General features: G+C 62.7%; 37 protein-coding genes. 8 read left to right on the forward strand and 29 right to left on the reverse strand.

Annotated features, from left to right (window positions below; all coding sequences use genetic code 11):
• The 10 genes from VGH41_RS01415 to VGH41_RS01460 form a co-directional block, all read right to left on the reverse strand.
• Nucleotides 1-3,488 (reverse strand): molybdopterin cofactor-binding domain-containing protein (locus VGH41_RS01415; protein ID WP_331595515.1); only part of this gene is annotated, 3,488 nt, incomplete at its 3' end.
• Entirely contained in the window at nucleotides 3,485-4,015 is a 531-nt protein-coding gene (locus tag VGH41_RS01420; RefSeq protein ID WP_331595516.1) for a (2Fe-2S)-binding protein, read from the reverse strand. The genes VGH41_RS01420 and VGH41_RS01415, both read right to left, overlap by 4 nt.
• 31 nt (nucleotides 4,016-4,046) lie before the next feature.
• A complete protein-coding gene (locus tag VGH41_RS01425) occupies nucleotides 4,047-5,246 on the reverse strand; it encodes an amidohydrolase family protein (RefSeq protein ID WP_331595517.1) in 1,200 nt (399 codons plus the stop codon).
• Between the two features lie 77 nt (nucleotides 5,247-5,323).
• The gene (locus VGH41_RS01430; RefSeq protein ID WP_331595518.1) at nucleotides 5,324-6,037 is read right to left on the reverse strand and encodes an ABC transporter ATP-binding protein; all 714 of its coding nucleotides are present in this window, start codon (nucleotides 6,035-6,037) and stop codon (nucleotides 5,324-5,326) included.
• Nucleotides 6,034-6,843, reverse strand: coding sequence for an ABC transporter ATP-binding protein (locus tag VGH41_RS01435; protein ID WP_331595519.1), 810 nt, complete (start codon nucleotides 6,841-6,843; stop codon nucleotides 6,034-6,036). The genes VGH41_RS01430 and VGH41_RS01435 overlap by 4 nt, the downstream gene beginning before the upstream one ends.
• Nucleotides 6,840-8,813, reverse strand: coding sequence for an ABC transporter permease (locus VGH41_RS01440; protein WP_331595520.1), 1,974 nt, complete (start codon nucleotides 8,811-8,813; stop codon nucleotides 6,840-6,842). The genes VGH41_RS01435 and VGH41_RS01440 overlap by 4 nt, the downstream gene beginning before the upstream one ends.
• A 106-nt stretch (nucleotides 8,814-8,919) precedes the next feature.
• Entirely contained in the window at nucleotides 8,920-9,504 is a 585-nt protein-coding gene (locus tag VGH41_RS01445; protein WP_331595522.1) for an amino acid synthesis family protein, read from the reverse strand.
• A 68-nt stretch (nucleotides 9,505-9,572) separates the two neighbouring features.
• Nucleotides 9,573-10,163, reverse strand: a complete 591-nt coding sequence (locus VGH41_RS01450) for an amino acid synthesis family protein (RefSeq protein WP_331595523.1) — start codon at nucleotides 10,161-10,163, stop codon at nucleotides 9,573-9,575.
• Nucleotides 10,139-11,110, reverse strand: a complete 972-nt coding sequence (locus VGH41_RS01455) for a UPF0280 family protein (RefSeq protein WP_331595525.1) — start codon at nucleotides 11,108-11,110, stop codon at nucleotides 10,139-10,141. Before VGH41_RS01455 ends, VGH41_RS01450 begins: the two co-directional genes overlap by 25 nt.
• A 5-nt stretch (nucleotides 11,111-11,115) precedes the next feature.
• On the reverse strand, nucleotides 11,116-12,732 hold the full coding sequence (locus tag VGH41_RS01460) for a 6-hydroxynicotinate reductase (RefSeq protein WP_331595526.1): 1,617 nt from the start codon (nucleotides 12,730-12,732) through the stop codon (nucleotides 11,116-11,118).
• Nucleotides 12,733-13,060: 328 nt separating this feature from the next.
• Between VGH41_RS01460 and VGH41_RS01465 the strand changes: the two genes are divergently transcribed.
• On the forward strand, nucleotides 13,061-13,765 hold the full coding sequence (locus tag VGH41_RS01465) for a TetR family transcriptional regulator (RefSeq protein ID WP_331595528.1): 705 nt from the start codon (nucleotides 13,061-13,063) through the stop codon (nucleotides 13,763-13,765).
• 73 nt (nucleotides 13,766-13,838) lie between these two features.
• On the opposite strand, the gene VGH41_RS01470 is transcribed toward VGH41_RS01465, so the two are convergent.
• The 6 genes from VGH41_RS01470 to VGH41_RS01495 all read right to left on the reverse strand — a co-directional run bounded on the left by VGH41_RS01470 (nucleotide 13,839) and on the right by VGH41_RS01495 (nucleotide 19,459).
• Entirely contained in the window at nucleotides 13,839-15,206 is a 1,368-nt protein-coding gene (locus VGH41_RS01470) for an aromatic acid/H+ symport family MFS transporter (protein WP_331595530.1), read from the reverse strand.
• A 203-nt stretch (nucleotides 15,207-15,409) separates the two neighbouring features.
• Nucleotides 15,410-15,799, reverse strand: coding sequence for a 4-carboxymuconolactone decarboxylase (gene pcaC, locus VGH41_RS01475; RefSeq protein ID WP_331595532.1), 390 nt, complete (start codon nucleotides 15,797-15,799; stop codon nucleotides 15,410-15,412).
• Complete coding sequence (pcaD, locus tag VGH41_RS01480; protein WP_331595534.1) at nucleotides 15,799-16,587, reverse strand: 3-oxoadipate enol-lactonase; 789 nt, start codon at nucleotides 16,585-16,587, stop codon at nucleotides 15,799-15,801. Before pcaD ends, pcaC begins: the two co-directional genes overlap by 1 nt.
• Before the next feature lie 4 nt (nucleotides 16,588-16,591).
• Complete coding sequence (locus VGH41_RS01485; RefSeq protein ID WP_331595536.1) at nucleotides 16,592-17,971, reverse strand: 3-carboxy-cis,cis-muconate cycloisomerase; 1,380 nt, start codon at nucleotides 17,969-17,971, stop codon at nucleotides 16,592-16,594.
• A 112-nt stretch (nucleotides 17,972-18,083) separates the two neighbouring features.
• A complete protein-coding gene (locus VGH41_RS01490; RefSeq protein ID WP_331595537.1) occupies nucleotides 18,084-18,743 on the reverse strand; it encodes a 3-oxoacid CoA-transferase subunit B in 660 nt (219 codons plus the stop codon).
• Between the two features lie 11 nt (nucleotides 18,744-18,754).
• Complete coding sequence (locus tag VGH41_RS01495) at nucleotides 18,755-19,459, reverse strand: 3-oxoacid CoA-transferase subunit A (RefSeq protein WP_331595539.1); 705 nt, start codon at nucleotides 19,457-19,459, stop codon at nucleotides 18,755-18,757.
• A 551-nt stretch (nucleotides 19,460-20,010) separates the two neighbouring features.
• On the opposite strand from VGH41_RS01495, the gene VGH41_RS01500 reads away from it, so the two are divergent.
• The 3 genes from VGH41_RS01500 to folE all read left to right on the forward strand — a co-directional run bounded on the left by VGH41_RS01500 (nucleotide 20,011) and on the right by folE (nucleotide 24,401).
• A complete protein-coding gene (locus VGH41_RS01500) occupies nucleotides 20,011-22,113 on the forward strand; it encodes a S8 family serine peptidase (RefSeq protein ID WP_331595540.1) in 2,103 nt (700 codons plus the stop codon).
• Nucleotides 22,114-22,194: 81 nt separating this feature from the next.
• Complete coding sequence (locus VGH41_RS01505; RefSeq protein WP_331595542.1) at nucleotides 22,195-23,490, forward strand: hypothetical protein; 1,296 nt, start codon at nucleotides 22,195-22,197, stop codon at nucleotides 23,488-23,490.
• 275 nt (nucleotides 23,491-23,765) lie between these two features.
• Complete coding sequence (gene folE, locus VGH41_RS01510; RefSeq protein ID WP_331595544.1) at nucleotides 23,766-24,401, forward strand: GTP cyclohydrolase I FolE; 636 nt, start codon at nucleotides 23,766-23,768, stop codon at nucleotides 24,399-24,401.
• A 32-nt stretch (nucleotides 24,402-24,433) separates the two neighbouring features.
• Here folE and epsC read toward each other — a convergent pair whose 3' ends face one another.
• Both epsC and VGH41_RS01520 read right to left on the reverse strand, forming a co-directional pair.
• Complete coding sequence (gene epsC, locus VGH41_RS01515; protein WP_331595545.1) at nucleotides 24,434-25,360, reverse strand: serine O-acetyltransferase EpsC; 927 nt, start codon at nucleotides 25,358-25,360, stop codon at nucleotides 24,434-24,436.
• 209 nt (nucleotides 25,361-25,569) lie between these two features.
• The gene (locus VGH41_RS01520; RefSeq protein ID WP_331595547.1) at nucleotides 25,570-25,803 is read right to left on the reverse strand and encodes a hypothetical protein; all 234 of its coding nucleotides are present in this window, start codon (nucleotides 25,801-25,803) and stop codon (nucleotides 25,570-25,572) included.
• Nucleotides 25,804-26,105: 302 nt separating this feature from the next.
• On the opposite strand from VGH41_RS01520, the gene VGH41_RS01525 reads away from it, so the two are divergent.
• Both VGH41_RS01525 and VGH41_RS01530 read left to right on the forward strand, forming a co-directional pair.
• A complete protein-coding gene (locus tag VGH41_RS01525; RefSeq protein WP_331595566.1) occupies nucleotides 26,106-26,561 on the forward strand; it encodes a DUF3005 domain-containing protein in 456 nt (151 codons plus the stop codon).
• A gap of 249 nt (nucleotides 26,562-26,810) precedes the next feature.
• Nucleotides 26,811-27,416, forward strand: coding sequence for a short chain dehydrogenase (locus tag VGH41_RS01530; RefSeq protein ID WP_331595548.1), 606 nt, complete (start codon nucleotides 26,811-26,813; stop codon nucleotides 27,414-27,416).
• 95 nt (nucleotides 27,417-27,511) lie between these two features.
• Here the strand turns inward: VGH41_RS01530 and araD are convergent, their stop codons facing one another.
• The 8 genes from araD to VGH41_RS01570 all read right to left on the reverse strand — a co-directional run bounded on the left by araD (nucleotide 27,512) and on the right by VGH41_RS01570 (nucleotide 37,628).
• A complete protein-coding gene (araD, locus tag VGH41_RS01535; RefSeq protein WP_331595549.1) occupies nucleotides 27,512-29,248 on the reverse strand; it encodes an L-arabinonate dehydratase in 1,737 nt (578 codons plus the stop codon).
• Nucleotides 29,249-29,315: 67 nt separating this feature from the next.
• Nucleotides 29,316-30,254 carry an ABC transporter permease gene (locus tag VGH41_RS01540; protein ID WP_331595551.1) on the reverse strand — a complete coding sequence of 313 codons (939 nt, stop codon included), beginning with the start codon at nucleotides 30,252-30,254 and terminating at the stop codon, nucleotides 29,316-29,318.
• Nucleotides 30,254-31,132 carry a sugar ABC transporter permease gene (locus VGH41_RS01545; protein WP_331595552.1) on the reverse strand — a complete coding sequence of 293 codons (879 nt, stop codon included), beginning with the start codon at nucleotides 31,130-31,132 and terminating at the stop codon, nucleotides 30,254-30,256. The genes VGH41_RS01540 and VGH41_RS01545 overlap by 1 nt, the downstream gene beginning before the upstream one ends.
• On the reverse strand, nucleotides 31,129-32,208 hold the full coding sequence (locus tag VGH41_RS01550; RefSeq protein ID WP_331595554.1) for an ABC transporter ATP-binding protein: 1,080 nt from the start codon (nucleotides 32,206-32,208) through the stop codon (nucleotides 31,129-31,131). Before VGH41_RS01550 ends, VGH41_RS01545 begins: the two co-directional genes overlap by 4 nt.
• Nucleotides 32,209-32,272: 64 nt before the next feature.
• Nucleotides 32,273-33,454, reverse strand: coding sequence for an extracellular solute-binding protein (locus VGH41_RS01555; protein WP_331595555.1), 1,182 nt, complete (start codon nucleotides 33,452-33,454; stop codon nucleotides 32,273-32,275).
• A 301-nt stretch (nucleotides 33,455-33,755) separates the two neighbouring features.
• On the reverse strand, nucleotides 33,756-34,688 hold the full coding sequence (locus VGH41_RS01560) for an SMP-30/gluconolactonase/LRE family protein (RefSeq protein ID WP_331595557.1): 933 nt from the start codon (nucleotides 34,686-34,688) through the stop codon (nucleotides 33,756-33,758).
• A 267-nt stretch (nucleotides 34,689-34,955) separates the two neighbouring features.
• Nucleotides 34,956-36,536: an aldehyde dehydrogenase (NADP(+)) gene (locus VGH41_RS01565; RefSeq protein WP_331595559.1), complete on the reverse strand. Its 1,581-nt coding sequence runs from the start codon at nucleotides 36,534-36,536 to the stop codon at nucleotides 34,956-34,958.
• Between the two features lie 150 nt (nucleotides 36,537-36,686).
• Entirely contained in the window at nucleotides 36,687-37,628 is a 942-nt protein-coding gene (locus VGH41_RS01570) for a dihydrodipicolinate synthase family protein (protein WP_331595560.1), read from the reverse strand.
• Nucleotides 37,629-38,416: 788 nt separating this feature from the next.
• Between VGH41_RS01570 and VGH41_RS01575 the strand changes: the two genes are divergently transcribed.
• Nucleotides 38,417-39,121 carry a LuxR family transcriptional regulator gene (locus tag VGH41_RS01575; RefSeq protein WP_331595568.1) on the forward strand — a complete coding sequence of 235 codons (705 nt, stop codon included), beginning with the start codon at nucleotides 38,417-38,419 and terminating at the stop codon, nucleotides 39,119-39,121.
• Here VGH41_RS01575 and VGH41_RS01580 read toward each other — a convergent pair.
• The 3 genes from VGH41_RS01580 to VGH41_RS01590 all read right to left on the reverse strand — a co-directional run bounded on the left by VGH41_RS01580 (nucleotide 39,105) and on the right by VGH41_RS01590 (nucleotide 42,032).
• Nucleotides 39,105-39,434 (reverse strand): XRE family transcriptional regulator, encoded by a 330-nt coding sequence (locus VGH41_RS01580; protein ID WP_331595562.1) that lies wholly within the window; start codon nucleotides 39,432-39,434, stop codon nucleotides 39,105-39,107. The genes VGH41_RS01575 and VGH41_RS01580 overlap by 17 nt on opposite strands.
• A gap of 258 nt (nucleotides 39,435-39,692) precedes the next feature.
• Nucleotides 39,693-41,207 (reverse strand): MFS transporter, encoded by a 1,515-nt coding sequence (locus tag VGH41_RS01585; protein WP_331595570.1) that lies wholly within the window; start codon nucleotides 41,205-41,207, stop codon nucleotides 39,693-39,695.
• Between the two features lie 135 nt (nucleotides 41,208-41,342).
• The gene (locus VGH41_RS01590; RefSeq protein ID WP_331595563.1) at nucleotides 41,343-42,032 is read right to left on the reverse strand and encodes a FadR/GntR family transcriptional regulator; all 690 of its coding nucleotides are present in this window, start codon (nucleotides 42,030-42,032) and stop codon (nucleotides 41,343-41,345) included.
• A 310-nt stretch (nucleotides 42,033-42,342) separates the two neighbouring features.
• Between VGH41_RS01590 and VGH41_RS01595 the strand changes: the two genes are divergently transcribed.
• Nucleotides 42,343-42,828, forward strand: coding sequence for a universal stress protein (locus tag VGH41_RS01595; RefSeq protein WP_331595564.1), 486 nt, complete (start codon nucleotides 42,343-42,345; stop codon nucleotides 42,826-42,828).
• The last annotated feature ends 125 nt before the right edge of the window (nucleotides 42,829-42,953 follow it).

Genomic DNA, 42,953 nt, shown 5'->3' on the forward strand with positions numbered 1-42,953 from the left:
GCGTCGTTGAAACTGTCGCGGTAAGCCGGCATCGTACCGAGTTCGGCCCGCGCAGGCGAGCCGATACCATCCAGAATCACGCGAATCAGGTTATCCGGCGCCACGCTATGCAGATTCGTGTTGAGCGCGAGCGACGGATGCGCGCCGAACAGCAGCGGCCCGCTGTCCATGTGATGACACGCCGCGCAGGCGCCGTCGAAAAGCCGCGCGCCAAGGCTCGAAGTCGTTGATGCGCTCATACTGGCCTGCTCATATTCGCGAGCGAGCGCCTGCGGATTCGCATTCGCTCCGACCGGATTGAGCGAGGCGAGATAGCTCGCCATGGCGCGGATATCGCTATCCGGCAGTGCAGTCAGTTCGCTGACGACGGGCGCCATCGGACCCGCCGCGACACCATGCAGCGGCGCATAACCGTGCCGCAGATAGCTGAACAGTTCGTCTTCGTTCCACGGCACAGGCGCGTTCGACAATGTGGTGAGTGCCGGTGCTTCCCAGCCCTCGGCCGTGCCGCCGCCCAGAAATGCGGCACCGGTTTTCTCGGCGCCAAAAGCATTGCGCGGTGTGTGACATGCGCTGCAATGACCGAGGCCGTTGACGAGATACGCACCGCGATTCCATTGCGCAGTTTGCGTCGCGTCCTGCGTGAACGTGTTGCGTTTCAGAAAGAGGCTATTCCACGCCGCCATCATGGGTCTAAGGTTGAACGGGAATGCCAGCTTCGTTTGCGGTGGACGCGAGCGTGCCGGCGTTTGCGACATCAGGTACGCATACAGCGCGTTGAGGTCGTCGTCGGAAACATTTTTAAAGGACGTGTACGGAAACGCGGGGTACAGGTGCCGTCCGTCGCGATGGATGCCCTCGCGCATGGCACGCGTGAACGCTTCGAGCGACCACGTACCGATTCCCGTCTCACCGTCCGGCGTGATGTTGGTGGTGTAGAGAGTGCCGAACGGCGTCTTGAGCGGCCGTCCACCGGCATTCGGCACACCGTTGCGCGCGGTATGGCAGACCGCGCAGTCGCCAAGCGAAGCGAGCAGCTTGCCGCGTGCGATCAGGTCCGGCGCGAACGCGCTCGCCAGCGGCGGCGTGATGGGCGCAATGGCTTGAGGTGCCAGCGAAACCGCACCTAGCCAACCTGCGGCACCGGCGGCCAGCGCGCCTAAGAACCCCACGCGCCAGCGCTTCTTCCTGCGCGCGGCGGCCTCATCCGCCTTTGCGTCAGCGAGTGCCGCGCGAATGACCTCAGGGGTGAACGGCGGTCTGCGAAAACGCACGCCGGTGGCATCGTAGAGCGCGTTGGCAATTGCCGCGGCGCCCGGCAGCGATGCGGATTCACCGGTGCCCATCGGCGGCTCTCCGTGGCGCGGCATCATCACGACTTCGATGACAGGCACCTCGCGGAACGTGAGGATCGGATAGGCGCCCCACTCCTGGCTCGTCACCGCGTTGCGCCCGAACGTCACGCGCTCTTTCAGCGCGCGGCTGGTCGCCTGGATCACGTTGCCGTGAATCTGATGCCGCACGCCATCCGGATTCACCATCGTGCCCGTGTCTTGCCCCACTACGACGCGCGTGACGGCCAGCTCGCCGCTCTTGCGGTTCACTTCAACATCCGCGACCCAGGCGGACCAGGCCGCGCCGAATCCAGGGAATTTGCTGTGCACATAACGGGCGTATGCAAAGCCGCGGCCACGCGCGACGTCGCCCTCCTGTTGCGCTTCTTTTAGCGCGCGGTTGCGCGGCTGCCAGTCTGCTTTAGCGGCTACCGCCTTGACCAGATCGACGGCACGCGGATCGGTCAGATGCTGCAGGCGAAATTCGACCGGATCGACTCCGGCTTGCGCGGCCAGTTCGTCGATGAACGATTCGTGTGCGAAGGTGTTGGGAAGCGCGGATACGCCACGCAACCACGACGCGCGGACAATCGGCGGTGTGTCGTCGCAGACGACCCGCATGGTTCGATAGTCGTACGGCGGCACCGCGGTCCGATCGCCCATTTCGAACACTTGCGGTTGCGGCGAGATCGTTCCGGTCAGCAAGAGCGCGAGCGTCGGCGCATCGTTCGAGGGGTAACGGGTCGTGAAATCGTAGCCGGTGAGTTGACCGTCGGCGCCTACCGCGCCGCGTACGTCCATCAATTGCGCTGCGCCTTTCGGCTCCCACGCGTGTTCGTCCTCGCGCGAGAGTTGCACACGCACCGGACTGCCCGTTGCGCGTGACAGCAAGGCGGCGTCGGCGGCCACGTCGTCCGCGCAGTTGCGGCCATAGCAGCCCGCTGCTTCCATACGCACGACGTCGATCTGCGCCTCGTCGAGCGACATCAGCAGCGCAAGATCGGCGCGTAGCGAATGCGGATTTTGCGTGCCGGACCAGACCTTGAGTGCGCCTTCGCGGTAATCGGCAACGGCACATGAAGGTCCGATCGAAGCGTGCATCTGAAACGGCCAGACGTAGGTGCTTTCGAGCGTGTTGGCGCTTTGCGCAAATGCGGCGTCGACGTCGCCGTCGATTACGAGATCACGACGCGTCGCCGGATTGGCGCGCAATGCCGCTTCCACTTCGGAGTTGCTTTCGAGCGGCGGCAAACCTTCCACTGTCTTCCACCGTACGCTGAGCCGCTTGACTGCCTGCTGCGCGATTTCCTCGCGCTCCGCAACAATACCCACGAAATCGCGGATCACCACAATCTTGACGATGCCAGGCAAATCGCCAAGCGAGTCCTCGTCGACATGCAGCAGACTGTTACCGATAAACTCGCCTTGCGCCACGCCCGCATACGGCGGACGGACGACGCGGCCATGCAGCATCCCCGGCACGCGAACGTCGTGCACGAAGGTCAGTTCGCCGGTCGCCTTGGCGGGAATATCGAGGCGCGGCGTGCTCTTGCCGACGATCCGGTACGCCTGCGGCGACTTCACGGGCGTCTCGGTCGAAAGCTCGAGTTCTATCCGCCGTCCGGCAATCAGCTCGCCGTAACCGATGCCGTGTGCACCATCTTCGCCATGGCGATGCACGATACCGTCGCGCACCTCCAGAGTTTCCACGTTCACACCGAGCCGTTGCGCCGCCTGCGCCACCAGGAACCGCCGCGCTTGTGCCGCAGCGAGACGCAACGGCACGGCCGACATCTGGATGGTTGCACTCGCAATCGTCGGCCCCTGATTCGGCACTTCGCTGGTGTGGCCGAGCACGATCGAGACGCGCGTGAGCGGCACGTCCAGTTCTTCTGCGACGATCTGCGCGAGCGCCGTGCCAATGCCCGTGCCCAGGTCGACGTGGCCGTTGAACGCGACCACGCTGCCGTCGCTGCGCACCACGAGGAACAGATCCGCCTCGGTCGGCACAAACGACGAGCGTGAACCCGGCTGACCCATCGCCGGTTTGGGCGGCGCCTGCGGCGGGCGCACTACTATCAGCACGTTGGCCGCGTCGAATAGCTGCTGTCGCGAGACAGCCTGACGATCGACGCCGACATCCGGCCCCGTCATGCGCGCTCTCCTTCACGCTGGGATCTCTGCGAGTCTTGATGTGCGTCCTTTTGCGCGGCTAGCAAATACGCCGCGCGCCGCACCGCGCGCAGAATCTCCACATGCGTGCCGCACCGGCACAAATTGCGCGACAGTTCGCGACGGATGGTCTCATCGTCCGGATGAGGATCGCGGTCAAGCAGCGCTTTCGCCGTCATGATCATGCCGTTCAAACAGTAGCCGCACTGCGCGGCCTGTTCTTCGATGAACGCCTGTTGCACCGGATGCAGGGCGACACGCGTACCCAGGCCTTCCAGCGTCGTGATCGCGCGGCCCTGTGCGACCTTTGCCGTGGTCACGCATGACCGGGTCGGCATACCGTCGAGCAGTACCGTACACGCGCCGCACTCGCCGAGACCGCATCCGAACTTCGGACCGTTGAGCGCGAGATCGTTGCGCAGCAGATAGAGCAGCGGCGTATCCGCGTCGGCGTTGACGACGTACGTCGCGCCGTTCACGGTGAGCGTCAGGTTCGCGGGGCGATTCATGGCCGCGGCGTCGGCGGTTCGTGGTGCGACTTCAGACGACCACCGGCACTTCGGTCGCAGGCGGCGTATTGCGGCTGCGCCGGCAGCGAATCAGCCCGTCGATCATCACCATGCCGACACCCGGCACATCGCCCAGTTGCACGCTTTCCAGCAGCGTGGCGCCGGCCGTATGCTGCGCGCGGTCCATGAACACCAGGTCAGCCGGACGTCCCACTTCGATCAAACCCTGGCGCAGATTGCGTTGCCGCGCGGTGTTTCCGGTCGCAAAGCAGAAAGCGATTTCAGCGGGAACGTCCGCGAGACTCGAGATCAAGGCAACCATCCGCAGGATGCCAAGCGGTTGCACACCCGAACCAGCGGGACTATCAGTGCCGAGGATGATGCGGTGCGGGCATTTGAGTTCGACTGCATGGCGCGCGGTCAGCAGTGCAATGCGTTCGTTGCCGTTGTGAACGATTTCCAGTGCACGCGTGGACTGTTCGCACAGGTCGCACACATGGCGATAAGGCAGCGACGTATGGCCGCCGTTGATATGACCGATCACGTCGGCATCCGCGGCCAGCACCACGTCCTTGTCGATCAGGCCTGAACCGGGAATCGACGGGCCGCCCGTGTGAATCGTGCTCTGAATGCCGTACTTGCGCGCCCACGCCACCATCTGACCCGCTTCTTCGCCGGCCTTCACGCTGCCGAGGCCCACTTCGCCGAGCAGTTTCACGCCTGCCTGCGCGAGTTCCCTGAAGTCTTCCTCCACCATGCCCTTTTCGATCACAGGTGCACCTGCCAGCACTTTGACCCCGCCGCCGACGCCCGCGCCACGCATGCCTTCGAATGAACGCTGCGCCGTGATTGCCAGCGCTTTCACGCCGATCACATCTTTCGGACGGCCAGGCAAATGAACTTCGCCGGCGGAGATCATGGTCGTCACACCGCCGTTCAGATTCGATTCGATCCAGCCCATCTGATTCTGGCGCGGCGTCCAGTCGCCGAATACCGGATGGACGTGTGAATCGATCAGACCAGGCGCCACTGCCGTGCGCTTGCAATCGATCGTCATGCGCGCGCCTTCGAGGTCGCAGTCTTTCTCCCTGCCGACGGCGACGATCACGCCATCGTCGATGACCAGCGTGTCCGCGTCGAGAATCGGTGCGTCGATATCGCCGGACAACAGCAGGCCGATGTTCGTCACCACGACCTTGCCCGACAACCCTGTCAACGTCTCTGCTGCCATCTGGCTTCTCCTTTCGCAACGACTACCGCATTCGTCACGTGCCGTGCATTTGCTCGACATATAACGCTTCGCAGGAATCAGACACTCAGATAAGCGCGCCTGACTGTTTCGTTCTTCGCGAGTTCGCCGATCGTGCCGCTAAAGCGGATCTGCCCTTTTTCGAGGACGTACGCGCGGTCGCTGACCAGCTCGGCGAAGTGCAGATTCTGTTCGGACAACAGGATCGACAGTCCTTCGCGCTTGAGTTCGAGAATCATGTTCGCCATCTGCTCGACGATCACCGGTGCCACGCCCTCGGACGGTTCATCCAGTAGCACCAGATACGGATTACCCATCAGCGTGCGCGACACGGTCAGCATCTGCTGCTCGCCGCCGCTCATCTGAGCGCCGGGGCGCCTCGGCATTTCGCCGAGATTGGGAAAGAGACGGAACAGCTTGTCCGGAGTCCATTGCGGCGCGTCGTCGCGCGGCGGCTGGCGTCCGGCGTCGAGGTTTTCCATGACCGTGAGGTCGGCGAACACGCGGCGATCTTCCGGCACGAAGCCCATGCCCATGCGTGCAATCCGGTAGGGCGGCAGCGTCGTGATGTCCGTGCCGCGAAACTGCACTTTGCCTTGACGGCGTGGCAATAGACCCATCACGGCTTTCATCGTCGTCGATTTACCGGCGCCGTTGCGGCCCATCAGCGCGACGACTTCACCGCGCCCCACTTCGAGTCCGACGTCGAACAGAATGTGCGCGCGGCCATAAAACGCATTGAGACCGGAGACCTTTAGCATCGGCTCGCTCATTGCACGGCTCCTTGATGACCCTTTGCGTCATCGCGACGATCCAGCGCCGCATGTGCCTGGAAAGTCTTGCCGGTGCCGAAATACACTTCCTGTACGCGGGCGTCGTTGCGAATCGTCTCCGCGCTGCCTTCGGCGATCAGCTTGCCCCGCGCCAGCACGATCAGGCGATCCGCGTAAGCGAAGACGACGTCCATGCTGTGCTCGGTGAACAGCACGCCGATGTTGTGCTCCGTGACAAGGCGCCTCGTCAGCGCCATCAGATCGTTGCGCTCTTTGGGCGCCATGCCTGCGGTGGGCTCATCCATCAACAGCAGTTTCGGGCGGTTGGCCAGCGCGATAGCCAGTTCGACGCGCTTCACGTCGCCGTAAGCGAGAACGCCGCAGGCACGATGCGCGTCGGCAGCCATGCCGACCTGTTCGAGCAGGCTCAAAGCTTCATCCGCATGCCACGATGCAGCGGGTTTCCACACTCCGAACAGTTTGCGTTCGCGCGAAACGAGGGCCATCTGCACGTTTTCGAGCACGGTCATCGAATTGAAGGTGGCGGCGATCTGGAACGTGCGGCCCACGCCGAGCCGCCAGATATCGCGTGGCCGCATACCGACGATTTCCTGATCGTCGAGACGGATCGAACCTGACGACGGCTTAAGTTGCCCATTGACCATGTTGAAGCAGGTGGATTTGCCGGCACCGTTCGGCCCGAGCAAAGCGAGCAATTGACCGGCTTCCAGATTGAACGAGACGTCATCGACCGCCTTCAGGCCGCCAAACGATTTTGACAAGCCGGATACGCGTAGCAAGCTCATAGGCCCTCCTTCATCGCAGCGGCTTGAGAGGGCGAAGCCGTGTTGGCAGGCTCCGATGCTGACGTTCCGTCTGGATGGCCGTTCTGCGCGCTTGCGTCGTCGTCGCCAAAGCGATCACGGATAAAACCCACGATGCCTTGAGGAAACGCCATCACCAGCAACAGGATGGTAAAGCCGAGCAGTGCCTGCCAGTAATCCGTTTGCCGCGCGACAGTATCCTGCAGCCAGGTGAACAGCGCCGCGCCGACAAGCGGACCGCCTAGCGTTTGCAAGCCGCCGAGCAGCACCATGACGAGGCCGTCCACGGAACGGCTTACGCTGATCACTTCCGGCGAAATGGTGCCCTTCGAAAATGCATACAGGGAGCCTGCCAGACCGCAAAAAATCGAAGCAATCACAAACGACGCCCATTGCACGCGCTTCACGTCAATGCCAACTGCCTCCGCGCGCAATACCGAATCACGCGAGGCGCGCATTGCATAGCCGAGCGGCGAGAACAGCATGCGGCGCAACAACCATACGCAGAGCGCGACGCACACCAGTGTCAGGTAGTAGTACGCCACCGGCGAGGACAGCCAGTTCGACGGCCATAAGCCGAGCACACCATTGCTGCCGCCCGTCACGTCGTCCCACTGAAACACGACGGACCAGACGATCTGCGCGAAGGCGAGCGTCAGCATGGCCAGATAGACGCCGGACAAGCGCACGCAAAACCAGCCGAACACCAGCGCGCCACCCAGTGCAAGCAACGGGCCCAGCAGCAAAGCGGCTTCCATCGGCAGATTGAGGACCTTGAGAAACAACGCGGCTCCATAAGCGCCCAGGCCGAAATAAGCGGCATGACCGAACGAATGCATGCCGCCCGGACCCATGATGAAGTGCAGGCTGGTGGCGAACAGCACTGCGATCAGGATTTCGACCAGCAGAATAGGCATATAAGGAAACGCATTAGCCGCTAAAGGCGCTAGCGCCAGCACCGCGAGCACGCTCGCCGTCAGCCATTTCAAACGCTTCCCCGCAGGGCGCAACGGCGCCTCCGGTGCGGCCATGCCGCGCACAGCCGCGCTCGCACGTCCGAGCAAACCCCACGGCCGCACGACGAGCACGACGGCCATCACGACGAACTCGGCCACCAGCGTAAAGCGGCTGAGCGAAAAGTCGATCCCGCCGATCGACACATGCCCGATGCCGATGCACAGCGCCTTGATCTCCGCGATCAGTAACGCAGCGATGAAGGCGCCTGGAATCGAGCCCATCCCTCCCACCACGACGACGACGAACGCATTGCCGATCGTCTCGAGATCGAGCGACAGATTCGCCGACATGCGCGGCCCCTGCAACGCGCCACCCAGTCCTGCGAGGAACGCGCCGACAAAAAACACACCGGTAAACAGCCACGCCTGATTGATGCCAAGCGCACCGAGCATTTCCCGATCCTGCGTTGCCGCGCGCACCAGCGTGCCCCAGCGCGTGCGCGTCAACGCATACCAGAGCAACAGCAGCACGAGCGGACCGATGACGATCAACGCGAGATCGTAAGTGGGCAGCGGATGGCCGAGCAGATTCACGGCGCCCGCCAGATGCGGCGCACGCGGCCCGAACAGGTCTTCCGGACCCCACAGCCAGAGCGCGGCGTCGCGGAAGATCAAGACCAGTGCGAAGGTGGCCAACAGATGAAACAGTTCAGGTGCCTGGTAGATGCGCCGCAATACGATCATTTCGACCAGCGCGCCGAGCACCGCCACCACCAGCGCGGCGGCCAGCACCGACAGCCAGAAACCGCCGGTGGTATGGCCAAAGCGGCTGGCGATGCTATACGCGACGTAAATGCCCAGCATATAGAACGAGCCGTGCGCAAAGTTGACGATGCGCGTCACGCCGAAGATCAACGACAGGCCGGCGGCGACGAGAAACAGCGTCGACGCGTCGGCGAGTCCATTGACCAGCTGTACCAGCAGATTCGAAAGCATCGTGACCCTTAGCGGCTTGCCAGCCTTCAAATGCGCAGCAGATGTGGTGCGCCAGACTGCAGGCGCAGTGCCTGCCTCAAGGCCAGCACACTACCAGCGAATTAAATCAGCGCAAACCGTCTTCGCCCTTGATTTCGCTGACCTGCAAGCCGCCGATGCGCGGCAATGGCCTGCCCGACGCGGTGACCGCCACCGCCACGACGATTTCGTTCGCCCGCGGCGCATCGGCCACACGTGCTTCGATGGCGTCGAAATGGCTGCGCACGAAAGCGGCATCCTTGTGGCCGAGCGGCACGTCGATCGCCGTCCCAAGCGTGCCCATCTTCTTGGCGGACGGCACCAGCGCCGCGCCTTTTTCCACTGCCATGCGTAACGGCGCGCCCAGCTTCGGATGGAGAATCGCCGCCGCGTGCTCCAGTTCGCCCGCTTCGCCCACAATCGCCGCCTTGCCGTAACTTTGCGCCTGAGCCGGTTCGATGCCCAGCGCCTCCACGCATTTCTTGCCCAGCAGCGCGCCGAGTTCCTCGCCCGCCTCGACCAGCGCCTCGAGTGTCGCTTCGTAGCGGCCGGCGTATGGATTGTCGATCACGGCCATCGCGACCGCACGGCGGGTGGGCGGCTCGATCGTCTGGCCCATCTCAATGCGTATTTCGTCTACCTGCACGACCAGCTTGCGAAGCTTGATTGCCATTTTGCTCTCCGTTAATGGGTACGCCTTGCCTACTGTCGTTCGCTTTGCGTTGCACCGTTGCTCAGGTCCTAACGCAAGCCGTCCTTGCCGACAATCGCCTCTTTCGCAAGACCGCCGACACGCGCATGCACCCGCTGTCCGGTGCTCATCACGAGGATATAGACGATTTCATTCGCGGCAGGAGCGCCCGGCACGCGCACCTCGATTGCGTCGAAATGGCTGCGCACGTAGCTTGCATTGACGTGAGTCAGCGGAACATCCAGCGCGGTGGATGGCGCGCCTACCTTTTTCGTCGAAGGCACGATTGCATTCGTCGGCACACCATTCTTCTCCAGCAATTCGCGCATGGCGTACCCACCCGGTACGTGCCACAGCGCACCGTGTTCGAGTTCACCGGCAGCGCCGACTATCGCGCCCTTGCCGTAGCTTTCGATTGCCGCGTGCGGAACAGCCATGGAGGCGAGAAGGCGCTGAGCAAGATCGACGCCGATCGGCTTGAGTGCTTCCATGGCATGCTCGATCTTCGCTTCGTAGCGGCCCGCAAACGGGTTCGTCATGACGGCGGCAATCGCGCCTTTTCGTAGCGGCTGCGCCGGCGGTGGACCAAACTCGTGAAAAATGTCTTCGACGTGCGTCAGCACGCGGCGTATTTCGAACACGGAGCCTCCATGGCGTGATGAGAGTCATGCGTGAGACGCGTACCGCTGTTTTGTCCGGGCAGCGTTTTATCCGATTCGTTCATACCGACGACCCGCGCGCTACTTTGCAGAAACAGCGCGGCGCCTTCGATCAGTCCTTGCACGCGCAACCGGTTTGCTTCGCGCACGCCGCAAGCAAGCGCGCGATCGATCAGCGCTTGCGGTAAGGGCGGCACGTCCACCGTCACCAACAGATCGCCGAGGTCGCTGTCGTCCTTGAGCGACGACGCCGGCCGACGCACCACGCCCGTGTGCTCAAGATTGACGGCGTTGGCAATCATCGTAGCGGCGGCGTCGGCCATGGCAGCATTGCGCGCCATTACCGTCACGCTGTCCGCGATGCCAAGACTGAAACTGCGGCCGCGCCAGCCGCTCGTCGCAATGCCGCGGACTGGCATGCTGGCGTCGAGTGACAGGTTCGCATCAAGCGGACGTCCACTGGCCAGGCGTGCGCCTTGCAATTTCGAAAGATCCGCAAACACCCCAATACGATACCGCTCGCGTTCGGTCAGATACAGCGCAATGTCGCCGCCATTATTGATGAAGGCGCGTGTGACGCCGGGACGCGCGAAAGCGCCAATCAGTTCGTCCGCGACGCTGCCCGCGACCGCAGCCATCGGCGTAATGTAGTGCGTGCGATATGGATAACACGCGTTCCACATGCGAGACGCAATATGACCTTTGCACAGGCGCTCGTTTGAATCCGCTGTCGCAGCGTGCGGCATGGGTTTTTTCAGTAACCGCAACTCCGCGACCAGTTCATCCAGCACACCGGCAAAACGCTGCCAGCACGCGTCATGTGCCTCTTTGACGGCTGTAGCATCGCCCTCGGCGCCGATGATCAGATCGATCGGGCCATGCTGCAGATGCCAGCGCGTTGCATCGAGTGGTGCGCGGGTCGCGGCCATGACGGTTACCCGAGCATCGGCGGCATGCCGGGCGGCCATGGGTTGTCCGGACGACGCTTCAACGTCCGGCGCGCCAACGGCGCACCTTCGCTATGCTCAGGTCCGTTCGCCAGCACGCGCTCTAGCGAACGCACCGCATCCAGATGACCGCCCAGATCGCGGTACACGTCGTAACGCATGGTGAATTCGATCGGCGCGACGATTGCGGGCGTAGGCACCGTGCCGAATGAACGATCAGGCATGCGCGTCACGTCGACCATCACCGTAATGCCGCCGCCCGGCCACACGTACGCGGGCGCGCCGCCGCAGGTGACGTTCACCAGCCGTTGCTTGATCGCGCGTGTCAGCAGTACCGGGTTTTCCGTGGCGCCGGCGCGCAAACTGCCGCCCGCGCCGCCGAGAAACAGCACAGTCGCGAGCGACGGTTCGCAGTTTTCGCCGATACGCTCCACGGTACGCCGCACGGCGTCGGGCATGTCCATCGCGCGGGGCACGAGATTGCCGTCCAGTTCGTACCATTGCGCATGCTCTCCGGTGGTCGACACCATCAGCAAACGCATGCCGGGCCGCGCGATGGCAGGATCGAAGCCCTCGACGATCGCCAACGGGTCCTGAATATCCGTGCCGCCCCAACCTGTGCCGGGATTGGCCACCTGAAAATAGCGGCCCGGTGTCGACTTGCGGCCGCGAATCTTCAGACCTGAGCGCGCCATGCCAAGACACCGGCCTGCCTGATGCTCGGTCAATACGCCGGTGATGTGGTCGTCAACCACGACGACTTCGTCGGCGTGCCCGAACCATTGTTTGGCAAAAATGCCGATCGTGGCCGAGCCGCAGCCTACCCGCATGCGCTGCTCTTCGACGCCATCCACGATGGGTGCCGCGCCCGCCCGGATCACCAGATTCGCGCCACCGTCGATACTCAGCTCAACGGCCTGCTTGTTGCCGAGCGCGAGCATCATGTCGCACGTCACCCGCCCTTCCTTCTTGCTGCCGCCGGTCAGATGATGCACACCGCCCAGGCTTAGCATCTGCGAGCCGTATTCGGCGGTCGTCACGTGTCCGACAAGCTCGCCCTGACAACGGACGTTCGATTGTTCCGGCCCAAGAAAGCGATCCGTGTCGATCTTTACCTTGAAGCTGCAGTAACTAAAGATGCCTTCGGTGACAACCGTGACCATGTCGACGTCGTCGAGCTTTGACGAAACGATAAACGGCGCGGGTTTGTAATCCGGATAAGTCGAGGATGCACCTACGCCCGTGACAAACAGCGCCTGATCCTGCGCCGCTGTCTGCGCGTTTTGCGGCACGTTTGACGATGCACCAAATTCGATCGCGGGTTCTTGCGCGTCTGCGTTTTCCGCGAGTAATGGTGCCGGCGACATGAAAATCACCGGGTCGACACGAATCAGCCGTCCATCCGCGTTTGCATAGCGGTCGCACGCACCGGTGCGGCCTGCGGAGATCTGACACAGCACAGGGCATGCATTGCATTCGATCTTGTTGGACGCCATCCGCTCGCTGCGCGGCGCCGCTTTTTCGAGCACGGTAGGACCGGGCGTCGAGGCGGTTTCGCCATCGACGCGATCTGCACCGAAATCGACCTTCGTATGTTCAGTCATGATGGGGTTCCATACGACGACATGACAAGCGGTCCTACCCGGCTGACGAAATAACCCTTGTTTCAAGGTATTTTCGTGTGACGCGCAACCTGCTGCATTTTGAAAAATGTTGCGGTCACTCACCGTTCGTGTAGTATCTGCTACACCAAACTTGCTTGAAATCTACTCGATCAAAATAGACTGCGCAACGTCTTTTCCCTGCCGTTCTTCATGTTGCAGCGCGCCAACCGTGACGCCGCAACTCGGTGCAGCGCGCGGTGGACTGGACGCATGCACCAGGCATCTGTATCAAGCACCAGAACTCTCGCGGAAAGATTCGAGGCCATCCATGAGTGCAACCGCCGCCCGCAAGACTGGCGCCATCGGAGTTCGCGCGAAACAGGCGCAGGATACGCGCGCGAAGATTCTTAAAGCTGCAATCAAGGTTTTTGCCAAGCAGGGCTATGCGAGCGGTCGCATCGAAAGCATTTCGAAGGCTGCGCGCTCGCACGACCGGATGATCTACTACTACTTCGGCAGCAAGGAACAGTTGTTCGTCGAGGTACTGGAGACCATCTATTCGCAGTTCAATGAAGCGGAAAGCCAACTCGCCCTGGACCTGGACGACCCCGTGCACGGTTTGCAGCAGATGGTGGAATTCGTTTGGCAGTACTACCTCGACCATCCGGAGTTCGTCACCCTGCTCTCCAGCGAAAATCTGCATCAGGGCAAGCACTCGAAGAAGTCGTCGAAACTGCGCGAGATTTCCGGGTACGCGATTTCAGTCGTGCAGCGGGTGCTGGATGCGGGCAAGGCGAAAGGCGTGTTTCGCAACAGCGTGCAGGCGCGCGATGTGTACATCATGATTGCATCGCTTGGATATTTTTATAACGCCAATCAGTACACGCTTGGCGCGTTTCTCGGCGAGCCGCTGATGGACAAGGCGGCGCTCGCGCATTGGTGCAAGGTTATCAAGGACACGGTGTTGCGGGCGGTGTTACTGCACGTGCCGGTGGAGGAAACCGGCACCGTGCGCGAGAGTACGGTTGCGTAGATCTGGCGGTGCTTTAAGTTGCCTCAGGTTGCTTCAGATTGCTTCAGGTCGCCCTACGTTAACCTAACCGGCTTTAAGCCGCTTTGCGCGGCAAGACCTGATCCGCTGCCCGATGCGCAGCCGCGCGCTTGACCAGCAGCGCGCCCGCCGCAATCAGCGAGGGAACGGCAAGCAGCGCGAAAATCGTGCTGAAGCCGATATTGGCCTGCAACAGCAGCCCGCCGGAAAACGCCCCCAGAATCCCGCCGAAGCGCCCAACCCCCAGCATCCACGCCACGCCCGTCGCGCGGCCGCTGGTGGGGTAAAACGCCGCAGCGAGCGTGGGTAGCGACGATTGCGCGCCGTTCATGCAAACGCCTGCCACGAACGTGATGGCCGCGAGCCACACCAGGCTGCCTGATTGCTGCCCCACCATCCATACGAACAAGCCGGTCAACACGTAGGTAATGGCAATCACACGATGCGGCTCGAAGCGGTCCATCAACCAGCCCACGGTAATCGACCCCACTCCGCCGCCGAACGGAAACAGCGCGGTTACGAGCGCGGCCTGCCGTACGGTAAAACCCGTGTCGCGAATCAAGGTCGGCAGCCAGCTCGTCAGCAGGTAGTACACCAGCAGCCCGGAGAAATAGGTGATCCACAGCATGATCGTGCCGGTCCTGAAACGCGACGACAGTACGACCGAGCCGCCGCTCTGACGCTGCACGTCCGGATCTTCGGGCAACACGAAGCGCACGTTATCGAAGGATTCACCGGGCGCGATACGCCGCAGCACGGCTGCGATGCGCCCGGCCGACCAGCCGCGCAACACCATGAAGCGAATCGATTCAGGCAGTGCGATCAGCACAAAGCCGAGCACGATAGGCATCACGCCGCCCGCCACGAATACGCTGCGCCAGCCGTATTGCGGAATCAGCGCGGCCGCGACCAGACCACCTGCCGAGGCACCCACCGTAAAGCCGCAAAACATCGTATTGACGAGAAACGAGCGCTTGCGCGCCGGCGCGTATTCGGAGGTGAGCGTGGTGGCGTTGGGCATGGCTGCGCCAAGACCGATGCCCGTCAGCAGCCGCAACACGGCAAGCTCCGCCACCGAACCCGCCAAGGCGCAGGCAATGCTCAGCACGCCGAATATCATCACTGAGCCGACCAGCACTTTCTTGCGGCCAATGCGGTCCGCAAGCGGACCCGCTGCCAATGCGCCAATTGCGAGGCCGACCAGCGCCGCGCTCATCACCGGGCCGAGGGCTGCTTTGGTGGCGTGCCATTCCTGCGACAACGAGGGCGCGACAAAGCCGATCGCAGCGGTGTCGAAGCCGTCCGTGGCAACGATCAGGAAGCAAAGTACGAGCACGAACCATTGATACGGCGAGAAGCGCCGTTCGTCGATGAACTGCTGCACGTCGAGCGTGCGCGGTGTGCCAAACACGGTGCCGGTCATGGCTGTCTCCTCATCTGAACGCACAACGTGCCGCATGCGCGTCCTGCTTCTTTTGGCGGGCGCTGCGGTCGTCGACACCAGAGCGCGCTCTTTGTAGTTCTGGTTTGCTGCGGTTGCTGATTGCGGTCAGCTAGTGCGAATGACACACGGCGCTCAGGCGCGACATGCGGCACGTGATAGCACGCTGCATGTCCCGCTTCACATCACGCCTTGGCGGCGTCATCCTCGCGGAACAGCTTGTCAGCCAGATGGAAGGCCGAATTCGCAGCAGGCACGCCGCAATAGATTGCGGTTTGCATCAGCACTTCCTTGATTTCGTCGCGCGTCACACCGTTGTTCTTGGCGGCTCGCAGATGCAACGCAAGTTCTTCGCTGCGATTGAGCGCAACCATCAGACCGATCGTCAGCAGACTGCGCGTGTGACGCGGCAAGCCTTCGCGCGTCCAGATTTCTCCCCACGCATAGCGGGTGATGAAATTCTGAAATTCTTCGGTGAAATCGGTGCGGTTTGCGAGTGAGCGGTCTACGTGTGCATCGCCCAGCACCGAACGGCGCCGCTTCAGTCCTGCTTCATAACGTTCATCGTCGTTCATTACTGCTCCGTCAGGAAGTCGAGCACGGTCTTCGTAAACGTATCGGCCTGCTCGATGTTGGAGATATGCGAGGCGTCCAGTTCGACGTAACGCGCGCCGGGAATCGCCGCCGCCAGTTCCTTGCCTTGCGCCGGGGTCGCGGCCAGATCATGCGTGCCCGCGATCACCAGCGCAGGCACCTTGATGCCGGGTGCTTCGGGACGCAGGTCCGCCGCGTCGATCGCCTCGCAATTGCAGGCGTAACCTTCCTTGTCCGTGTGTACGAAGACATCGCGGATCACGGAGAAGATCAGCGGCTCGCGGGCAATGAATTCAGCGGTGAACCAGCGCGGCAAGACCGCGTCGGCCAGCGCAAGCATGCCCTCCTTGCGCGCCCGTTGCGCACGCGGCACCCATACTTCCGGCGAGCCAATGCGCGCCGCCGTATTCGACAGCACCACGCGTTCGAGCCGGTTCGCATGACGTGCCGCCAATGCGACGCCGGTTAAGCCGCCCATCGACAGGCCGCAGAAATTCGCCCTGGCGATCTTCAGCGTGTCCATCAGGCCCAGCACGTCGCCGGCCAGTTGTTCGATGGTGTACGGACCCTTCGGTGCTTCCGAATGACCGTGGCCGCGTGTGTCATAGCGCAGCACGCGGAAATGTCTGGACAATGCAGCGACTTGCGGCGCCCACATCGACATGTCGCTGCCGAGCGAATTCGACAGCACGATCCACGGCGCATTGCCGTGCCGGTCGCCGTCGATCCGGTAGTGAAGCTCGATGCCGTTGACTGCGGCGTAAGGCATTGCGTTACTCCTGAGAGGTCGCGCGGTTCGCGCGCGCACTGTGAAGAGCCAGCACCGCGTCGACATACGCGTGTGCCTGGCCGACGTATTGAGCCGGGTCGAGCAGGCGCTGCAATTGTTCGACCGACAGATATTGCGTGACCCTGCTGTCTGCGGCGAGCACCTCGAAAAGTGTCTTGCCCGATTGCACCGCCGCCTTCGACGCGCGTTCCACCAGATGATGCGCGTCGAGCCGGCCGATGCTGTCACCCAGTGCAAGCATCACCGATTCGCCGAGAATCAGGCCGTGCGTCACGTCGAGATTGGCCGCGAGACGCGCGACGTTGACGTCCAGTCCACTGACGATCTGCTCGATATTGACGAGCGCGCCGCCGGCCAGACGCGCGAGATCGGGCAACGCGTCCCACTCGGCCTGCCAGCCGCCGAGCGCGCGTTCATGCTCCTGCACCATGCCGGCGAACACCGTTGCGACAAGACCGGGGGCGCGAGTCGCCGCGCTCAGCACGGCCGCGCAACCCACGGGATTGCGTTTGTGCGGCATGGTGGACGAGCCGCCCTTGCCCGCCGCAGCCGGTTCGGCAAGCTCGCCGATTTCCGTTTGCATCTGCAGCGAGACGTCGCGCGCAATCTTGCCGAGCGTGCCGATCAGCATGCCGAACAGCGCCGCCGTTTCCGCCATGCGGTCACGTTGCGTATGCCACGGCAACGCGGGCACAGCGAGCTTCAGTTCCTTGCCTAACGACTGCGTGACGGCGGCAGCGGCATCGCGCAGGCTCGCCAGCGTGCCGGCCGCGCCGCCGAACTGCAGGACCAGCACGCGTTCGCGCAAGGTATCGAGCCGTTCATGATGACGCAGCAGCGCGTCGAGCCATTGCGCGAATTTCAGCCCCAGTGTGATGGGCAAAGCCTGCTGCAACCAGGTGCGGCCGATCATCGGCGTGGCCCGATGGCTGCGCGCGAGCGCAGCGAGCGCCGTGCAGGTGGATTGCAAATGACGCTCGAGCAGATCGAACGTGTCGCGCAGTTGCAGGACGGTCGCGGTATCGATGATGTCCTGGCTGGTTGCACCCCAGTGGACGTATTTCGACGCTTCCGCATCCGCCGCTTTCACGCGCGCGGTCAGTTGCCTGACGAGGGGAATCGCGAGATTGCCGCCGAGCGCGGCATCGCGTGCGAGGGCTTCGGCGTCGAGCTGATCGGCCTGACAAGCCGCTTCGATCGCGGCCACCGCCGACTGCGGAATGACGTTGTGCGCGGCCGAAGCGCGCGCGAGTGCCGCTTCGACATCCAGCATGCTTTGCAGCGTCACGCGCGGCGACCAGATGTCGTTCATTGGCTGCGTGCCGCAGAGGAGACCGGTCAGACGGGCGCTGGCTTCGAGCATGATGGAATTGATGGAATCGGCAAGACGGAAAGGAAGACCTCGCTGGCGCGGCTCGCGCGCAAAGCGGCGGGCGCGGCGTTGGACACCATTGTCTCCAAACGCCGCGCAAAGGTCACGCGGCGCGTGCGGTCTGCGTGCCGTCGATCAGCGGCACGCCGGTCAGTTTGTGCAGTGCGTCGAAATCGATGTCCGAGAAGATCTCGCGCACCACGAGGCCGTCCGCAGTGACATCGATCATGGCGAGGTCGGTATAGATGCGGTCGACGCAAGCCACGCCCGTGACCGGGTAGGTGCATTCTGCCGCGATCTTGCTTTCGCCCTGCTTGGTCAAATGCTCCATCATTACGTAGACCTGCTTAGCGCCGATCGCCAGATCCATTGCGCCGCCCACCGCCGGAATCGCGTCGGGCGCGCCGGTGTGCCAGTTCGCGAGGTCGCCGCTGGTGGAAACCTGGAACGCGCCGAGTACGCAGAAGTCCAGATGGCCGCCGCGCATCATTGCGAAGGAATCGGCGTGGTGGAAGAAAGCGCCGCCCGTCAGCAGCGTGACGTGCTGCTTGCCGGCGTTGATCAGTTCGTCGTCTTCCTCGCCTTTCGTGGGCGCCGGGCCCATGCCGAGCAGGCCGTTTTCGCTGTGCAGGAAGATTTCCTTGTCCGCAGCGAGGTGGTTGGCTACGAGGGTCGGCACACCAATGCCGAGGTTGACAAAAGCGCCTTCAGGAATGTCCTGGGCGACGCGCCTCGCCATTTCATCGCGGGTCAGTTTTTTCATCTCAGGTCTCCTCAGGCAGCAGTCGCGGATGCAAGCTCGGCTTCATGCGTGGCTTGCGGCACTTCGATCACACGTTGCACGAAAATGCCCGGCGTGACGATATTTTCCGGGTCCAGTGCGCCGAGCGGCACCACTTTCGACACCTGCGCAATGGCGGTTTTCGCCGCACTCGCCATGATCGGGCCAAAGTTGCGCGCCGTCTTGCGATAAACCAGATTGCCCCAACGATCGCCCTTGAACGCCTTGATGAGCGCGAAGTCGGCGTGCAACGGCGACTCCAGCACGTAATGCCGGCCGTCGATCAGGCGGGTTTCCTTGCCTTCGGCCAGCTTCGTGCCGTACGCGGTAGGCGTGAAGAACCCGCCGATGCCCGCGCCCGCTGCCCGAATGCGCTCGGCCAGATTGCCCTGCGGCACGAGTTCGAGCTCGATTTCACCGGCGCGATACAGCGCGTCGAACACGTACGAATCGGTCTGGCGCGGAAACGAGCAGATGATCTTGCGCACGCGCCTGGCTTTCAGCAAAGCCGCCAGGCCGATATCGCCATTGCCGGCATTGTTGTTGACGATGGTGAGCTCGCGCGCGCCCTGTTCAATGAGTGCGTCGATCAGCTCGGAGGGCATGCCGGCCGTGCCGAAGCCGCCGATCATGACGGTCGCGCCGTCGTGCACATCGGCCACGGCCGACTGAAGTGACTCGAAAATCTTGTTGATCATGTCGAATTCCCTTTGGGACGCTTTGCACCGCGCCGCTCGGGCCGCAGCGGCCAGCCTGGCTGGCGAGCCGCGTGGAACGACACGCGGGACGGTCTCCACGTCCTTGTCATGGCGCGCAAACCCGATCCGGTCACACGCAATTTGTTCGCTATATGAACAGTGATTCGTTTAGCGAACGCACCGACGCATTATGAAAGCCGCCCGTTCCGCTTGTCAAGGCGGGGCTATCCATAATCCGCCTTTCTGGGGACGCGTGCAGCGGCGGGATAAGGACAATCTCACGGCCCAGGTAAAAGTTCCGATCAATTCGAAGAGAGATCCGCTTTTTTATCTCGAACAAGATAATTAAGATCCTCCTCTGGCGAACAACCGTGCGCCGTAGAGCGCGCGCGGCCTTTGCGAGAGCAACAGCGGGAACGTCACGATTGACACCGGCGCTCGACCAGATTCGTTAATCAGTCATCTTAAATAAACGGCGCGTGCAGGAGCATCTCGCTCACATGCATAGCGGCAGAACATTTCGACCAGCCATCAGGGAGATAGCGAACACAATGACCACGCACAAACATAACAACAGGCGCCCTGGACCGAACGGTTCGAAAGCGCGCGAATCTCGCCGCGCCCTTGCGGGCGCGGGCGGCCTTTCGCTGGCCTTGGCCCTCACCCTGGCCGCTTGCGGCGGCACCAATGGCAACGACACGGGTTCCGCAGCCACACCGACTGCCCAGAGTACCGCGAGCGTCGCGGCCGCGGCGAGCGCGGCCAGTTCGAGCACCGTGTCAATGCAAACTGCGTTGATGATGAACACGAGCAGCCTGACACCGGACGCAACCGTCGACCGCTTCATCATCAAGTACAAGAATGGCACCGCCGAGCGTGGCGCCACCTCGGCAGTCCAGTCGAAGCTGAACCAGCTGAGCAGTGCTTTCCCTGCACGGGCGCGCCATTTTCGCCGCATGGGTATTGGCGCCGACGTCGTGACGACGGAGCGCAAACTCAACGCAAAGGAAGCGAAGGCGTTCATGCGCGCCATCGCGTCGGACCCGAACGTCGAATACGTCGAGCCCGACTCGGAGATGTCCGGAACAACGGCGCCCAACGACCCGGACTATGGCATGCAGTGGGGTTTAACCTCGAACCGGACGCCCGGCAACAACATGGTGGGGATACGGGCAGAGGGCGCCTGGGACATGGCCAACGGCGCAGGGTCGGTGATTGCGATAGTCGATAACGGCGTAACCAGCCATAGCGACCTGAATGCGAACGTCTTGCCCGGATACGATTTCACGCCGGGCAATCGGGGTGGTAACGGCACGAACCCCGGTATCACGACCGAGACGTGTCCCGTGATATGGCACGGCACGCACGTCGCCGGTATTGCGGCCGCGCTCACCAATAACGGCGTGGGTATCGCCGGGGTCGCTCCGTCCGCCAGGGTGGTACCGGTCCGGGTATTGAATGCGTGTGCACGCGGATATACATCCGACATTGCCGACGGCATCACGTGGGCAGCCGGAGGGACGATTCCGGGCGTGCCCGCCAATGCCAATCCGGCAAAGGTCATCAACGTGAGTCTCGGCGGGCTCGGTGCCTGTGAAAAGACCTTCCAGAACGCCATCGACTTCGCGACCAGTCAGGGCGCCCTCGTGGTGGCGGCCGCCGGCAACAATGCCGGCAACGCCTCGAACTTCGAGCCCGCAAACTGCCGCAACGTCATCAACGTGGGCGGCACCCATCGCCTCGGTTTGCAGTGGGTCGACTCGAATGCGGGGGCGGCGGTGGATATTGCCGCCCCCGCAGACGCGATCTGGTCCACCTACAACAACGGAACCACCGCGCCTGGCGGCGAGGGGTACACGTACATGTCCGGGACGTCGATGGCCGCGCCGATGGTGAGCGGGGTTGCCGCGCTCATCCAGTCCGTTGCGCCCTCCAGGCTGACTCCCGCAGAACTGCGAACCCTGCTTACCCAGAATGTGCAACCGTTCGCAAACCGTCAGCCTGATCAATCGCTCGGCTCCGGCATCCTCGATGCAACCGCCGCTGTCACCGCAGCCAGGTCTGGGAAGATTCCCGCAGCCGCGGACTTCACGTGCTCGGAAGCGACCGTGGTGATGCAGGTGACATGCACGGACCTGTCCAGCGCGCGTGGCGCTCCCATCAAGTCGTGGGCGTGGAACTTCGGCACCGGGGGTCCCGACATGGTGCGCACGCAGTCCGTCACCCCCTGGACGAACTACGAGTATCCCGGCACGTATGACATCACCTTCGCCGTGACCGACAGCACCGGCGCAGTCAGCAAGGTGACGCGACCGTTTCGGGTCCTGCCGCCCACCTTGACGGACCTGAGCCCCAATACGCCGCAGACGATCTCGGCGAAAAACGGCGAGATGCAGAACTACGATCTGGTGGTGCCCGCGGGCGTCAAAAGCTTGACGTTCAGCCTGGCACCGGCGAGCGCCAGCCAGACGGCCATACTGGACATCAGAGCGGGCACGCCGTCCCCGCTGCATCCTGATTGCGAGTCCATCATGGTAAGAGGCGCGGCCGCCACCTGCACACTGTCCAATCCGGTGGCGGGAACCTATTACGCCATCGTGAGCGCCAACACGAAACTGAGTGGCGTATCTCTTCTGGCCAGCTACGAGCAATAGGCTCGTCATGCAAGAATGGCGCCCCTATCTCGCTTCTACTGACAGGGGCGCCCGTCGGAAGTAATTCAAGGACAACTCATCATGCTCGACGCGACCACCCTGCAAGTCGAACTCAAGCTGGTCGCGGAGCTGGCGCAGAGCGGCCACATCCGCGCGCTTGAAGAAGCCATCACGCGGATCAGAACTCATTACGCCCGCGACGCCGAAGCGCTAAAGTCGCTAGCCTTCGTATTGAACACGCATGACCGCTTCACTGAAGCGGCCAGTGTCGCCAAACAAGGGCTCGCCGTCGATCCACACCATCCGCTGCTCCATCACAACGCGGCCCGGGCATTGAGCATATGCGGCAAGAACGCCGAAAGCCGGTTGTACAGCGCGGAAGCGGCACGGCTCCTGCCAGGCAATCCGTATCTGCAGTTCCATCTCGCGGGCGTGCAGCTCAGCCTGGGTGAATTCGAAGAGGGCTGGCAGCGGTACAAATGGTTCTACCAGCTTCCCGGTAAAGAACGGGAACTGGTTCGCCCCACATTCCGGGAGTGGAAGGGCGAACCTGTTACGGGATGCACATTCCTGATGGTCGGAGAACAGGGGCGCGGAGACGAGATACAGTTCCTGAGATTTGCCATATGGCTAGACCAGCAAGGAGCAACGGTTGACGTGCTGGTCAGCCAACCGTTAGCGGAACTGGCAACCAGCATCGCATGCGTGCGAGCCGTATTGACTACGTTGCCGTCCGGTCCATACGACTACTGGTGTCATATGCTGAGGATGCCGGAGCATACGAACCTCTCTTTGCCGATGCTCCCCATTGCAATGCCCTACGTCACTGCGGCGCGCAAAAAGATCGAAGCGTGGAAGACTGACCTGCAGGCCGCCACTCCTCGCAATCCAGTTAAAGAGCGCAAACGTATCGGCATTGTCTGGGCGGGCAGTCCCTATCACGCGCTCGACCGCTTCCGGTCCATTGCGCTTGATACGCTAAAACCGCTGCTTGAGATTCCCGGCGTGACCTGGTACGCACTCCAAAAGGGTGAGCGCGAGCACGAGAGCGAGGCCCTTGAGAATGAAGCTGATCTGCACACGCTGGGCCCCAGGATCAACGACTTCACGGATACGCTCGCGATCTTGCATTCGCTCGATCTGCTTATCACGGTCGACACCTCAGTGGCCCATCTTGCGGGCGCCGCGGCACTGCCGGTCTGGGTGTTCGTCCCCGCGTGCTCCGATTGGCGCTGGCTAAACGACCGCACCGACAGCCCCTGGTATCCGTCAATGCGCCTGTTCCGCCAACGCGAGCTGGGCAACTGGCATCCGGTCATCGAAGAAGTCTGCGCGGCATTGCGCGAATGGTGCGACGCATCAAGCATCGCGACCTGACTGACTCGAGGCCCTGCGCATTTTCCCCAATATTCTCCCAAAGCAATTTAAGGGATACCCTCCATAAGCCAAAGCGGTACCAAGCCAGTCAACAAGACAATGCCCGCGCGCGGCCCGCTCGGATCGCCTACCTCGGTCCGAAGCTGATTCCCTATCGCGTTGCGACGATGCAGGAAACCCGCCACGGGGGGCGCGCGCACGCTGCATGGCGAAACATGGAACAATGGCCGGCACGGTTAGTCCCTATCGAACCCGCGACTTCACAGGAGCGAAGGATGAGCAGCAAGGCAAAACAAGCCCCGTCAAAAGATAACCTTGGCCGCCCCACCCGCGAAGAAGCGGAAGATGCTGTACGAGTACTGCTACGCTGGGCCGGCGACGACCCGACGCGTGAAGGCTTGATCGATACGCCGGCGCGCGTCGTGCGCTCATACGAAGAGTTTTTCGCCGGCTATTCGGTCGATCCGCGTGAACTGCTTGCCCGCACCTTCTCCGAAGTGGACGGCTATGACGAAATGATCGTGCTGAAAGACATCCGCTTCGAAAGCTATTGCGAGCATCACATGGTGCCGATCATCGGCCGCGCCCACGTGGCGTATCTGCCGGGACATCGCGTGGTGGGTATTTCGAAACTGGCGCGGCTCGTCGACGCGTTTGCGAAGCGCTTGCAGATCCAGGAGAAGATGACCGTGCAGATTGCCGATACGCTCAACGAAGTGCTGCAACCGGCCGGCGTGGGTGTGATTCTGGAGGCGTCGCATCAGTGCATGTCGACGCGCGGTGTCCACAAGGCCGGCGTCACGATGGTCACCTCCCGCATGCTCGGCACGTTCCGCACGGACCCGTCGACGCGGCGCGAATTCCTGTCCATCGTCGGCAATCCTGGCGTCGTCGCGGTGCCGAATACCTGAGCGTCGCGACGCTCGCACGAGGCCGACGCGCCTCAGCGTCGCCCCTCGTCGTTGCGGTCGCCTTCGCGGACTTTGCCCTGCGAGACGCTGCTGCCCGGCGGCACGCTGTGCGTGAGCCAGACGTTGCCGCCAATCACCGAACCGCGTCCAATCGTCACGCGGCCGAGGATCGTCGCTCCGGCATAGATCACCACGTCGTCCTCGACGATCGGATGGCGCGCATTGCCCTTCACGAGCGCCCCGTCGACATCCGCCGCAAAGCTCTTCGCGCCCAGCGTCACGGCCTGATACACACGCACATGCTGGCCGATTACGGCCGTCTCGCCAATCACGACGCCCGTGCCGTGGTCGATGAAAAAGCTCGGCCCGATCTGCGCGCCCGGATGAATGTCGATGCCGGTCAGCGAGTGCGCAATCTCGTTGATAAAACGCGCCAGCAGCGGCACCCCAAGTCGATGCAGCGCATGCGCGAGACGATGGTGCGTCATCGCCCAGATGCCCGGATAACACAACAGGATTTCGGTGATGTGCTGCGCGGCGGGGTCGCCGGTGAACGCGGCCTGAATGTCGCTGACGAGCAGCGCGCGAATGCCGGGTAACTGCGTACCGAACACGCGGGCGACCTCGAATGCCTGTTCGCTTAGCACCGTATCGGGCGTGTCGGCGTATTCGGGCAAAAATCGCAACGCGCGGCGAATCTGTTCGGCCAGCAACCGCAGCGTGCTTTCCAGCGTGTGGCCGACGTAATAGTCGACGGTCTCGTCAGTCAGGTCAGGCGCACCATAGTGGGTTGGAAACAGCGCGGCGCGAAGTCCGTTGACAATGCTGGTCACGGCATCGCGCGAGGGCAGCTCACGTATGCCACGCGGATGCCGCGTGCGATGCAGTTGTTCGCGCGATGCCCGCAGATCCGCGACGATCTGCTCGAGGCCCCAGTTATGGGAAAGAGGGTTTGACATAGTGCGGACGGCGGCCGGGCGGCGAGCACGGTTCAGAGTGAATTGTCCCCAGAGATTACCGCGTTTTGCCGCCGCCCGCGCGGCGCGGCGCGGCCCGCCAGGCGCCGGCCTGCGCCACTCGCGACGGGTCCGCCCGGGCACGCCGCTCTAACCGTACGCCACTGACTGGGCGCCACTAGCCGTGCGCCACTGATTCCACGCCAGCAGCGTCAGATCGTGACGCTGCTGGCGTCGATCCAGCGCACCGCCCAGTCGCGCGCATGTGCGATGGCAGCGGCTTCGTCGGCGAAGCGGAAATCAGTGGGGAAGAAACGGTTGGCTACCAGTTCGCCGTCACTGGAGCGGGAGATGACCACGTAAGGTTGCCACGTCCCGTCGCACGCGCGCGCCGGCGCGCAGTTCAACAAGTAGCCGCGATGTGTAAATGCAGCATCAAAGTGCATGTGTCACCCGCCCTGACTGCCTCGCATGTTGGACCGAGCAGCGCTTTGCCGTCTCTCCCCGGCACCGCTGACGACGGCCTGACAGAAGCCGTCAATTAATCCGCACTCGCTCGTCGGAGTAAGATCATACTCTGTAGAAAATACGCGTTGATTAAAAATAAATCAAAATTTGTGTTGACCTCATTTGCCTTGCAGTTTGCTCGCAATAAGGCACTAAACAGAGGCGTAACGAAGAGCCTCCACGGTGTCCGGAACGAGTTTTGCTGTCACTCCAACCATGTCGTCTTCAAGGAGAAAGCATGATGAACAGCAACGAAATTAACAAACCCAATAATCCCGCAAGCATGCCCGGCACGGGCGGTCCCAGCAGTGCCGAATTGCACAACGACCGCACGCATGACAGCACGGTCGACACCGACGGCAAGAATCTCGAAGCCGCGCGCATTGCAGGTCATAGTCCAATTGGTCCTGATGAAGTCACGACCACGAATGCAACCCATGTAAACAGCGTGCCGGAAGCGCGCGATGGTTTGGCGGGTTTTGACAGCCGGGTGGGCGGCAATCATCTGCTGCTCGCGCTGGAGCCTGGCTATACGGTCGTCGACAAGGGCATGATCGCGCCGCAGAAGGCGTATGACGAAGATCATCAATTCGATGATCCGCGCCCGCTCGGCAATCGCCACGACCGCGGGCGCATTCACTATGCGCTCAACCATTTACGGCCCACCCGTGTGATCGAATTACAGCGTGTGAAATAAGAGCACGCGACATAATCTCGCGCAGGTATAAGCGCTGCGGCGGTTGCTTTATCGCCGCCTCGACCGCAACATGCGGGCCCGCGCCGTGCATGCCGTTTGAACAGCGGTATGCGCGGCGGGTTTCGAATCGAAACATCAGGTTTTAAGGATCTACGCAGCGCGGCAGTTTTTTCACCACGTGCATTCTCCCGACAATTTTCGTCATATCCGGCACAAATCCAGCACGAATCCAACCCGAAGAGGTAGCAGATGAAAAAGATCGTCGTAATCGGCGCAACGGGGACACTCGGCCAGGCAATCAGCGCCGAACTCAAGGCGCGCCATGAAGTGATCGAAGTCGGCGCGACGCGCGGTCAGTATCAGGTGGATAGCACGGACCCTGCCAGCGTGGAGCGGCTGTTCCGCGCCATCGGCAAAGTGGACGGCGTCGTCACCGCCATCGGCAAGCTGCACTTTGGCCCGCTTCCCGAGATGACGATCGAACAGTTCTGGGTGGGCTTGCGTGACAAGCTGATGGGACAGATCAACGTCGTGCTCGGCGGCCAGCAGTATGTGCACGACGGCGGTTCGTTCACGCTGACGAGCGGCATCGTCGGTGACGAGCCGATCCGCGAAGGCGCGAACGCCACCACGGTCAATCTGGCACTGGAGGGTTTCGTGCGCGGCGCGGCGCTCGAACTGCCGCGCGGCATTCGGATCAACGTGGTGAGTCCGACGGTGCTGACGGAATCAATGGAAGCCTACGGCCCGTATTTCCGCGGCTTCGAGCCGGTGACGGCGCAGCGCGCCGCGCAGGCGTATCTGCGCAGCGTCGAAGGTGCGCAGACCGGGCGGGTGTACCGGGTCGGCTACTGAGCGAGTCAAAAGCGCTTCGCTCACGCACTGCGGCTGTGCAAAGCCGCAGCGCGTTCTACCGTAATTCAATGAGATTCGATGAGCCTCAATGCGCCTCAGTGAATCTCCGGCTCGCCGGCCTCCGCCTGCGAACCGCCGCGCTGCAGGAAGTCGAAATCACAACCCTTGTTCGCCTGCATGACGTGCACCTGATGCATCGCGCCGTAGCCACGCGTGAAGCGCGGCGCGGGTGCGACCCAGGCAGCCTTGCGGCGCGCCAGTTCTTCATCCGGCACCAGCACGTTCAGCTTGCGTTGCGGTACGTCGAGCTCGATCATGTCGCCGTCCTGCACCAGCGCGAACGGGCCGCCAATGAACGACTCGGGCGCCACATGCAGCACGCATGCACCGTAGCTCGTGCCGCTCATGCGTGCGTCGGAAATGCGCAGCATGTCGCGCACGCCCTTTTGCAGCAGCTTCTTCGGGATCGGCAACTGGCCCCACTCCGGCATACCCGGCGCGCCCACCGGACCCGCGTGCTGCAGCACGATGACACACGTCTCGTCGATGTCCAGTGCGTCGTCGTCGATCCGCGCGGCCATGTCGTTGTAGTCCTTGAACACCACTGCCCGGCCGGTATGCACCAGCAACTTCGCCTCCGCCGCGCCTGGCTTGATCACCGCGCCATCCGGCGCGATATTGCCGCGCAGGACCGCGAGACCGTTGTTCGGCAGTAACGGGGCCGAGCGGCGGCGAATCACGTCGTCATTGAAAATCTTCGCGCCTTCGATGTTCTCGCCAAGCGTGCGACCGTTCACAGTCATCTGCGAGCGGTCGATCAGTTCGCCGAGTTCGACCAGCATCGCCTGCAGGCCGCCCGCGTAGTAGAAGTCTTCCATCAGAAACTTGCCGGTCGGACGGACATTGGCCAGCACCGGCGTATGACGCGAAATATCGTCGTAGCGGTTGAGCGTCAGATCGATGCCGGCACGGCGCGCCAGTGCGATCATGTGCACGATCGCGTTGGTCGAACCGGACAGCGCGAGACACGTGGTCACCGCGTTGTCGATCGATTTGGCCGTGAGGATGTCCGACGGCTTCAGGTCTTCCCACACCATATCGACAATGCGCATGCCGGTTTTCGCGGACATCTGAGCGTGACGCGAATCCGGCGCCGGAATCGACGCGAAACCCGGCAGCGTGAAGCCGAGCGCTTCCGCGGCGCTTGTCATCGTCGAGGCGGTGCCCATGGTCATGCAATGACCCGGCGAGCGCGCAATGCCGCCTTCCACACCTTGCCAGTCTTCATCGGTAATCTTGCCCGCGCGCAGGTCGGCCCAATACTTCCAGGTGTCCGACCCGGAGCCGAGCGTCACACCGTTCCAGTTGCCGCTCAGCATCGGGCCGGCGGGCAGGAAGATGGTCGGCAGGTCCATCGAAATCGCACCCATCAGGAGCGCGGGCGTGGTCTTGTCGCAGCCGCCCATCAGCACCACGCCATCCGCCGGGTACGAGCGCAGCGTCTCTTCCGCTTCCATTGCGAGGAAGTTGCGGTAGAGCATGGTGGTCGGTTTCTGGAACGGCTCGGAGAGTGTCTGCACCGGCAGCTCGATCGGAAAACCGCCCGCCTGCCAGATCCCGCGCTTGACTTCCTCGACACGCTGCTTGAAGTGCGTGTGGCAAGGATTCATCTCGCTCCATGTATTGAGGATCGCGATCACCGGCTTGCCCGCATATTCTTCGCGGCTGTAGCCCATCTGCGCTGTGCGCGAACGATGGCCGAACGAACGCAGGTCATTGACGCCATACCAGCGATGGCTGCGCAATTCTTCAGGGGACTTTCTCTTGGTCACAACACACTCTCCAACGACGTCTTTGGCAACAAAAGCCGTTAATAAACACGCTTGAGCATCCGGCCGCTCAGCGCTTCTGTTCTTTCACACGTGAGACGATCTGCGTCGGGCTCACGAACTGTAGCGCGATCAACACCCAGATGAGGGTGATCGCCATGTAGATCATCGCCATGGCGTCGATTGATTGCGGCGCGCGCACGCCGGTTGAAAACACCGCGTAGTACAACGCGACCACCAGTGTCTGCGTGCCTGGGCCGGCTGTGAAGAAAGTCAGCTCGAACAGGCCGATGGTGCGCACCAGCACGAGCAGACCGGCGGCGAGCATGCCGGGCACCAGCAGCGGCAGCAGCACATAACGGAAATATCGAAACGTGTTCGCGCCGAAGATGCGCGCCGCCGCTTCGAGATTCGGATCGATCTGCTCGATGAAGGGCGTCATCACCAGAATCACAAACGGCAGAGCGGGTACGAGATTCGCGAGGATCACGCCAGGCAGCGTGCCGGCGAGCCCGATCCTGTACATCACAGTCGCCATTGGAATGCCGTATGTCACAGGCGGCACCATCAGCGGCAACAGGAACGTCAGCACGACGAAACGCTTGCCGCGGAATTGCACACGCGCCAAGGCATACGCGGCGGGCACGCCGAGCAGTACCGACAGGATCACCACCGCGCCGACCACTTCGAGCGTCACCCATAGCACGCTGGCGAGCTGGAAATCGCCCCAGGCCTGCGCGTACCAGTGCAGCGTGAAGCCTTGCGGCAACAGCGTGCCGAACCAGCGCGTGGCAACGGAGTTGACGGCCACCGTCGCAATCAGCAGCACGACGTTGACGAGGAAAAACACCACCGCGGCCCAGACGAGTGTTTTCCAGATGCGCTCGGGCAGCGGGGTCCGCTGCCTGACGGCCTTGGCCTGCTGTTCGCCGGGCTGCGGTTGCGCGCCGGAGGCGGGCGTAGAGTCGGAGGCGGACCAGCGCGGCGTGGCGTGGCGATCGGTTGTCATCAGCCCTTTCCTCCCGTCACCGGGCCGCTATAGAAGAAGCGGCGCGCGCCGAGCATGCCGGCTACCACCAGCAGTTGCACGAAACCCATCACCATCGCAATCGCCGACGCCAGCGAATAGTCGTAGCTCTCGAAGGCGGCTTCGGCAGCGGCAATCGACATCACGCGCGTCGGTCCGGCCGGCGCGCCGAGCAGCACCGCCGAGGGAAACACCGAAAACGCTTGCACGAACGACAGACAGGCCGCCATGGTCAGACCCGGTACCAGCAACGGCAGATAGATGCGCAGAAACTGCTGCCACGGACTCGCACCGAGCGTCGCAGCGGCGCTGGCAAGCGTCGGATCGATGCCCGTCACGTACGACAGCGTCAACAGAAACGCAAACGGGAAACCCGACACGATCAACGAAATCAGCACACCCCAGAAGTTGTGCGTAAGCCGCACTTCCCCGCTATACAGATGCAGGCCTTGCAGCACCTGCGGAAACCAGCCGTTCGGGCCGAAATACGTCAGCATGCCGTCGGCGATCAAGACCGTGCCGAGCGTCACCGGAATCACCAGCAGCGTCGTCACGAGCTTCTGATAGGGCGAATTGCGCCGCAACGCGAACGCCACCGGGATCGACACGCCCACGTTGATCAGCGTCGCCGGCACTGCGAGCTTCAGTGTCACGAGGATAGTGGGCCACATCGACGTATCGGTGAAGAACGCCACGTAGTTCGCCCACAGGCCGCCGCCGTTCATCGGATGGAACGACAATACCAGGCCATACGCGAACGGATAGATAAACAGCGCGACGATAAAGATCAGCGCAGGCGCAACCAGCCAGCCCTTGGCGTCGCGCGCGGCGACTGGCGGCGAGAGCGTCGTGGTGTTCATGCCGCGTCACCGTCATAGACGAGTGTACGCGCTGGGGGCACCCGCAGCGTGATGCGCTCGCCCTCCGTGAAGTCGCCGGCCACTCGCGCCCACAATTCGCCGAACGCGGTTTTCACGCGAATCAGCGAGTCACGGCCGCCGTACTCGACGGTGGTGACTTCAGCACCGAACGCGTTTTCATCAACAGGCGTGCAGCGTTCCATATCTTCCGGGCGCAACGCGACGCTCACGCGCTTGCTATTGAAACCGTGCATGGGCGTGCCGAGCAGGCGCACACCGTGCGCGTTCACGGCGACCGCTTCGCCTTGCGTGCCTTCGAGGATGAACTCGACGACGTTGCGATAACCCATGAAGCGTGCGACATGCAGATTCTTCGGCCGTCCGTAGACTTCTTTGGGCGTTGCCACCTGCTGCACGACGCCTTCTCTCATCACGACGATGCGGTCCGCCATTGACAGCGCTTCGTCCTGATCGTGCGTCACGTAGAGGGTCGCGCGCTCGAGCTGGCTATGGATGCGCCGGATCTCCGCGCGCATCTCGATGCGCAGCTTCGTATCGAGATTCGACAGCGGCTCGTCCATCAGCACGAGCGGCGGTTCGATCACAATGGCGCGCGCGATCGCCACACGCTGCTGCTGGCCACCGGACAGTTGCCCCGGCAGCTTGCCTTCATGGCCGACCAGTTGTACGAGCTGCAACGCTTCGCGCGCGCGGCGCACTGCTTCGCTCTTTGCGACGCCGCGCATCTTCAGACCGAAGCCCACGTTATCGAGCACGGTCATGTGCGGAAACAGCGCGTAGTTCTGGAACACCATGCCGAAGCCGCGTTTCTCGGGCGGCAGCACGTCGATACGCGTGTCGTCGAGCCAGATGCCACCGCCAGACAAAGGCTGCAGGCCGGCGATGCAGTTGAGCGCGGTGGATTTACCGCAGCCCGACGGCCCGAGCAAGGCGATGAATTCACCGCGCCGGATGTTCAGATCCAGCCCCTGCAACGCGGCCACCGCGTGGCCTTCAGCATTCGTGAAACTGCGGCTCACCGAGTCGAGGCGCAACTGCTCAAAATAATGCTTCATGGCGGTTTCCTGCTTTAGCGGTCGGCCCGCGTGAACCTGCTCGCGGGCATGCTCGGCGAGCGGCTCACTGACTCTTCTGCGCGCCGATTTCGCGGTCCCACTTCTGGAACGCGGCGACCATCGCCGCCGCATCGAGCGGCAACACGTGCGGATGACTGGCCAGCATTTGCGCATACTCCGGCCTGCCGTACTTCTTCAACACGTCCTGGCTATGCGCGGGCGCCTGATCGACGGACACCCCCTTGATTGCCGGGCCCGGATAGAAATAACCGTCGTCGTAAGTCAGCGCCTGCTGCGCCGGTTCGAGCATGAAATTCATCAGCTTGTAGAGCACGTCGAGCTTCTCTTTCGGCACGCCCTTCGGGATCACCATGTAATGCGCGTCGTCCACCCACGTCATGTTGTCGAAGCCCTGCACGCGAAACTCAGCCGGCACGATGCCAAGCGCACGCGGGTTGATGTCCCAGCCGGTCACGGTGACCGTCATGTCGCGCGTGCCCTCGCCCAGCTCCTTCATCACCGCCGAGGTGCCGCCCGGGTAATACGGCACACAATCGTTCAGTTGCTTGAGGAACGCCCACGTCTTATCCCAGCCATGGATCGGATCGCGCGGATCCTTGTCGCCCAGCACGTACGGCAGACCCATCAGGAACGTGCGGCCCGGGCCCGAGTTCGCCGGCCGGGCGTAAATCAGCTTGTTCGGATGCGCCTTGCACCACTGCAGCAGTTGCTCGGGCGTCTTCGGCGGGTCGCTGACCTTCGCGGGGTTGTATTCGAGCAGCGGTCCAGCAGGCATATACGCAACCTCGAGCCCGAAGCCCTGCGCGAGGTCTTGCATCTTGCGCGGACCCGGCGCGTATTTGTCCAGCACGCCAGGGAAGGTGGCGGCCTGATCCGGCAGCAGCTTGATCCACAGATTCTGCTGGATGCCGGCTGCGAGCGCGTCGGTGCCGGTCAGCACCAGATCGATATCCGAGCGGCCGGCGGCCTGCATTGCCTTGATCTTGCCAGGCAGTTGCGGCGCGGGCGCATTCGTGTAGGTGATGTTGGCGACCAGATTCGGGTACTTCGCCTTGAAGGCTTCGAAGCCCTTTTGCGTGAGTTGAAGGTTACCGGCCACATCGACGATATTCAGCGTGACCGGATCCGCCGCCCGTGCCGGCAGCGCGTAGCCCGCGCTCCATGCGACCCCGACCGCCATGCATAAACCCGCTAACCTGACCGACAAGCTGCCCGAAAAAGTCATTACATCTCCTCGCTTCTTGGTATGGAAGTCCGCCGGTCATTCGCGGTGCGGGCGGTACGTGTCTCTCAAAGGAACATAACGAACGCCAACTGTTGATGTCAAGCAAATTGTCGGGTTTGACCGCGCGCCGCGAAGCGCGCACCAACCCGCTGAAAGCCTTTTGATACAAAGCACTGGTGGAAATTCCCAAGGGCAAACCCGAACTTGCCAAACGGATTTTCCACCCACTTGTTAGGCAACTTGATGCATTGCAGATGGCACGTCTTCCTGCGCAGTGCCGCCGTCCCGCATCCTCACGCGCTCAACCGCCCTGCACGCCCTGGGTGTTCACATACAGCGAATAGAGTCCGTGGCTTGCGGCCATGAAAAGCCGGTTGCGATGCCGGCCTCCAAAGCACACGTTCGCGCAGCGCTCGGGCAGCGCGATATGGCCGATCGCTTCGCCTTGAGGCGTGAAAACACGCACGCCGTCGAGTTCGTCGGTGCCCATGCCCCAGCCGCACCACAGATTGCCGTGGATATCCACGCGAAAACCGTCCGGCGTTCCAGGCCCCGCGTCGATCAGCACGCGGTTATGGGTCAGCGCGCCGTTCGCGACATCGAATGCGCGGATCTTGCGCGGCTCGCCGCGCGATTCGACCACGTACAGCACCGACTCGTCCGGCGAGAACGCGAGGCCGTTCGGGCCGAGCACGTCGTCGATCATCATCGTCACTTCGCCGCTCTGGCCGTCCACCCGATACACACATGCGGGCAGCTCGGACTCCTGGCGCTCGCCTTCATAAAAGCCGTCGATGCCGAAGGTCGGATCGCTGAACCAGATCGAGCCGTCGGATTTCACGATCACGTCGTTGGGCGAATTGAATCGCTTGCCGCGATATCGATCCGCAATCACCGTGATCGAGCCGTCATATTCCGTGCGCGTGACGCGCCGGGTCAGATGTTCGCAGCTGATGAGGCGCCCTTCGCGATCGCGCGTGTGGCCGTTCGCATTGTTCGACGGCTGGCGATAGGGCGTCACCACGCCGCTCTGCTCATCCCAGCGCAGGATGCGGTTATTGGGAATGTCGCTCCACAACAGATAGCGCCCGTCCCCGAACCACACCGGACCTTCGGACCAGCGCGCGCCCTGGAACAGGCATTCGACCGAAGCCGACGAAAGGCGTAAGTCCTTGAAGCGCGGATCGAGGATGCGGACTGCGGGGTCGGGATAGCGTCGGTTGATGTCGGTCATGCGATGTCCTTGAGGTTGCCTGAATGATGCCTGGGTCATGTCCGGGTGATGCCTGGGCGTGGCCTGGCGAGCCCTCTATGGTGCCCTTGAATGGCGTCTGCTGCTCACGAGGTCCGCCTTGCAGGCGCCGTGTCCGCGGCGCTGGGACACGGCTCTTCAGGTCCGTTTCGATGAAGGGTGCCGCGACCGGCAACGCAACGCGACAGGCCGCTATCAGCGGCCTCGAGGACTCACCGCTGGGACCCGCCGCTGCAAGGCACCCTCCATTTAGCTCTGGCCCAGCTTGCCGTCGCGCAGACGCCAGAGCTTGAGCGGGTTGTCGTCGTGCAGCGCTTCGGGCAACAGTTCAGCCGGCAAATCCTGATAACAGACCGGACGCAGAAAGCGTTCGATTGCAGTCGCGCCCACCGACGTCGCGCGTGCATCCGAGGTAGCCGGGAACGGACCGCCATGAACCATCGCGTACGAGACTTCCACGCCGGTGGGAAAACCGTTGGCAAGAATGCGTCCCGCCTTGCGTTCGAGCGTCGGCAACAGCTGCAGCGCCAAAGCATGGTCGTCCGCTTCGAGTTGCAGCGTCGCGGTGAGTTGACCTTCGAGATGCTCGGCGACCTGCACCATTTCATCCATGTCGGCACACGTCACGATCAACGAAGACGGTCCGAAGATCTCGCCTTCGAGTTGCGCGCTCGCGAAGAATTGCGCCGCGCTGGTTTCGAACAGCACGGGCAATGCGGCGCAGGCCGCCTCGGTTGCCGTGCCTTGCGCCACGCTTTGCACGCCGCTCTGTTGCGCGCGGTGTGTCACGCCATCCTGGTACGCGGTGGCGATGCCCGGGCTCAGCATCGTCTGCGCGCTCTTTTTGGCGAGTGCCTGAGCGGCCGCGTCGATAAAGCCGCGCGTGTGCGGACCTTCGAGCACCAGCACGAGCCCGGGGTTCGTGCAGAACTGGCCCACACCGAGTGTCACGGAATCGATCAGACTGCTGGCCAACGTTTCGGCACGTTTGGCGAGTGCCCCCGGCAAGACAAAAAACGGGTTAATGCTGCTCATTTCCGCGAACACGGGAATCGGCTCGCGCCGCTTCGAAGCGATCTCGACCAGCGCGAGACCGCCCCGCCGCGAACCCGTGAAACCGACCGACTTGATGGCCGGATGCCTGACCAGCGCCTCGCCGATTTCATTGCCGGCGCCGACGACGAGCGAGAACACGCCTTCCGGCAAGCCGCTGTCGGCGACGGCTTTCTGGATCGCGCGGCCGACCAGCTCGGAAGTGCCGAGGTGAGCCGGATGCGCCTTCACGACAACCGGACAGCCGGCAGCCAGCGCGGAGGCCGTATCGCCGCCGGCCACCGAAAACGCCAGAGGAAAATTGCTCGCACCGAACACCGCCACCGGTCCGACCGGAATCTTTTGCAGCCGCAGATCCGGGCGCGGCAGTGGCGTGCGCTCCGGCAAAGCCGAATCGAGCGTGGCGGTCAGCCAGCGGCCTTCCCGCACCAGCGACGCAAACAGCTTGAGCTGGCCCACCGTGCGGCCGCGCTCGCCTTCGAGACGTGCCACCGGCAACGCCGATTCGAGGTGCGCACGCTCGATCAGCGCATCGCCGAGTGCGAGGATGTTCCCGGCAATCGCTTCGAGAAACCGCGCACGTGTCTCGAGCGGCGCGTGACGGTATGGATCGAACGCCAGCGCGGCCAGGTCGCACGCACGATCGACCTCCACTGCGCCGCCGGCGCCGAAGGTCGGCTCGATTTCCGTGTTGTGGACCGGGTCGAACGCGCGCAGCGTGCCCTTCGTTCCGCGCACCGCGGAAGCGCCGATCAACATGTCTCCGGTAATTTGCATCTTGTCACTCCTCTGAAACGCCGTGCGGCCCGACTGACGCGAGGCGCCGGCTTAAGACGGAACTGCGAACCGAACGGTGAACCGAACCGCGGACTGAGCCGCGCCCGGGTGCGGCCGCACAGCTTGCGGCAAGGCACCGGGAGGACGTCGTCAGTGGGTCGCGGACGCTTCCGCGAACTGGCGCTCGAACGCGAGCAGCGCCTGAGTTGCACTGTCGATACCCGCATGATGCTCCTGCGGACTGGAACTGAGCAGCGGCAGCATCGGACCCATATCGGCGATCTTCGAGAACGTCACGGCGTCGTGCAGGACACGGATCAGCGAAATGTCGTCGCGCAGGGTTTCGAGCGGCATGAAGGCGTCATAGATGCGCTGCGCCTCGTCCATGCGGCCGGCCTTGGTGGCGTGCAGCAGGGCCATCACGGCGTGTGAGGCAATGCAGCCCGAGCCGGTGGTCCAGGCGGCGAGCCCGAATTCGCGCAGGTGCACGAGCGCCGGGCGCTCGCCCATGCCGGACACCACCTTCGCGGCGGGCACGCTTTGCAGCAGACGGCGCAGGTAGTCGTCGTTGGCCGGGTCGTCGCGCACGATTGCGTACTTCACCGCCAGCAACGTACCGCGTTCGACCAGACGCGCCAGCGTGTCGACATCCACGTAGTTCTCGCTCTTGATGTACAGCGTGAGCGGGATGCCGGCCGCATCCACGATGCGCGTCAGGCCCGCTTCGACGCCTTCGGACGTCGTAAATCCGGCGAGCGGCAGAACCATGGCCGTGCGGTAAGAGGTCTGCGCAAGGATGCGCGCCTGATCGAGCATCTTGCCGTAGTCAGGACCGATAGCCGGAATCACGCGCGTGTCCGGGCCGGCGCACTCCGCGAGCATGTCGAGCAGTTCGCGGTATTCGCTGACCGCGACGTGATACAGGTTTGCGTTGCCACCGTACAGCAAGGTGCGTACGCCGCCCGCCTCGATGTGCCGGATCAGTTTCTGGTTTTCCGCGGCGTCGAGCGAGTAGTCGGCACGGCGGGCAAGCGGCGGCACAGCCATCACGGTGGCGGCGAACTCGCTATCGAGGATCGGAGAGACTTTCATGGCACCTCACGGCAGGATCGAAGAATTGATGCCAAGGTAGCACTCCGCAAGCACAGTTGTCAAACAACATTTGCGGTGGTGAACCTGCCATTGATTCGGACCTGCTCCCGCGCGAAGCGAAAGAAACCTTTCAATTCAGTGTGTTTGCGGCGAACCCCGGGGCCCGCGGAAATCCCGGTGCGCGCCCGAGCGGCATAAATTTCGTATGACAACATGCGATGATGACCGATAGTTGGACGGGCCGCCGATCGCCGATCATGTCTGTCGCGACCGCGTGCAGGTGGCGGCTTTGAACAGGTCCCCGCACGGCAAAGCTGCCGTCAGCCTTTCATACCGTGCAACCAATCCATAGCGACGTTAGCGATCGTATCCGCCACGTCGCAGCGCAGCTGCGGCCCCAATATAAAACCAATAACCGGGTTTACCATCATCCCGAACGGTTTTGAAAACGGGTGCCGTGAACGACGCAAAAACAGCTGCATGAATTGTTAAATCAGCCGGTAACCGTTTCCGGATCAATCATGGAAGGCTAGGCGCCACGCCATATCTACACGGTCCCTTTGGCGATTTTTGGCTAAATGAGGATATTTTAGTGTTTCAAACCGGATTGACGTCGAATCGAAAATGCCCGAATTAGAAGTCCCTGACTTTTTGTTTTCGAGTCGCACGGGAATAAATGATGATAAATTGCTGCCGGATACCATGCCGGTCGCGAGTTCGCGCCGACGTAACCGCAGCCAGGGCCGCTGCGTCGGAGACTAGACGTGCCGCTACAGTTTATCGAGCAAATGTCGCCATTGCTGGACGCCCCGGATGAACCGGCGTGGTTCGATGCAGTCACGCAAATCGCCGGTAAGTGGGGCTTCGACAGGGTTCTGATTGCATTACTGCCGCGCCCCGGCATGCGGCTCGAAGATGCCTATCTGCGTAGCACCTATTCACCTACCTGGCGCCGTACCTATCAGGAACAGGGGTTCATGCATATCGACCCCACCATCACGCATTGCCTCACGCGCTCCACGCCACTTCTCTGGACGTCGGAGCTATTTACCACTCGCGCGCAGCGGGCGCTCTACGAAGAAGCCTGTCTGCACGGACTGCGTTCGGGCGTGTCGTTGCCAATCCACGGGCCGAACCAGGAAGCCGGCATGCTGTGCTTCGCCAACGGCTTCCGGACAACCGACGAATTCTGGCAGCGCATCGACGGCGTGCTGCCCAATCTGGTGCTGCTGCGCGACGTGGTGGTCGACACCAGCCGGCGCCACCTCCACACTCACACGCAAAGTGTCTTGCCGCAACTGACCCCGCGCGAACGCGAGTGTCTGAACTGGACCGCGCGCGGCAAATCCACCTGGGAAATTTCGCATATTCTTAGCTGCTCGGAAGCTGCGGTTAACTTCCACGTGAAGAATATCCGGGCCAAATTCGGTGTGAATTCGCGACGCGCGGCGGCCGTCATTGCCACCCAACTCGGGCTTATTGACCCGGATTAATCAATGCGGCGGCATCCGGGCTATAAATCACCCGTTCAGCCCGGCCTAAATCACCGTCTGTAATCGTTTTCGTAAAGTAAAGGCCCAGCAGGATTGAAACCGGCGGCGGAATTTCAGCACCCGATTCGAAACGGCTGCCGCGCGACTGCGTCACGCCAAAGCGCGCCCAGAAACGCCGCTGGCTTTCCTTTTTCGTTTTCCGGTAAGCAATGATCAGATTTCGATCAACCGTGGATGAAGTCACTTCTGAAGCTTCGACTGAGCGGTTTTGCACGCTTACCGGGGCTTTCCAATGATTTTCAAGTAATTCCATGGCGGGTCTCTCTGGTGGATTGGTCTTTATTTGTCTGAATTTTGCTGGACCCGCAAACACCACACACCTATCCAGGTAGGTAGGTGTAAATCCAATTCAATGTGCATAGTCCTTTTCCGCCGCGAAAGGGTCCAGCCGAGTGGAAAAAATATCAATGGAGCATCGAAACCGCGAGGTCAAAGCTTGCGCGACGTGCAAGCTTTGACCTCGCGGTTTCGAAAATGCCGCGCGGCGCCTCCCGGCGAAGCGATCCGTCGCCTAGCTGCCGCTGCGTTTGAAGGTGATATGCGCGATCCGGCGCACCATGAATGCGGCCATCAGCGCGGCAATACCCGTCAGCACGACGCCGATGTGAATGGACTGCACCAGCACATGGCGCGCCGCGTCGACCAGTTCGGGGCCGGCCAGCCCGGCCCGCTTCAGTTCGACGAGCAGGCTGTCGCGCAAGCCGGGATCGATGAGAATGCGCGGGTCGGACAGTCTGGGCCGCCACGTCGAGGCCAGCGGCTCGCCCAGCACCCGCAACGAGTCCGCCACGCCCGCCTCGTAACGCCGGTTGATGATGGTGGCGACAATGCTGGTGCCGAGCATGCCGCCCACCATCCGGGTGGACTGCAAAAGCGCCGTCGTAATGCCGAAGCGCTCGCGCCCGGCGATCTCCTGAGCGAACACGTTCAGGTTGTTGAGAATGAAGCCGAGCCCGATGCCGACCGCGCCCATTGCCAGTTCGAGATACAGATGCGGCGTGCCGGGCGTGGCCAGCGCGAGTCCTACCGAGGCGACCACCAGCAGCATGAAACCGATCGACAGAATCAGCGTCGGCCTGGGCATGTGAATCACGATGCGCGTGTTGATCAGGCTGCCGAGCGCGATACAGGCGGCGATCGGCGTCGCGAGCAGGCCGGCCTCCTGCGGCGTGAGGCCGAAGCCGCCCTGCAATAGCAGCGGCGCAAAGAAGATCAGCGAGAACATCACGAAGCCCGACAACAGCGACAGCGTGAAGAGCGTGACCAGCTGCGCGTCCCTGAACAGATCGAGCGGGATGATGGGGTGAGTGGCGCGCCGCTCGCAGATCAGCAGCGCCGCGGCGCCGAGCGTCACGAGCGCGGCCAGCCACAGATTGGCGCCGCTCAAGCCCGATTTCGGCACGGCTTCGATAAACGTCTGCAGGCCGCCCAGCACGAGTGCCACCAGCACCGCCCCACTCCAGTCGATGCGCACTTCGCCGCTCACCGCACGCCGGTAATTGGGCAAATGCGCCCAGATGAAATACAGCGCGAGCACGCCGACCGGCAGATTGACGAGGAAGGTCGAACGCCAGCCGAAGTGCTGGCTCAGCCAGCCGCCCAGCGACGGCCCCGCTGCCGTGCCGATGCCGTACGCCGCCGCCATGATCACCTGCCAGCGCACCCGCGCGCGGGCGTCGGGGAACAGGTCGGGAATCGAGGCGAACGCGGTGCCCACCATCATGCCGCCGCCGACGCCCTGCAGGCCGCGCGCCATCACGAGGAACGGCATGGTGGGCGCGACGCCGCACAACACCGATGCCGCCGTGAACACGATCACCGCGGCAATCACGAAACGCTTGCGCCCGAAGTAGTCGCCGAGCCGCCCGAACACCGGCACGGTCACCACCGACGCCAGCAGGTAGGCACTCGCAATCCACGCGTAGTACTCGAAGCCGCGCAACTCCGAGACGATCGACGGCAGCGCCGTGCTGACCACGGTCTGGTCGAGCGCGACCAGCATGTTGACGAGCGCGATGCCCAGCATCGCCAGCAGGGCATCGCGAAAAGGCAGGGGACGGGAAGAAGGGTTCACTTCGGAACGACGCCGCGCGGCGCGCAAAAACAGACCGGATTAAGCGAAACGGGCCGCGCTGGACGCGGCCCGGAAAGGCGGGGACGACTAGGAGCCGAACATGCGCTCCAGCGCGTTTTCGAGGTGCGCGCGCATGGCATTGCCGGCGCCGGGACTGTCCTTGCGGCGGATCGCCTCGAGCACGGCCAGATGCTCGGCCTGCACGAGGCGCTGGCGCTCGAGCGTCTTCACCAGCGACAGGTTGCGCGACAGGTTCATGCTGAAGACGATCTGCTCTTCGATGAACGACATCACGGTGATGAAAAACGGATTTTTCGAGGCCCTTGCGACCGCCAGATGGAACGAAAAGTCGTCCTTCGCGCCAATGCCCTGGGTTTCGACGATGCGCTCCAGTTCGTCCCACGCGTGCTGAATGGCGGCGATATCGTCGGGCTCGGCTTTGACGGCAGCCAGCTCGGCCGCGCCCGCCTCCGTCACGATGCGGAATTCATAGCAGCGGCGGATATCGGAGAGGGTTTCGAGCGGCGCGAAGCGGCGCACATCCGGATCTGGCCGGCGCGCCACCGTGGTGCCGGAGCCGTGCCGCGTCACGATGATGCCGTCCGCGCGCAGGCGGGCCAGGGCCTCGCGCACCGTGGGGCGCGAGGTCTCGAAGCGATCGGCTAGCGCGTGTTCGGTGGGCAGCCGTTCGCCCTCCTTGTACTCGCCTTCAAGAATGCGATTGAGGATGTCGCCGTAGATCTTGTCGGGCAGGCCCGTCGATTTGCGCTCGTTCATCATCGATTCAGGTTGGCTTGTCAGAATAGACCCCGATTGTAAGGCAAACACGGGCGTCTGCTCGCTCAAATGCGTCATTTTCGGTATCAGGCTTGCGCGCAAAGGCCCGCCCTACCTGCGCTGCGACTCACTCACCCCGGGCCGCGGAATTTGACAAGTGTTTGATTTACATCCTGGCGCAACGCCACTCCCTTCAGCGATCATCTAAGCTGGTTTCGGTAATAAGTCGTCAATCGGTCGACATTGCGTCGTCATTGAGCGCAGCCGGAACCTGACGGCGTATTCCGAACCTCTCGAAGCGGAGACTCACATGTACAAACGTATCCTCGTAGCGGTCGACGGCAGCAATACCTCGCGCCGCGCCTTCGAAGCGGCGCTGAATCTGGCCAGCGCGACGGGCGCGATCCTGCAGCCGTTTTATGTCGTGGAAAACACTCCGATGTACTTCGAGGCGCCGGGCTACGATCCGTCCATTCTGCGCAACCGGCTGATCGTCCAGGGCGCCGAACTCGGCAAGGAGTTCAGTGAAGCCATGCGCGAGCACGGTGTGGAAGGAAGCGTGGCGACGGGTGAAGCCTCGCCGATCGACGACGTTTCAACCGTCATCCTGAAGGCCGCGGCGGCCTTCAACGCAGACTTGCTGGTGATGGGCACGCATGGCCGGCGCGGCGTCCAACGGCTGTTCCTCGGTAGCGTCGCGGAGCGCTGCGTGCGTCAGGCGGCATTGCCGGTGCTGCTGATTCCGTCTGCGGCGGGACACGAAGAGGCTGCTGCGCAGGCCGGCGGCGCGGCCTGAGTGCGTACCGGCAAGAGGCGAAGCGCCGGGTTGCGCGCCCGGCGCCCCGGTGCGTGCAAGCGTGATCTTGCTCAAACAGGCGAAGCAATTTCACGCGTCATTTTGTCGCGAACCAGCCAGTACCC

The organism is Paraburkholderia sp. (genome assembly GCF_036488795.1).
In the GTDB taxonomy this organism is placed as follows: domain Bacteria; phylum Pseudomonadota; class Gammaproteobacteria; order Burkholderiales; family Burkholderiaceae; genus Paraburkholderia.

Bases quoted from the DNA above. Each gene is read 5' to 3' on its own strand.
- VGH41_RS01420 (WP_331595516.1), bottom strand. From the start codon at position 4,015: ATGAATCGCCCCGCGAACCTGACGCTCACCGTGAACGGCGCGACGTAC.
- VGH41_RS01425 (WP_331595517.1), bottom strand. From the start codon at position 5,246: ATGGCAGCAGAGACGTTGACAGGGTTGTCGGGCAAGGTCGTGGTGACG.
- VGH41_RS01430 (WP_331595518.1), bottom strand. From the start codon at position 6,037: ATGAGCGAGCCGATGCTAAAGGTCTCCGGTCTCAATGCGTTTTATGGC.
- VGH41_RS01435 (WP_331595519.1), bottom strand. From the start codon at position 6,843: ATGAGCTTGCTACGCGTATCCGGCTTGTCAAAATCGTTTGGCGGCCTG.
- VGH41_RS01440 (WP_331595520.1), bottom strand. From the start codon at position 8,813: ATGCTTTCGAATCTGCTGGTACAGCTGGTCAATGGACTCGCCGACGCG.
- VGH41_RS01445 (WP_331595522.1), bottom strand. From the start codon at position 9,504: ATGGCAATCAAGCTTCGCAAGCTGGTCGTGCAGGTAGACGAAATACGC.
- VGH41_RS01455 (WP_331595525.1), bottom strand. From the start codon at position 11,110: ATGGCCGCGACCCGCGCACCACTCGATGCAACGCGCTGGCATCTGCAG.
- VGH41_RS01460 (WP_331595526.1), bottom strand. From the start codon at position 12,732: ATGACTGAACATACGAAGGTCGATTTCGGTGCAGATCGCGTCGATGGC.
- VGH41_RS01465 (WP_331595528.1), top strand. From the start codon at position 13,061: ATGAGTGCAACCGCCGCCCGCAAGACTGGCGCCATCGGAGTTCGCGCG.
- VGH41_RS01470 (WP_331595530.1), bottom strand. From the start codon at position 15,206: ATGACCGGCACCGTGTTTGGCACACCGCGCACGCTCGACGTGCAGCAG.
- pcaC (WP_331595532.1), bottom strand. From the start codon at position 15,799: ATGAACGACGATGAACGTTATGAAGCAGGACTGAAGCGGCGCCGTTCG.
- pcaD (WP_331595534.1), bottom strand. From the start codon at position 16,587: ATGCCTTACGCCGCAGTCAACGGCATCGAGCTTCACTACCGGATCGAC.
- VGH41_RS01485 (WP_331595536.1), bottom strand. From the start codon at position 17,971: ATGCTCGAAGCCAGCGCCCGTCTGACCGGTCTCCTCTGCGGCACGCAG.
- VGH41_RS01490 (WP_331595537.1), bottom strand. From the start codon at position 18,743: ATGAAAAAACTGACCCGCGATGAAATGGCGAGGCGCGTCGCCCAGGAC.
- VGH41_RS01495 (WP_331595539.1), bottom strand. From the start codon at position 19,459: ATGATCAACAAGATTTTCGAGTCACTTCAGTCGGCCGTGGCCGATGTG.
- VGH41_RS01500 (WP_331595540.1), top strand. From the start codon at position 20,011: ATGACCACGCACAAACATAACAACAGGCGCCCTGGACCGAACGGTTCG.
- VGH41_RS01505 (WP_331595542.1), top strand. From the start codon at position 22,195: ATGCTCGACGCGACCACCCTGCAAGTCGAACTCAAGCTGGTCGCGGAG.
- folE (WP_331595544.1), top strand. From the start codon at position 23,766: ATGAGCAGCAAGGCAAAACAAGCCCCGTCAAAAGATAACCTTGGCCGC.
- epsC (WP_331595545.1), bottom strand. From the start codon at position 25,360: ATGTCAAACCCTCTTTCCCATAACTGGGGCCTCGAGCAGATCGTCGCG.
- VGH41_RS01520 (WP_331595547.1), bottom strand. From the start codon at position 25,803: ATGCACTTTGATGCTGCATTTACACATCGCGGCTACTTGTTGAACTGC.
- VGH41_RS01525 (WP_331595566.1), top strand. From the start codon at position 26,106: ATGAACAGCAACGAAATTAACAAACCCAATAATCCCGCAAGCATGCCC.
- VGH41_RS01530 (WP_331595548.1), top strand. From the start codon at position 26,811: ATGAAAAAGATCGTCGTAATCGGCGCAACGGGGACACTCGGCCAGGCA.
- VGH41_RS01540 (WP_331595551.1), bottom strand. From the start codon at position 30,254: ATGACAACCGATCGCCACGCCACGCCGCGCTGGTCCGCCTCCGACTCT.
- VGH41_RS01545 (WP_331595552.1), bottom strand. From the start codon at position 31,132: ATGAACACCACGACGCTCTCGCCGCCAGTCGCCGCGCGCGACGCCAAG.
- VGH41_RS01550 (WP_331595554.1), bottom strand. From the start codon at position 32,208: ATGAAGCATTATTTTGAGCAGTTGCGCCTCGACTCGGTGAGCCGCAGT.
- VGH41_RS01555 (WP_331595555.1), bottom strand. From the start codon at position 33,454: ATGACTTTTTCGGGCAGCTTGTCGGTCAGGTTAGCGGGTTTATGCATG.
- VGH41_RS01560 (WP_331595557.1), bottom strand. From the start codon at position 34,688: ATGACCGACATCAACCGACGCTATCCCGACCCCGCAGTCCGCATCCTC.
- VGH41_RS01565 (WP_331595559.1), bottom strand. From the start codon at position 36,536: ATGCAAATTACCGGAGACATGTTGATCGGCGCTTCCGCGGTGCGCGGA.
- VGH41_RS01570 (WP_331595560.1), bottom strand. From the start codon at position 37,628: ATGAAAGTCTCTCCGATCCTCGATAGCGAGTTCGCCGCCACCGTGATG.
- VGH41_RS01575 (WP_331595568.1), top strand. From the start codon at position 38,417: ATGTCGCCATTGCTGGACGCCCCGGATGAACCGGCGTGGTTCGATGCA.
- VGH41_RS01580 (WP_331595562.1), bottom strand. From the start codon at position 39,434: ATGGAATTACTTGAAAATCATTGGAAAGCCCCGGTAAGCGTGCAAAAC.
- VGH41_RS01585 (WP_331595570.1), bottom strand. From the start codon at position 41,207: ATGCTGGGCATCGCGCTCGTCAACATGCTGGTCGCGCTCGACCAGACC.
- VGH41_RS01590 (WP_331595563.1), bottom strand. From the start codon at position 42,032: ATGAACGAGCGCAAATCGACGGGCCTGCCCGACAAGATCTACGGCGAC.
- VGH41_RS01595 (WP_331595564.1), top strand. From the start codon at position 42,343: ATGTACAAACGTATCCTCGTAGCGGTCGACGGCAGCAATACCTCGCGC.